The organism is Paenibacillus tyrphae (genome assembly GCF_000722545.1).
Classification (GTDB): Bacteria; Bacillota; Bacilli; order Paenibacillales; family NBRC-103111; genus Paenibacillus_G; species Paenibacillus_G tyrfis.
Window position 1 is genome coordinate 1 of sequence record NZ_JNVM01000051.1, and the last position, 56882, is coordinate 56882.

Sequence of the window (56882 nt, forward strand, 5' to 3'; positions counted from 1 at the left end):
CTTACAGGAATACTTTGAAACCTGTGAAAATACCGCTAATTCTAATCCAATTCACAGGTTTCAAGAGCGGCTGGAGGGATATACCCCACCGGCTTATGCGGAGATTCTATTCCCAATGAGCAAACCCCGCCTAAAAATAGGCGGGGCCAAAGGCTAAAGGCTACTCCGTTAAGCGCAGGAACTCGTTGACGTCGGAGATGGTGACGTCCATCGCCTGCTGCCAGAAGTCCGGCTGGCGCAGGTCGACGCCGAGATGTTTGCTCGCCAAGTCTTCGACCGTCATCCGCCCAGTATCGCGCAGCAGCGCGATGTACTGGTCTTCGAACGCCGCGCCCCGGCGGAGCGCTTCGGCGTACAGACCGGTGCTGAACATGTAGCCGAAGGTGTACGGGAAATTGTAGAACGGCACGTCCGTCAAGTAAAAATGCATTTTCGATGCCCAGAAGTGCGGATGATACTCGGCAAGCGTATTCCGGTACGCCTTCTTCTGAGCGGCTTCCATCAATTCGTTCAACCGCTCGATGCTCACAAGCCCGTGGCGGCGCGCTTCATAAAAGTCCGTCTCGAACAAGAACCGGGCATGAATGTTCATATAGAAAGCGACCGAACGCTGAATTTTATCCTCCAGCAGCGTTAACCGTTCTTCGTCGGTTGCAGCCCCTTTCACTGCCGCGTCGGAGACGACCATCTCGGCGAACGTGGAAGCCGTCTCGGCGACGTTCATCGCATACTCCTGAGCCAGCGCCGGCAGATCGTTCATCACATGCTGATGGTACGCGTGTCCGAGCTCGTGCGCGAGCGTCGATACATTCGATGCGGTGCCCGCATAGGTCATAAAAATACGGGTTTCTTCGGAGATGGGGAACGACGTGCAGAATCCGCCGGGACGCTTGCCTGCGCGGTCCTCCGCTTCGATCCAGCCATTCTCGAACGCCATTACGGTGAATTCGGCCATCTTCGGGCTGAAGCGGCGGAACTGTTCTACGATGAGCTGCGCGCCTTGATCATAGCTGAACGTCATATTGCCTTCTCCGACCGGGGCGTCGACATCATGCCATGCCAATTTCTCAACGCCCAGCAGCTTCGCTTTCCGCTCCAGATAACGGACGAACACGTCTTTGCTCTGCTCAATCACGCCCCACATCGCATCCAGCGTTTCCTTCGACATCCGGTTAATGGTTAACGGCTCCCGATGAATCTCATCCCAGCCCCGGCGCTCATACAGCTTAAGCCGGAAGCCGCCCAGATGATTGAGCGCGTCGGCGCAGTAATCGGCATGCTTCGCCCATTCCCGCTCCCACAGCTCGAATACCCGCTGCCGTACGCTGCGGTCCGGGCTGTACATTTTGTTGGCGGCTTGTCCCGCCGAAAGCTCCGTAATGCCCCCGTTCTCTTCGAACGGGATGCTGAATTTGCTCACGGTCGTGTTGTACAGCTCGCCCCAACCGTGATACCCGTCTACGGCAAGGTCGTGGATAAGCGCCTCCTGCTCCGGCGGCAGCTTCTCCGAAGCGAGCCGGCGCCGCTCTTCAAGCGGGTAAGCGATTTCACTCAGCTCCGCATGAGCAAGCAAGCTTCGCCAAGCCGACTCGGGAATGCGGCGCAGAAAATCGTCAAAACGCGTCAAGGCGGAAGCGAAAGCGGCTTGAATCGACTTCACCTGCCCGGTGAGCTGGACCGCGCGCTTGTCGCTTTGATTTTCCGCCGTCAGGCAGCCGGTGAACGACTCCGCTTCGCGTATTTTTAATAAAGCCGTTTGCACCAACACGATCACGGGAAGCAGCGATGCCGATTGCTCGGCCCTTTCCGGTACGGCCAGCCCTCTTAACGTCTCGTCAAGCTCGGCGATGTTCGATTGCAGCTCTTTCAAAAATTGAATAAAAGCATCAGACCCGCTGCCTCCCGGAAAAAAGCGCTCCAAATTCCAAGTTTGCGGCAAAGGATTATGCATGGGTAAACACCTTCCTTATTTATACATTATGTATCTCTTTCCATTAAACCACAATTTGGCGCAAAACCAAAATGCTGCGGCCCCATTTTTTGGTTGAATTTTAGGTCTCGGATATGATTAAATGGAGACTGTAGATCTATAGACTGGAGGGACTGCGAATGAGACCTTTGCAGATTTCACCTGAGACGGCGCAGAAACTCGCGAAGGAATTGAAGGTTCCGATCGAACATCTGATGCATATGCCTCAGCATATTCTTTTGCAGAAGCTGGCCGAGCTCGCCGGACAGACGAAGGACAATTCCACGGCTCCGACACCGGATAAAGATTCCGGCGTTTCCGGCCGGGAGTAGACCTATGATTCCATTTGAAAATACATGGCCCTATGAACGGATCGGACAAGACGTGTATGTGCACAGCTGCCCCTTTTGCCACGCTGCCAATGTTTTGCTGCCGCTCAAACTTAAAGACCTCTCGGAACTTCGCGAAGGCGTCAAAAAACTGCTCGTCTTCCCCTGCTGCCGAAATAAAGAGACTCTGGTCGATGCCGACCAAGATTATTTGCTTGCGGGCCGTCCGCTGCGCCGATACGGCAAAGAGTAAGCGTTCCCGCCTTCCCAGGAGACATCTTCATGGATTTCTTTGCGCTTACGCATGCTTGTACTTTGATAGCGCTCAGCTATATGGCACTTAAGATACGCAATCTGCTGGTTATCGAACGTTTACAAGCATTAGCCGTGCCTTTGCTGACGGGAGCCGCCAGCATCGTTATGATGCTCTTGCCCTTGCCGGGGGACTCCCTGTTCAGCGACTTGAAATTCGCACCGATCGTCATGGCCGGCCTGCGATTCGGCTGGGTCTCCTCTCTGCTGTCCACCTTGCTTCCCGCGGGGTACATGCTGCTGGAGCACAGGCCGGACTGGGGTATCGAATCCGTTCAGGCCCTTCTGCTGCCCGCCATCATCAGCTCGCTGTTTCATCGGAAAGAATACGATTCCGGTTATTCTTTCATCCGGCTGACCGACGGATGGAGCGTCTGCGCGATTCTCACCGTGGTACGCGTGGTTTCGCAAGTCCAGCTGGAGACGACCCAAACCTCGATGTTCTGGCTGTCGCAGCTGCTGATGCTCGTCTTCTCGGGGCTGGTGATCATGGCCTTGATCTATATGTTCAATGACGAGAATAAAATCTGGATCGTACAGCGGAAGCTGGAGCTGGAAGCGAAACAGGATAACCTGACCCGGCTGCCGAATCTGCGCGGCTTTATGGATATCGCCAAGCGGACCGTCCGCAGCCGGCGCATCGCCATCATGATGATCGATATCGACAATTTCAAACGGTACAACGATACGTTCGGACACTTGCACGGAGATCAGCTTCTTCGGGAGGCCGGACAACTGCTGAAAACGGCCGTCCATGAGCAGGACTACATCGCCAGATACGGTGGAGAAGAATTCATTATTTTAAGCCACATGACAGATGAAACCCAGCTGACGCACTATGCGGACTGGCTGCGCCACAACATCGAAGAGCACCACTTTTACGGGGATTCCGTGGCCGGAACGACGATTTCGATCGGCATCTCCATCTCCCGCATGCCGGGAGACGAGCTCCGCCGGCTGATTGCCGAAGCGGACGAGGCCCTGTACGTCTCCAAGCAATCGGGCAAAAACCGCTATACGTTCTATCGGGCGGATCAAACGCAGCAAAAAAACGCTTGAAGCGTTCTCGGATCGATACCGGGAAGCTTGAAGCGTTTTTGAGTTGAAGGCGTTAGGTCAATTCCTGGGCCTCGGGTTCGAGCACGACCGAATCCGCATGCATATCCTCACGGGCCACGGCCCATTGCTCGCGGCATGCCCGAATCATGCCGGCATCCATAATGTGCTTGTCGTTAATGACGCGCGAGAACCATTTGACCGCTTGGTTATACTGCTTCAGTCGACGGTTGAGCTCCCCCATCAGGTACATCAGACGGGCATTGTTCATCTCCGCCGCTTCCGTCTCGAACGCCCGCGTATACTCATCCAGCGCATGCTGCAAAAACCGGGCTTCCTGCTCCTTGTCGTTCCGGTAGCGGTAAAGCCAGGCGATATGGTGCAGCATCCCGGCGGTAATGCGCCCTTTATCGTTGACCGTCTGGGCGGTAACGAGCGCAAGCTTGTAGGCGTAGAGCGCATCTTCCCACGTCCGTTCGCCCCCGTAGTCCTTGTACGTCCAATGGTCGGCGATTTTTTCGCGGAATGCCGTTTTTTGTGCAGGCGTCAGCCGGTCTTTGGAATTCTCCGTCCCCGCAAACCCGCAGTGGGGGCAGATACGTACGACATAATAGTCGGGGTTGATATCCTTATAATGAACGCAGAAATCGGTGTCGGTCCCGGAAGCCTTCTTGAAGCTCGGGCGGACGCGGGACGTTTGAAATACGGCGTCGCAGTGATGACATCTGACGCTGACTTGAAATAAAGGTTCGACCACGGAACACACTTCCTTCAGCTTCGTTTTCTGGTTTCGATAAGCTTCGTTAGCTGTTGCTATGGCTGTTGACAAAATGATACGCCGGGCCCTTCAGCCGCTCCGGTACGGCAAGCCGAAGCTCCCGTTCCATCCCCGTTTCTTCCAGCGCCTCCGCCATACAGCCGAGCCAGGCGTCCGCGCGTTCCGGCGTGATCGGAAACGGCAAATGCCGCGCACGCATCATCGGGTGCCCGTACTGCCCGGAATACAGCGGCGGTCCGCCGAAAAATTGCGTCAGGAACAAGTACTGCTTTTCCATGACCGGCGTAATGTCTTCCGGGAACAGGGGCCCCAGCAGCGGATGCGCCTGCACCTTCGGGTAGAATGCCTCCACAATGCTGCGGATGGCCGCCTCCCCGCCGATCGCTTCGTAAAACGTCATCTCCCGTTCTCCCCGGGTCATGCGGTTCATCTCCCAACGAAAAAAGATGCTAAGCTGCCTTGCACCTTAGCATCGTTATTTTGTAAAACGCTTCATACATCCTCTTCGCCCGACGTCATCAACGTCTCCCTAATGACATACACAAAAGCGCATACGAGAATTCCAGCAATGATACCCATCATCTGAAATCACTCCCATTCTCATATTGGTACTATTGTACCATACATAGCTCGAAAATTCAGCCTTTTTCTGACGACCCGGCAACTTTTTCGTCCCTGTGCCTGCGCGTCCGGGAGGCATGTCTCCCCGCGGCGGCTCATATATCAGAATGACAGGCCTTTCTCGAAAGGAAGTGGTACCTCTGCTTGGCAAACGAATATCCGTCCATGTCGCCGCATCGCTCGCCGTCCTGCTGGCCTGCTTGATGCTCGCTTTCCCCGCCGAGGCGTTTCAAGCCTCGCTGAAAGGATTGTCCATCTGGTGGGACGTGCTGTTTCCGGCGCTGTTCCCGTTCTTTGTCATCGCCGAAATCATGCTCGGGCTGGGTATCGTGCATTTTTTCGGCATGCTGCTCGATCCGATGATGCGTCCGGTATTCCGCATTCCCGGTATCGGAGGCTTCGTTATGGCCATGGGCTTCGCCTCCGGCTATCCGATCGGCGCGCGCCTGACGTCGCAGCTGTGGACACAGCGGCTCGTCAACCGGGAAGAAGGCGAGCGGCTGGTCGCTTTTACAACATCGTCCGACCCGATTTTTCTGATCGGCGCCGTAGCCGTCGGTTTTTTTCACGATGCCGCGCTTGCGGGCGTGCTCGCCGCGGCGCATTACGGCTCGGCTCTGCTGATCGGCCTCCTGATGCGGTTTCACGGCAGGCCAGAGAAGCACACCAATGAGTACCGCCAGCCGGCGTTCACCTCTCTCCTTGAGGCCTCCCCCGGCCAGCCACTGTGGCGCCGCGCTTTCGAAGCGATGCATCATGCCCGGATGAACGACGGCCGGACACTGGGCGCGATGCTGCAGCAGGCGCTCGCCTCGGGGCTGCAGATGATTTTCGTGATCGGCGGGCTCGTCGTCTTTTTCTCCGTCGTCATGGAAGTGATGGCTTCCGCGAAGGTGATGAGCTTGTTCTACGCGGCCATCGAATCGGCGCTGGGCATCTTCAGACTGCCGCTCCCACTCGCCGAAGCGGTAGCGAGCGGCTTCTTCGAGGTGACGCTCGGGGCCAAAGCCGCAGGTGCGGCAGCCGGCGTCCCGCTCGTGTATCAGGCGGCGATCGCCGCCTGGGTGCTATCCTGGGGGGGCCTTTCGGTGCATGCGCAGATCATCAGCCTGCTGCACCATACGAACTTGCGCTACACGCCGTTCGTCGCGGCCCGATTCGTCCACGGCCTGCTTGCGGCAGGGCTTGTCATGGTTCTGTGGCAGCCGCTTGCCCCTTATCATGCCGCGCTTGCCGCTTTTTTTCCTAAACCGGATATGACCCGCCCGCTGGAGACGCTGGCGCAGCATACGCTTCCGGCGGCCGGGCTTACGTTTGCTGCGGTGCTGGGCGCATCGCTGCTCCTATCGCTCTGCTTTCTTATAGGGAAAAGATGTATGAAGCGGATTCGATCATAAGATACTACTAGGAGCCAACAGAAGCGTAACCGGTTCCTTCTGCTTCCGCAGTCGAAGAACCAAATTCAGGGTCGAGGTGAAACGATGTATACGATGTTCCATCGAAGAGATTTGGCGCTGCCGCCTGCGATCGGGCGATTGACCGAGCTTGCTTTCAACCTGTGGTTCAGTTGGAACGACGGAGCCAAGGCGCTGTTCGCGGCGATCGAGCCGAAGCTGTGGGACCAGTTCCGGCACAATCCCGTGCGCTTGTTGACGGAAACGGATGCAGCCGTGCTGAAGGAGCGGTCGGAGGACGAAGCTTTCCTGCAGCGATACCGTGACGTCATGGCCGAGTGGGACGCGTACCGCGAGGCGGAAACGTGGTTTCAGAGGGAATACCCGCAGCACGCCCGCCAGGCGATCGCTTACTTCTCGGCGGAATTCGGCTTTCATGAATCGCTTCCGATCTATTCGGGAGGGCTTGGCGTTTTGGCCGGGGATCACTGCAAATCGGCCAGCGACTTGGGCGTGCCGCTCGTGGGCATAGGATTGCTTTATAAGAAGGGCTACTTCGATCAAAAGCTGGATACGGAGGGAGGGCAGCTGGCCGAAAATATCGCCTACGACTTCAACAAGCTGCCGATCGTCCCCGCCTATGTTCCGGTGCTGGAAGACCAAGCGCCGGATGCAGGTCAAGAGGATGGCGCGCCTCCGCTGCGGGAGTTGGCCGTTGACGTGCCGCTGGCCGATCGAACCGTCCGCTTGAAGGTATGGCAGGTGCAGGTCGGCCGCGTGCCGGTCTATTTGCTCGATGCCGACTTGGAGGAAAACAACCCCTGGGACCGCGAGCTGACGGCTCAATTATACGGCGGGAATCAGGATATCCGGATTGCGCAGGAGGTGCTGCTCGGCGTCGGCGGCGTCAAAGCGCTGCGGGCGCTGGGAATTCCAACCGGCACGTTCCATATCAACGAAGGGCATGCGGCGTTTCTATCGTTCGAGCGCATCCGCGAGCAGCTCGACAAAGGCTTGACGTTTCACGTCGCGCTGGAGGTCATCCGCGCCAGCACCGTATTTACGACGCATACGCCGGTACCGGCCGGGCATGATGCGTTCCCGCTTCCGATGTTCGAATATTATTTCAGCCGCCTGTTCGCCGATTATCCGTCCGCCCGGCGGGAATGGACCCGGCTTGGGCTCGACGAGCCGAAGCAGTTGTTCAACATGACTCACCTAGCCTTGAATACCTCCGCGCTGCGCAACGGGGTCAGCAAGCTGCATGGCCACGTGTCGCGCGAGATGTTCCAGGCCTTCCACGGCGGCATTGGTATCCCGGAGGTGCCGATCGGGCACGTGACCAACGGCGTCCACCTGAGCACGTGGCTCGCCCCCGAGCTCAAGGAGCTGTTCGGCCGCTTTTTGCCGGGGACGTGGCTGAGCCATCAAGCCAATAAAGACGCGTGGAAAACCGTCGATCTGGTGCCAAGCGAGTCGCTCTGGTCCGTTCATATGGAGCTGAAGCAGCGGATGATCCGGCTCGCCCGCGCCAACCTGCGCGAGCAGCGGCGCCGCAACAGCCTGCCGGCGGACCGGATCGAGGAGGTCCGGAACTATTTGTCCTCGGACGCGCTGACCATCGGCTTCGCCCGTCGGTTTGCGACCTACAAGCGAGCCAATCTGATCTTCAACGATTTGGAGCGGCTGGACCGCTTGGTGAACGATCCGAACCGGCCGGTACAGTTCGTCTTCGCGGGCAAGGCGCACCCGGCCGACCGTCCCGGACAAGAGCTGATCCGCGAGATCTACAGGGTATCCGAGCTGGACCGGTTCCGCGGCAAAATCGTGCTGCTTGAAAATTACGACATGAACATGGCGCGCCATCTGGTGCAAGGGGTGGACGTCTGGCTCAACAACCCTCGGCGGCCGTACGAGGCAAGCGGCACCAGCGGCCAAAAAGCCGCGATGAACGGCGTCATCAACTTCAGCGTGCTGGACGGCTGGTGGGAGGAAGGCTACGACGGCGCCAACGGCTGGAGCATCGAATCGAGCGACGGGGCGGATGCCGGTACGCAGGAACGCGAGAACACCGAAGCGATCTACCGGCTGCTCGAAACGGAGATCGTGCCGCTCTATTACAATCAACGCCCAATCCCGGCCCAATGGGTCGCCCGGATGAAGCGCTCGATCCGCACGCTCGCACCGGTGTACAATTCGGACCGGATGGTCATGGAGTACGTGAACGAATTTTACGTCCCCGCCTTGAAGCGGACGCAGCATTTCGTAGCCAACCGCTATGACGAAGCGACCAAAGTCGCCGATTACAAAAGGTTTATCCGGAAAAACTGGCATCACGTCCGCGTCGCCGAGCTGAACGATCCCCCGGCTCATACGAACGCGACCTCCCCCAAGGAGGTCACGGCCACGGTGAAATTCGGACCGGTCTGGTATAAAGATACGGCGGTCGAGATCGTCTACTACGAGGAAAAAGCGGGCCGCTGGGACCCGGTGATCGTGACGATGGAGCCTGTGCGCGAGCTCGGAGACAATATGGTGCTGTACCGGGCGGTCCTTCCGCCCCATCTCCAGCATGGCCCCCATTACAGCGTGCGCGTGTATCCGGTGAGCGCGAACTTCGCCCGCCACTTCGAGCTGCCGCTGGTTACAACCTTTTAACGGAACGACGGGTCAAGTCTCGATCCAGCCTTTGTTTTGGGCAATCGCCACGGCGTCGATCCGGTTTTTGGCTTCGAGCTTCTGCATGATTTCGGAGATATAGTTGCGCACCGTGCCCGGAGATAAAAATAAGGCGCCGGAAATTTCGCCCACCGTCGATCCTTGGGCCAAATGCCGCAAAATATCCTGCTCCCGCTCCGTGAGCGGGTTTTCTTGTTCCCACATCGAGTAGGCGAGCTCGGGACTGATGACCCGGCCGCCCGCATGAATGGTGCGCAGAGCGCCGGCCAGATCGGATACGGGGGCGTCCTTCAACAGATACCCCTGTACACCCGCCCGCATCGCGCGTTGAAAATAGCCGGTCCGGGCAAAGGTCGTCACGATGACGACCCGGCACCGGCTGCCCTCCGCCTTCAAACGCTCGGCTACGTCGAGTCCGCTCAGCACCGGCATTTCAATGTCCATCACGCAAAGATCGGGGTCCAGGCTCAGGATAAGCCGCAGCGCCTCTTCCCCGTCCCCGGCTTGACCGGCAACCTCGATATTTTCTTCCATCGAGAGCAGCGTGCTCATCGCGCCCCGCAGCATGCCTTGGTCTTCCGCAATAACGATTTTCATCAATTTCCCTCCGTTTGCTGCCGTTTAACAACGTTCGGAACCGTAATGGTCAACATCGTTCCCGTTTCCTCCTGTTTGGAGAACTCCAGCGTCCCTTCAATGAGCGACAGCCTTTCCTTCATCCCCAGCAGGCCGCTTCCCGTCTGTCCGAGCTTGCTTCCCGCGCCGTCGATCCCGACGCCGTCGTCGTGCACCTTAAGCACATAGGAGCCGGATTTCTCCATCAGCTCCACCTTGCAATGCTTCGCCCTGCTGTGCTTGACCACATTGGTCACGGCTTCCCGTAAGCACATGCTTAGGATGTTCATCACGACGGGTGTCGTCCGAATCCGCTCCGCATCCCCTGCCGTCTCGAAACCGATCCCGGCCGAGCTCAAAATCTCACCGGCTTGCCGAAGCTCGTCCGCGAGATGCACCGCGCGCATATCAGAGATGAGCTCCCGGACCTGCTTCAGCACGGTTCTGGACGTCGTCTGGATATCCCTCGCTTCCTGCACCGCCCGTTCGGGATCGTGCGGGATGAGCCGCTCGACCAGCTCGCCCTTCAGCGTAATCAGAGACAACGTATGACCGAGCGTATCGTGCAGGTCTCTGGCGATCCGCTGGCGCTCCTCGTTTTTGATCAGCCGCTCGATCTCGTCGTTCGCATGCCGCAGCTGCTTGCGCAGCTCTTCCGCCTTCCGCTGGGATCTCATGGCAAAGGGCAGCACGGCAAGAATGATCAGAGTGGGAACAAAATCGAATTGCAGCGCCTCGCCCACTTTTTCGTAAAACAAATAGATCGTTAAGCCAAAGGCGGCCACCATGTACGCGACGGCAAACGAAACTTTGCGGACGGTAGAAAGCATCCCGATCGCCATGATGCAGTAAAAGCCGAAATATAAAAAAGAGGGGGTATACACGTACCCCAAAACGGCGACGGAGGTAATCTGGACCAGCGCATAAACAAAACGTCTCTCCCTGTCCCACAACGCCTGCCGGAAAGCAAACGCCAGGATGGCGACGCTCACGTATCCGATCCACGCTGCGTGGAAAGGCATCTGCAGCAAGTAATATAAAGGGATCGTCAAATTGATGACCCAAATGAAGCCGAAATGCTTGAATTTTTCCGGAAAAAACCGGAATGGCAACCTTATCTTCATTTACACCGCTTCCTGTTTTTTGGCGAGATAAGAAGATAGTAACACAAAAACGATCAAATACGCAGCCAAAACCATCAAGCTGGTCCATTCGGGCAAATGGCCGGCAATCAGCGACCAGGTCCCGTTTCCGAAATTGTAGGACGGCGTCCAAACGGCGATGGCCTTCATCATCGGCGGCATCGCAGCGACGGGCATCCAAAGGCCGCCGATCAGCGACAGCCCGATTTGCAGCAGGCTAGCGATCACTTGGGCAAGTTCCGCCTTTTTGACCATACCGACAAGCGTGCCTAGCGCTAGGAACGTCAGCGAGCCAATCAGGAGCCATAAGCCACAGCCGACCCATTGCACCATACTGAGCTGAACCCCCTTGATCAAGCCGCCCGCCAAAAACATGACGACGATAATCGCCGTATTCACCAATGCCATGGAGACGATTTTGGCGCCGACGTACGCGCTGGAAGGCAGCGGCGTCACATGAAGACAGCGCACCCAGCCTTGCGCCCGCTCCTGGGACATGCGAACTCCGAGCGTATTAATACTGACGGACAGCAGGCCGAAGGCCGTCATCGACATGAGATAATACGTTTTCCAGACGGTACCGCCCATATCGGCATCGCCCCCGACGGAATTCGTAAAAATAAGATAAAACAGCATTGGAAATCCGATGGAAAATAAAACGACCTTTTTGTTGCGAAGCGAGCGCAAAAGCTCTGCCTTGCATTGGGCAATGAACATATTCATATTCGTCATCCTCCTGTGCTTTCGAGTGGTTTAGACCATTGTTTCCGCTTCCGGCGAGCCGACCAGCGATTGAAAAGCGTCTTCCAGCCCGCCTTTGTGCGTTTCGATATCCTGAATGTCCAGATCGCTGCGGATCAACGCGTAGAGCAGGCCGTCCGTATCCCTGCCGTACACCTTCACGCGGCGGCCGGTCCACTGCACGTCGGTCACGCCGGGCAGGCCCAGCAGCCGGTTGGTCATCACATTCGAGCCGGCGGTGAAAGATACGTGCCGGCTTCCGGTGCTTTCCTTAATCTCGTCCAACGTCCCGTCGGCGACGATTTTGCCTTGGTTGACGACGACGACCCGGTCGGCAATGCTGTCGGCTTCCTCCAAATAGTGGGTCGTCAAAATAATCGTCCGCCCGCTGCCGGCAAAGGAGCGGATCGTCCGCCAAAACAGCTGCCGCGACGTCACGTCCATCCCCACCGTCGGTTCGTCCAGGAATATCAATTCCGGGTCGCCGGCCATCGCCAATGCGAAGCCCAAACGCCTCATCTGTCCCCCGGACAGCGAAGTGGCGTACTTGCCCCGGTCGTCTTCGAGCCCGGAAATTCGCAGCAGCTCTCCGGTCGATAACGGGTTTGTATAGTAGCTGCGGAACAGATTGATCGTCTCTTCCACCTTCAGGCTGTCGATCACGCTTACCTCCTGCAGCATCGCGCCGATCCGGTTACGGACGGCCCGATCCCGCGGACTGCCGCCCATCAAACGCACGGTGCCTGCCGTGGGGGCGGTCAGCCCCAATACCATGTTGACGGTCGTCGATTTGCCTGCGCCGTTGGGGCCAAGCAGCGCGACGATGCTGCCTTGCTCGATATGCAGCGTCATGTCGTCCACGGCTTTTTTCTCGCGGTACTGCTTGGTTACATGTTCAAGTTCGATCGCGTGCTTCATGATTTCATCACCTTTGCTGTTCGGGTTAACTTCCTTGGATAAATCATATAATGCCGCGGTCTGGCACTGTAGTTATTCGTATCATCTCTTTCGGGTGATAAATATCATCTCGTGCTCGGAACGGCACAAAACAATAGAGCCTGCTCTCCGACCAGAAGCATCAGGAGGGCAGACTCGCGCGCACAAAGCCGGGAAGACGCTGAAACGAACTCGAACCCCTCGCTTCCGGCATTGTGTTATTTTACATTATTGATTATTATGGATGTAAACGGTAATGAAAGTTTCAGAAAGTCATACCGTGTGGTGATAACTGATGAACTGGACCTTGGCCATGGCAAACGAAACGGTTGTTTTCCCGAGAAGCTGCAGTCTCATCGTGGTAGGCGAAACCAAAGAGGGCTCGCCCTTTTGCTACGAGGACAGCTTTACGCTTCTCAAGGGTTCCGCGGAGGAACTGACGGTCACGCTCGATGCCGCGTCGATCCATCCGCTGGAGAAGCTGCATCATGTATGCTTTATTGAATTTTCTTTCCGCGAGCAGGGCATTCTGTATTATGCTTTGGTTGATCTGCTGCATTTGGAAACGAAGCGTAATGTATGCACGTTAACCTTAACCGCGCCGCTGGAGCTGAAGCAGTCGCAGAAAAGGCGCTATCCGCGTATTGCCCTGCCTACCCGCACGCCGGTTACTTCCCGGATCGTCGGGGTACGGGAGCAAATATCGCATCAGAACGTGGCGTTTACGGGACAAATCCTGGATTTGTCCAGCGGAGGGATGGCATTCATGACGTCGACCCGCGTGTTTTGCCCGCTCGAATTGGAATTATCTTTTGTTCTTCCCGGCATTGCCCAGAAGATTACGGTCTATGGGGAAATCGTACGCGTGGCCCATTTCAGCAACGATGCTTACCGGGTAGCCGTACGGTTCCATCGTGTTCCGGACAGCACTGCCGCGCTTATGGAGGAGTATTGCTCCGCTTCGGGAGCCGATAGCTGACGAAAGCGGATAGTTATAGGAGGATAACCGGTTGAAATACAATGTGATACACCGCGGCGATGACATCTCCATCCAATTGATGCACAGGTTTCACGAATTGATCCGTCAGTACGGGCTCATTCACGAAGAAGCGTCCCCTGATATCGTACTATCCATTGGCGGCGACGGGACGCTGCTTCATGCGTTTCATCAATATAAGGACCAGCTCGATCACATTGCATTTACCGGTATTCACACCGGAAGACTTGGTTTTTATGCCGACTGGAAGCCGGATGAAGTCGAGCTACTTGCCCAACTGATGGGCGAGAGCGCCAATCAAAATGACCTGCGCGCCGTCAAATATCCTTTAGTCGAAATCCAGATCACGACTGCCCAAGGGATTGAAACGGAGCTTGCGCTGAACGAATTTACGCTGAAAGGCGTCGACGCTACGCTGGTTGCCCAACTGCATATTAACGACGAGCTGCTTGAGACGTTCCGCGGAGACGGCATCTGCATCTCCACGCCGTCGGGAAGCACCGCCTACAACAAAAGCTTGGGCGGCGCCATCGTGCATCCGTCGCTCGACGCCATTCAGATTGCAGAGATCGCTTCGATCAACAACCGCGTATTCCGCACGCTCGGTTCGCCGATCTTGCTGCCGAAGCACCACCACTGCGACATCTACCCGCGCGCGAACCAAAATATTTTGCTGTCGCTCGATCATTTGTACATGCAGCGCAACGATATCATCTCGATCCGCAGCCTGGTCGCCGCCGGCAAAAAGGTTAAGTTCGCCCGCTTCCGTCCGTTTCCGTTCTGGAGCCGCGTACGCGAAGCGTTCATCGGCTATGACATGGTTTGATTACGCTGCAATTGACTGGCGTAAAAAGACCCGGTGCCCGTCCTCCCGCACTTTCGCAGGGAGACGGTCATCGGGTCTTTATTTGTCGTTACGCCTACACGCGAGACGATTCCGGCTTGGACTTCGGCGGGTTTTGGGAGGGCTGTCCGCCTTTCGGCTTGGACGCGTGCCCCTGCTGCCTGTTCTGGCCCTGGCCTTGATGCCGACCCCCGGATCTTCCCTCGCCCTGCCGCGCAGAACCGTGCTGCGATTTGGACTGGTTTTGGCCGCCGGACTGCTGGCCTTGCCCATGGCGGGAACCATACGTCTTGCCGGACGGGTTGTGCCGTTGATACTGCGGCGTGCGGGGGGCCGCAGCAGCGGCCGTGTCCTCATGTCCGTGCACGGAGGCTTCGGCCGTTACAGCGGGCTGTGCGCCTTGTTCCGTCCCTGCGCCTGCCTCGGCTGCCGGACTATCCTCGTAGAAATCCCCCGGCGATCCGGTCGGCTCCACTCCGCTCTTGTTCGGCACCTTCTCAATGATGAAATAGGCGCAGCCAAAATTGCAGTATTCGTTCAAATAATCCTGAAGCGTGGAGATCATGCTGTCCTTCGTCGCTTTCGGATGGTTGTCCTTAAAAAATCCGCGCAGCCGGAGCTGGCTGTAGCCCCAGTCGCCCACAATATAATCGTACCGCTCCAGCACCTCGCTGTACCGGTCGCGGAACGCCTCGAAACGCCAGCCGTTCTTATGATCAACGACTACTTCGTACGTTTTGCCCGCAATATGAATCACCGTATCACCTCCCGAAGTTTACGACTGCTTCGCCGATTGGACCTGTTCATGCGCATGATACGAGCTGCGAACGAGCGGGCCGGACTCCACGTGGCTGAACCCGCGTTTCAATCCTTCCTGCTTCAACTCTGCGAATTGCTCCGGCGTGTAGTACTTGGATACCGGCAAATGCTTGAGCGAAGGCTGCAAGTATTGGCCGATCGTCATAATGGAGCAATCGACGGCGCGCAAGTCGTCCATCGTCTGTAAAATTTCGTCCCATGTCTCTCCGACGCCGAGCATGATGCTCGATTTCGTCGGGATCGAAGGGGCGATCCGCTTGGAACGCTCAAGCAGCTCCAGCGAACGGTGGTATTTGGCCTTGGCCCGCACCTTGTCAGACAGCCGTTCCACCGTCTCCACGTTGTGGTTTAAAATATCGGGCTTCGCTTCGAGCACGGTGCGAAGCGCTTCCTCGTCCCCTTGAAAATCGGGAATAAGCACCTCGACTCCGGCCAGCGGCAGACGCCCCCGAATCGCCCGGATCGTCGCGGCGAACACCGAAGCCCCGCCGTCCTTCAGATCGTCCCGCGCGACGGAAGTGACGACGACATGGCGCAGGCCCATCTGCTCCGACGCCTCCGCGACGCGCTCCGGCTCCTGCAGATCCAGCTCCGTCGGCATCCCGGTATTGACTGCGCAAAATCGGCACGCCCGCGTACAGATGTCGCCCAAAATCATAAAGGTGGCGGTCCGGGCCGCCCAGCACTCATGGATGTTCGGGCACTTCGCTTCCTCGCATACCGTGTGCAGCGTTTTGCCGCGCATCATGTTTTTCAGCTCTTTGTAGTTGTCTCCCGTCGTCAGCTTGATTTTCAGCCATTCGGGCTTGCGTTCTATTTGATGAGTCGCCATGGATGCACTCCTGTTCCGCAGCAAGCTTTTCTTGTGCTTGGATTTGAAGCTATTATAACACGAATAGGCCAACAATCCACTTTCGAAATTACTTTGGGATTGGAAATATGGTACACTGAGGAAAGGGTCAGGGAGCGGGAGGTTCGAACATTTACGATGATGAACATCGACAACATACTTAAGTTGGTACAATCCGGCGATCTGGATATCGCCGAAGCCAAACGGCTGCTGGAGGAAGGGCTGTCCGGGGCGCATACCGCCCCGGCCGGTCGGCCGGAAACGGCCGTACAAGCCGGAAGAACGCAGGAGCAACCGGCAATGGATAAAACAGTAAAAGACGCCGGGGAGAAATCAGCCGGAGACACGCCGATGCGGCGCAAGGCATCCTTCCTATCGCTTTCGGAGGATGCCGTTGACGACAGTCTCGGTTACGCTCAGCTTGATCTGAGCCGTCCGGCACGGACCGGCTTCCCCGAGGTCATCTACGGGGAAAGCAAATCGGCGGAGCAAATCGCCGCGATCTTCGAGCGGCTGGCCGCCCATACGGACCGCGTGCTGGCGACGCGCGTCGACGCGGATAAAGCCGCCTATGTCGCGGAGCGCATCCCAGGGGTGAAGCATCACCCCGAGGCGCGGGCGCTGACTTGGCTGCGGAGCGGCGAAGCCGTGCCGGACGGCGGCAGCTACATCGCCGTCGTCTGCGCAGGCACGTCGGACGTACCTGTGGCGGAGGAAGCCGCCGTGACGGCCGAGTGCCTAGGCTCCCGCGTGGAGCGCGTCTACGACGTCGGCGTGGCCGGTATTCACCGGCTGTTCCGCCGGCTGCCGGTTATCCGTGGAGCGAGCGCGGTCGTGGTCGTCGCCGGGATGGAAGGGGCGCTCGCCAGCGTCTTGGGCGGCCTGGTGGCCGTGCCGGTCATTGCGGTGCCGACCAGCGTCGGCTATGGCGCAAACTTTCAAGGTGTCGCCGCGCTGCTATCCATGCTCAATGCCTGTGCGCCCGGCATTTCCGTCGTCAACATCGACAACGGCTTCGGCGCCGGATATAACGCCGCACTAATCCACCAAAACGGGACAAAGAGGGATGAAACGTGAAAATCTTGTATTTGGACTGCTTCTCCGGAATCAGCGGCGATATGACGCTGGGAGCGCTTGTCGACGCCGGCGCGGACCGTCACTATATCGAAGAAGAGCTTCGCAAAATTCAAATCGAGCCGTTCTCGCTGGAATGGAGACGCGTGAACAAGCGCGGCATATCCGCGCTGAAGCTCGACGTCATCCTTGATCCGCATACGCCGCCGGCGCACCATCGCCATTACTCGGAAATCGTGGAGCTGATTCATCGTGCCGGCTTCAACGAGCGCGTCGTCAAGCTGAGCCTCGCGATTTTCGAGAAGATTGGGGTAGCGGAAGCGAAAATACACAACATCCCGATCGAGCGCGTTCATTTTCACGAAGTAGGCGCAATTGATTCGATCGTCGATGTGATCGGAGTAGCCTTGGCCATCGATTCGCTGGAGATCGAGAAAATTTTGTCCTCCGCCGTACCTCTCGGCTCCGGCACGGTGCATTGCGATCATGGCATTTATCCGGTACCGGCCCCGGCTACGCTGGAAATGATGAAAGGGCTGCCCATCGCGCCGACATCGTACTCGCTGGAGATGACGACGCCGACAGGCGCAGGCATCGTCTCCGGACTCGTCGACGAATTCGCCAAAGGCCTCCCGCCGATGATCGTGGAGTCGATCGGCTACGGAGCCGGAACGCGCGATTTGCCGAACCAACCTAACGTGCTGCGCGTCGTCGTCGGGCAAGCCGATCCCTATTTAAGCAAGTGGCAAATTCATCACGAAGAGTTCTCGCACGAGCACGTTCACGGACATCATCCGCCGGAACACCATCATCACGAGCACTCGCATGAGCACGGCCATGAGCACCATCATCACGGGCATTCGCACGAGCACGGCCACGAGCACCATCATCATGAGCACTCGCACGAGCACGGCCATGAGCACCATCATCACGGACATTCGCACGAGCATGAGCACGGGCACGAAAAACATAGCCATGACGATCATTCACACGATGAGGAGCACCCTCACGTGCACCACAAGCATGACAATGACGGTCCGGACGATACTTGCATACGGCAATAGGTAAAACGAGCGGCTTTTCCTCCGGGAAAAGGCCGCTTTTTCGTTCTCTGCTTCCCTACGATAGAACGGCCAACGGACGGCTTCCGCCGGCAGAAACGCAAGGACTGCTTCGGGAGAACCGTCCGTTTGCTCGTTTAAGCGCGGCCGCGCTCCATAAACCGCCGCCGCACCTCGTCGTACACTTGCTTGAGCGGCACGCCGTGCGTTTTGGCCGCCTGCTCGCATTCCTTAAACTCCGGGGCGAACTGGACGAGCTCTCCTTCATGGAACCCCGCTTTTACCTGAATGGGCCCCCAGGGCGTATCGACCTTGTGAAGCTCCCTTCCCAGACGGTGGCAAGAGGCCCGCAAATAACGCAAGCCAAGCGTCGTCGTTTCCCGGAAAATGACGTCTTCCATTCGCTTCGCGCCGGCATCGTCAGTCAGTACGTTCAGCATGACGCCGGGGCGCCCTTTTTTCATAATAATCGGAATCCAGTAGACGTCGTTGGCCCCCTGCTCCAGCAGCAGGTCGGTCACGTACGAACAGTATTCCGGATTCATATCATCGATATTGGCCTGCAAAATGAGCATGCGGTCATCTACATGCTCTTCCCGGTGATCAAACGGCATCCGGCATCCCCCCACGCCTCCATCATATCAAACCGGACAAGGGATAAAAAGGCAGCGGCCCGCACATGCTACAGTTAAATGAAACCAGCGTGTCGATACCCGAACGAAGGAGGCAGCTATATCGTATGGCAGCATTCCATGCACGAGTGTTAACCGCGGCGACTCTGTGCGCCGTGCTGCTCGTTGGCCCGGCAGCAGAGGGATTGGAAAACCGGGGGTTCGCCTACGCTCCTGCAGCCAAGACTCCTGCATTACCGAAAGCAAGCAAAGCGGCGAATGGAATGAAAGCCACGTTCGCCGAGCGCAAGGATCTGTTCGACAAAGTCAGTGCGGTTACCGGCATTCCTTGGTATTATTTAGCAGCCGCCGATCAATACGAACGGACGATCAACTTGGCCAAAAAGCGCCCGGCCCCTGACGGATTGATCGCCATTTATTTTACCGATCTGCAGTGGGGCGGCATTCTCAACCCCGACCACGAAGACAAAAATGTGAACAGTATTCAATGGTTCGGAGGAATCGGCAGAGACGGCTCGGGGGATGGCTTCGCAGACCGGATGAACGATCTTGACCGACTGTACTCGATGGCTGTCAACATGCTCAAAAAAGGAAGCGCCGAGGAAGACATCCGCATCGGACTTTGGGATTATTATCAAAATACCCGGAGCGTCGAACGGATTCAGCAATTCGCCCGGATCTACGCCCATTTCGATACGCTCGACCTGTACGAGCACTGCTTCGTCATGCCGCTTAGCGCCGATTATTCCTATCGCAGCACATGGGGTGCCAGCCGCGGCTGGGGCGGATACCGCATCCACGAAGGAACCGACATCTTCGCCGGCTACGGCGTTCCGGTACGCAGCGCCACGTACGGCGTCATCGAAGTGATGGGCTGGAATCCGTACGGCGGCTGGCGCATTGGGATCCGCGATTTAAACAACGTGTATCATTATTACGCCCATTTGTCCCGCTTTAACAAAAAAGAAGTGCAGCAAGGCAGTATCGTGAAGCCGGGGCAAGTGATCGGCTGGGTCGGCAGCTCCGGCTATGGCAAGCCCGGCACGTCCGGGAAGTTTCCGCCCCATCTGCACTACGGATTGTACCGTGACAACGGGCTGACGGAATGGTCCTTTGATCCGTACCCCCACTTGCGCAAATGGGAGCGGGAAGAACGCATGCGGCGCAAGACAACCACACCGTGACGGAGTTCTTCCCGCCTGAGGCGTTATATCGCTGCACCATAATCCGGTACGTAAACGCGGAAGCCGCCGCGAATCCCGTACCGGATTTATTTTGCTTTCGGCTCGACGGACGACTCCTTGCTTCGCGCCTCCGAAGCGTCGGGCTTCGCCGCCGGAACGTTAACATTCGGGAGCGAGATTCCCGGGGGCAGCGGCCCCGACTGGCCGACCGGATTGCCCCGGCCGTCAAAATAATAGGTAGGCACATCCCCGACCACCAGCGAATAGGATACGGGCAGCTCCGTTTCCATCACTTCGGGCGTGGAATCGAATGGAATAATGACCGTCATTTCGACCGTCACATGAACGTATACCTCCACCAAAATCATATTGATGCCGGCGCTCTGATAGCGCGTATTCAGCTCCACCTTGGCCGTGCCTGCAGGTACGAGCCGGATCGGAATATTCGGCCCGAACGATGCGAGAAGCGGCGAATGCATCGCCTGACCGAGCGGGATATGCTCGGGAACGGAGCCTACGGCTTCCAGCTGCTTGGTGACAATATTGACCGTATCGGCGGTAATCCGGCTGTGCTCCGCATAATTTAACATGAAGCCCGTAATTTTGCCGTTGTGGTCGGTACGCCAATCGATCAGCTTCTCGAAGTTGGTGTTCTGCGCCATCCGGTCCGCGATCGCCGAATTAATCGCTTCCGTCGCGATCTGCTTCACGCGCACCCGCGCCAAATGCACCAGCGGTTCCTTTAAATTTCGCTCGACGTACAAATAAGCCTGCATGCAGAGAAGCAGCAGAACGACCAGCACGATCAACAGCGTGCGCTTCAGCTTGCTTTTGCCCGAGGGACTGCTTCTCCATCTGCGCTTCAGCACCGCGGCTCCCCCTTCCCCGGCCTGTACGGCCCGTCTGTTACAGCCTATGCGGACCGGCCGGGAAAAAGACGGCGCGGATGGAAACGAACGTCGCCGCTTTCAGGCTGAAGCAAAAAAACCGCCTTTCGCAAGGAAAGACGGCCGGAAAAAGAGCCTCTCGGCTTTACGGCTTGATACGGAGCAGCCGCATGCCGTTGGCGATCACGATAAGCGAGCTGCCCGTGTCGGCCAGCACTGCCAACCAGAGCGTCGAAGCTCCGAAGAAGATGAGAGCGAGAAAGACTGCCTTAACAAGCAGAGAAAAGGCGATATTTTGCTTAATAATCCGCAGTGCACGGCGGCTTAGCTGTACTGTGTACGCCAGTTTGGACAAATCGTCCGCCATCAGGGCGACATCGGCCGTTTCAAGCGCCGTGTCGGTACCGGCCGCCCCCATCGCGATGCCTACGGTTGCCGTGGCCAGTGCAGGCGCATCGTTCACTCCGTCCCCCACCATCGCGACATGCCCGTGCTCGTGCATCAACTCGCGGACGGCGGTTACTTTGTCCTGCGGCAGCAGCTCGGCGCGGTAGGCGATCCCGCCCAGCTTGGAGGCGGTCGCCTCTGCCGTTCCCCGGTTGTCGCCGGTTAGCATCACCGCTTGACGGATGCCCGCGGCGCGAAGCTGTTCCAATGCCGTGCGGCTGTTCGGGCGAAGCTCGTCGGAGGCCGCGAAGACGGCCCACGGCTCCTTCGCCGTACCCAGCACCATGACGGTGTTTCCTTGGCTTTCCAGCCGCTCCAGCTCCCCTTGCAGCGATTCCAGGGAAATGCCCAGCTCTTGGACGAACCACCGGGGGCTCCCGATAAAGAATAAGCTGCCGCCGACTTGCGCTTTGGCCCCTCGTCCGGGCACGGCGGCAAAATCCGCAATGTCCGCAAGCGGCACGCCCTCCTGCTTCGCTTTTCTGACGATCGCCTCGCCGACAGGGTGCCCTGACCGCGCCTCGATCCCTCCTGCGATCGTCAGCACCTCTTCCGCGGTTCTTCCTCCCAGTGGAATGCATTCCGTCACCTCGGGTACGCCGGCCGTCAACGTGCCGGTCTTGTCGAAAGCGATGGCCTCTACGGCGCCGAGCCGTTCCAAATACGCGCCGCCCTTGATCAATACGCCGTGTCTCGCCGCGTTGCCGATCGCCGATACGATGCTGACGGGCGTAGAAATGACCAAGGCGCACGGGCAAGACACGACGAGCATCATCAGCGCGCGGTAAAACCACGGCCCGAACGGCTGGCCAAGCGCCAGCGCGGGAATCACCGCAATGCCAAGCGCAATAAGGAGCACGGCAGGGGTATAGTACTTGGCAAAGGCGTCGATGAACCGCTGTGACGGCGCTTTCTGCGCCTGGGCGTCCTCGACCATGCGGATGATGCGGGAGAGCGTGTTGTCTTCCACGCGCCGGGTGACCCGGATTTCCAGCGCCCCTTCCCCGTTGATCGTGCCGGCGAACGCTTCGCTGCCCGTTTCCTTGAGCACCGGAACGGATTCGCCCGTAATCGGAGCTTGATTCACCGACGAAGTCCCTTGAATGACCATCCCGTCCATGGCGATTTTTTCGCCGGGCTTCACGAGCAGAATGTCTCCGACTTCGATCTGCCCCGTCGGCAGCTTCATCTCACTGCCTTGCCTGCGGACCAGTGCCTCCTTGGGCGACAAATCCATCAATCCGCGAATCGACCTGCGGGTCCGGTCCATCGTGTAAGCTTCAAGCGTCTCGCCGAGCGAGAAAAGTACCACAACGGCGGCCCCTTCCTCCCACTGCCCGATGCAGCCGGCGCCGATCGCGGCTACGGTCATGAGCAGATCCATGCCGATCGTCCCCGACTTGAGCCCGTAGATGCCGGTACGCGCGATGCGGAATCCGCCGATCACCATAGCCGCGACATACAGCAGCGTGACGACCGACTCCGGCGCGACTTTGGTTGAGGCAAGCAGCCAAGCAACCAAAAACACCGCTCCGGATACCGCCGTCGGCACCGCTTTTTTGTTGCGTTTCCAGAACGGCTGCTCTCCGTAGGTCCCGGGCAGCGTACCGTTGTCGGCGATGGCCGTGTAGCCCGCCTGCTTTACCGTCTGCATGACGGCTTCCCCGGCGGTCCCGTCATGAATGACGGTCATTTTGGCGGCCCCGTAATTGACCGAAGCGATCCGGACGGTAGCCAGCGCCCCGACCCGTTTCTCCAGTTTCCGCGCGCAATCCGCGCAGTCCATTCCTTCGATGCGGTACACGCTGGATATCGCTCCGGCCGCCGCAGCTTCCGCAGCCGCCGCGGCTAGGGCGGCGTTGGCCGCTTCCTCCGCCTCGTGGCTGCTTCCGCAGCCGCAGGCGCCGTGATCGTGGCTATGGCTATGGCCGTGGTCGTGGCTGTGGTCATGATCGTGATGATCCCCGCAGCCGCAAGCGTCATGGCTGTGGCCGTGATCGTGATTGTGACTGTGATCATGACCTTGTTTATGATCATGGCTGTGACTGTGATCATGATCATGCTCGTGCTCGTGGCCGCACCCGGCGTCATGCCCATGCTTAAGCTCCTGGTCGTGCCGGGGATCGCCGTTTCCATGAACATCAGGCTTGCTGCCGTGCGGCGTTCCGGACCCGCAGCAGGATGGTTTGCCGGACATATCTCCATCTCCTCTATGCAATACATGATTAATTGTTCATACGTTTATTACCATCTTATGTCATCCAGCGCAGATCTGTCAACCGTCGTTCGCCCGTATTTTGAATCAATGATGAAAAGAAAAATAAAAAAGCAGGAGGATCTCCCCCTGCTTTAGTATGCTCACTTACCGCTAGCCGTGCTTGACGTGCTGCAGCATCTGCACGAAAATTTGCTCGATGTGCTCGTCGTCGAGCGAGTAGAACACCGTCTTCCCTACTTTGCGCCGCTTCACGATACGCAAATTGCGCAAATAACGAAGCTGATGCGAAATCGCCGACTGCCCCATTTCCAGAACCAATGTCAGGTCATGCACACAGAGCTCTTTTTGCAGCAGCGTATATATAATCTTCACCCGCGTCGGGTCGCCCAGCGCTTTGAATACGTCCGCCAGTCCGGCCGCCGTCGCTTCCGGGATCAAACTTTCCTTCAAATCTTCAATCTGTGAGGTTCCCTCACAGGTCTCATCGCATTGATCTTGCAGCATTTTTTCCAAGACACAACACCGCCTTCATCCTAATCAAGCTTATCCGTTGTTCCCATTATAACAGAAAACGAATGGGTTGTCGGATCTCCTTCGAGCTTAGTAGTAATAATTATAATTTAGCTTCTGAAATTTGCAACCCCCTCTTGACTCTCTATGTATAGCTGTTATATATATAGTATAACAATTATAACTGCAAACTTGGGGGAACAGCATATGAGCAAACGATGGAATCGCAGCATGCAGCAATTGGCCGTCGGTTCGCTGCTTGCAGCGACGATCGTCCAACCGGTAAACGCCCTGGCGGAAAGCGAACCTGCCAAGCAGATGAGCGCCCAAGAAGCGGCTGCAGCCGAGGAAGCCGATACCGGCTCTTCCAGTGCACTCGCACGGATGGTCCCGCTGCGGGCCGTCGTCGAAGCCATCGGCGCGGAAGTCGAATGGGACGCGGAGAACAGGCTGGTTACCGTCACCCGGGTCGCAGTCAAGCTCGCTGTAAAAATCGGCGAACGGAAAGCAACCGTCAACGATTCCGCAACGATGTCCATGACGCAGGAAGCCGCTATCGTTAATGATACAACGCTAATTCCGCTGGATACGATCCGGCAAGCCTTTCAAGTCTCCATCGAGTGGGACGACGTAAACGGACTGGCCCTCGATCCTTCCGATGTGACCGCAGCGGGGAGCCACTTCGTTTACCTGCTGCAAAACGGTCAATTTCAAGCGGCAAGTCTGATGCTAAGCGACAAGCTGCGGGCAGCGCTGCCGGAAGCGAAGCTTGCGAGGTACTGGTCCGGCAATATCGGCATCTTAGGAGCGCCAAAACGGCTCATCTCGCTCAAACGGGAAATCACGGCGGTCCAGCACAACGCCCTGCTCGGCTATAGGACGGAAAAATCGACGCCGCTGGGCATCGCCGTCCGGTTCGATGCGAACGGCAAAATCGACGATATTTTCATGCCGCTTTCTCCCGCAGGCAATTACCGCAAGCCGGATTACGACAAACCGGAGCTTTATTCGGAGGAAGAAGTGACGGTCGGCGAAGGTGAAGCGCCGCTCCCCGGTACGCTGACGCTGCCGAAGGGCGAAGGACCGTTCCCCGTCGTCGTACTCGTCCACGGCTCCGGGCCGAACGATCGCGACGAAACGCTCGGCAGCTACAAGACGTTCCGCGATCTGGCCGTCGGTCTGGCCGCCAACAACATCGCCGTGCTCCGTTACGAGAAGCGGACGCGGGTGCATACGCTCAAGAGCGCGCTCCATCCGGCTTTTACCGTCAAGGAAGAAACGGTTGACGATGCGATCGCCGCGGTGCATATGCTGCAAAAAGACCGCCGCATCGATGCGAAACGCATCTTCGTCCTCGGTCACAGCCAGGGCGGGATGCTGGTCCCGTCCATCATCGAATCCGAGAAGCAGAAAAGCATTGCCGGAGCGATTATTATGGCCGGCCCTTCCCGACCGTTAGAGGATATAGTTCTGGAGCAAAATAAACAAGCGCTCGCATGGGCGAAAGAAGCGGGGCTGCCGACCGAAGGGCTGGAGCAGCAGGTGAAAGCGATGGAGCAGCAAGTCGCTCTTTTGAAGGACCCGCAATATTCCGTTGCGAACCTACCGAAAAATTTTGCGCTGGGCAATCCGGTCTGGTGGTTCGACTTCCGGAACTATCGGGGCGGCGAAATCGCCAAGCATCAATCGACGCCGCTCCTCGTTCTGCAGGGCGACAACGATTTTCAAGTGACAGCAAGCAATCTGGACGGCTGGAAGTCCGCCTTATCTGCGCGCCAAGATGTCGTTTACAAGCTTTATCCGAAGCTGAATCACGGGTTTGTCGAGTCCGAGCAGCCTTCCACCGGCAAGGAATACGCCCTTCCCGGCAACGTGCCATCCTACGTGATTGACGATATCGCCGGGTGGCTGACAGGCAAAAACTAATTTTGAGCCCGGACTACGGGGTTTACCCCGGAAGCCCAAGGTACGAGGGGATTCTATGATTATTAAATTGGATTTACAGTCGGAGACTCCAATCTATGCCCAGTTGATGAATCAGATTCTCGAAGGCATCGCGAGCGGCGCCTTGAAGCCCGGCGAGGCGCTTCCGTCCGTGCGCAGCCTCGCTTCGGATATCGGCATCAATCTGCACACCGTGAATAAAGCCTATACGCTCCTGAAGCAGGAAGGTTTCATTCAAATTCACCGTCAAAAAGGGGTTGTCGTCCAGCCGGACGGCATGCCTCAGGTAACCGAGGCGTATAAAAATAAATTGCGCGAGCAGTTGACGCCGATCGCAGCCGAGGCCATATGCCGCGGCATGCGCGAGGAGGAGCTGCTCGGGTTTATCCAAGGCATTTTCCGCGAAATCAAAGGGAACTAAGGAGGGGGCTATATGCATATTGGAATCGCTTTGCTGGTCGCGACCATTTTTGTGCCGGTCATTGTGATGCTGGCCGGTTTGCCGTATTTTACGAGAACGACGAATCATTTTGGCGTATCGATCGATTCGCGGCATTATCACGATCCCGAGCTGCAATCGATGCGACGCCGCTATGCCTGGTGGAACGGGGCGATCGGAGCCGTGCTTCTCATCGTTTTCATTTTCGTCATTCAGCGAACGAACGAGACGCAGCAGGGGCTGTTCATCATCGGCTTCACCTTAGCGCTTATGGCGGCGGTGGCAGTCAGCTTTCTCGTCTATTACAACAAAATGAAGCGGTGGAAGGCGGCGCGTCCCGCACAGAACGCCAGCGCCCGGTTCATTGCCGTCGATACCTCGTTCCGGAACCGGAAAACGACGTATTCCGATTGGTGGTATCTGGTTCATCTGGCCTTCGTCGCTCTGTGCGCCGGCATTGCTTTGTGGAATTACGACAAGCTTCCGGACATTCTCGTGTCGCGGTACGATTTGCAGGGCAACCCGACAGCCACCCAGCCGAAAACGTATTGGAACGTCTTTTTCCCGAACGTGATGCAGTTGGTCATGATCTTCATCTTCGCGTCCATCAATACGGTGATCCGCAAAAGCAAACAGCAGATCGACGCGAATGCGCCCGAGCAATCGCGCGAGCAGAACATCCGGTTCCGCCGGATCTGGTCTCTCGTGTTAATGATCATGGGCTTCTTGATGCTCGTGCTGTTCTCGTTCATCCAGTTTTTCTTGCTATTCCCCTTCAACGGCTCGGTACTCGTCACCGTGGCGATCACGATTCCCGCTCTGATACTGATCTTGGTTCTCGTGGTCTCATTCATTACCGGGCAAGGCGGGAGCCGTCTCGGCGGATCGAGCGCAACGGACGAGAAGCTGGTGCCCGGGGCGGCCGATGACGACAAGTATTGGAAGCTGGGATCGATCTACTATAATCCCGACGACCCTTCGCTGTTTATCGAGAAGCGGGTCGGTATCGGCTGGACGATCAATGCAGCCAGGCCGATGGCGTGGGTCATTATGCTGGCGCCGCTCGTGCTGATCGGGGTGATCCTTATCATTGGGGCGATCAAAGGCTGAGTCCGGGCTACGGTTCTCGGGATATCGGGCAGACGTTGAATCGGACTTCGAAGTTAGATAGCGCGGCGGCAATCCGTCCCCTGAAGGCGGGCTTGCTGCCGTTCGTTGTTCATGGCCCCAATACGTGTGCGGCTTGACAATTGGAGAGGCATAACTATAATTTTGAGTAGATACTCAATTTTTTTGAAGGAAGGACGAATGATGGCGAGAGGCGAAAAGAACGATCCCGAGCTGAAAAAACAAAAAATCGTCGCCGCGGCCCTCCGCCTTTTTTCCGGGAAAGGCTACCACGCGACAACGACCAAGGAAATTGCAGAGGAAAGCGGCGTAACGGAAGGCTTAATCTTCTACTACTTCGGCGGCAAGCGCAAGCTGCTCATGCATATCGTCCACAGCTTCTCCTTCGCACTGCTGGCGCAGGACGGCGCGGACCGGTGGAAACGGCTACCGCTGGATGAAGCGCTGGTACAGTACGGATGCCGGTACCTGCAATTTTTGAAGGAGAACCGGGAGTACCTGCTGCTGATCTGGTCCCCGGAGATGATGCGGGATGAGGCCGTTTCTCAGGAAGTGCTCCGGCTCATCGGAAGCATCGGCGCCTCCGGCAGCAGCATTTTGAAGCAGTCGGCCCCCGTTGGGCAAATAAGCGAGCAAACCTATCACGTTGCCGCAACGATGCTTAATGCGTCGATTTTGCTTTATTTCGCGCTGCATTCCCGCTTCGGCAGCGAGATGGCCGTGCTGGGCGACGAAGAAGCTTATATTCGCCAACTGGTCGGCCTGCTGCTCTACGGCCTTTACAAGGGTGATGTGTAATGCGTTCCGTTGTAAGGCCAAATTTTTTTAAGTAATTTTTGAGTGTTTACTCAAATTCAACCTAATAAGAAACAAACCAAGGAGGAATCAAACATGCTCGCTTTGCTGAACGATTGGATTTCCCTGCGCACGTTGATCTGGCTCCTGCCGGTTGCCTTCTTCCTTCATGACGGCGAGGAAATCGTCACCGTGGAACGCTGGATGCGGCCGTGCAAGCACACCCTAGCCCCTTGGATGCAGCGGGCGCTGAACTGGGACAAAAGCATTACCGTTCAATTCGCGACAGCGGTCGCGTTGATCGGATCGCTCGTCTGCTTAGGAGCGGGCATTGCCGCAGCGGCGGTGGAGGACGGCGGGAAGCTCGGCCCCGTCTTCGTCGGCATGGTCGCAGTGATGCTGCTGGACGGTATCAAGCATGTCGGCTTATCACTGGGGAAGCGGAGCTATACCGTCGGAGCCGCGACGGCCGCGCTGGTGGAAATCCCGTACGCCTCGTACGCCCTTTACCGCTTTTATCAGGCGGACTTGGTAGAGCCAGCCGCCCTAGGGCTCGGCATCGCCATCGTCCTCCCGCTCGTGTTTCTTCTGATCGGTATCGGGTTTACGCTCGGCCGGTGGGTCGCGCCCTATCGCAGGTCTGCAGCGGAGGCTGGGCAGAGAACGGACAGCTACTAACCGGACAGCTCCGGCTTCTTCTAGCAATACAGCCCGCCATGGTCCGTCCATTCCACATATTGCCCCTCCTGCGATCGTTGCAAGAAAAGCCCTCCTTCGGAAAAGAAAGAAGTGTCCTTCCTTACCGGGAGAGGGCATCATTTGATCCCGTAGAATTACCCGTTAAGCCACTTGAAGAACCAATGCAAGAAGACCAGCGACCTGATAACCGCTAAGTAACGAAGCTTTCGGGGCATACGAATCCACAGCTTCAGCATGCGCATGCTGTACCTCTGCTCCGCTCTTTTGCTCATCCCATCGAGCCATCCTCTTTAATTCAGCCTCGAACAAACCAGCTCGCCCGTCCGGGCATCGATCCAACGGATTTCCCGGCCCTTTTCCTTATGCACCAGTTGGTACTTCAAAACGTAACGGCGCCTTTTGCCGTTGCCTGAGTAATCTATTTCCCACCCCAGCTTCAGGTCGAGAGCTTCCGCATAAATCCGGCGCGCCTCCGGCTCGTCTATGAGCGGTATAACCTCGACGGCCTGCAATTGGGCCGTATTGACGGACGGGCCCATCACGTGTCCGATCTGTCCCGACGTCTTGTTGACGGACAACCGGATATGCTCCAGCTCCAGCCAAACACCCTGCTTCCCGATGCGGAAATCGAAATGCTCCCTGTCGGAACTGGACGCTTCCTCCTGCTGCCGAAGCTGCAAAAACGGCGCCAGCCCAGGCTGCATACGGGCCAAAAATCCAAGCGCGATATCCAAGCACGCGTCCCGTGACAGCCTCAGCTCCCTTGGAATTTCCTCTTCGAAACGAATAAACGACACCAGCTTTCCGCCGACCTGATCGATCTTCGCTTTCAGCGTCTCTTCCGACCGCTGCCGGAAAAAGGCGTCCAGCGAAGTGTCCTCTGACACAGCCGGCTGCCAATCGCGCCGCCGCCAGACGATACCGGTCATGCGGTCGTCCATTTCCACTTCTCTCAGCAGCTCGTACCGGTCCGGATCGATGCCGAGCAGCGCCTGAACGTCCTGCGCCGTCCGGATGGCCGGAGCTTCGACCGCGGGCAGCTCGGGAACAGGCAGCCATACGGCCGGCTCCTCGGATTCCGCGTCTTCGTCGGCCGCTTCGCGGACCTCTTCCGTCCCGTCCGCCCGGAAATGCATCCAGCGGCTGCTTGGTTCATAGACCAGCCTTAGCTCATCCTTTTCCGTATCGTCGACGGACTTGTGAAGGAAATCCAGCCGCAGGTCCAGTCTGGCCGTATCCGCAATCTGGCGCAGAAGCTGCTCCTTGGGCACAAGGGACACCGGGACTTTCGGCTTCGTCTGCCGGCCGAAATACCGAAAGTCGCTGACGATGCCGCTGCGGTGAACCTTGACCCGGAAGCCCGACATCGGCAGCGGCAGCCCCATAACCTCCTGCTCATAGAAGAATAGCGTCCCGGAGTCAACAGACTTGGTGCGCGTCAAGGAAAACGGGCTTCAGCGCGCCCGGGTAATGGTCGAGCACAAACTTCTCCGCCCGAAGCCGCAATTGTTCCGCAGACAGCTCCGGCAAATCGCCGGCCGCCTCCTCCACATCGATCGTATACTCGACCAGATCCCCTTGAGCGTTAAGCTCCACGGACATGCCGTTATCCTTGCCGGGCTTGCTCCATACGGGGTCCTCGCCCGCTTTGGTCCAGACGAACATCGCCCGTCCGCCTTCCCGCTTGTCGTCGTGATAATCCGCAATCGTAAGCTCGTACGCTGCCGGGATGCCGAAGAGCTCCTCCGTCCGCAGCTTTAACTCGGCCAGCTTCCGCTGCAAGGCTTCCTCGACGGATAATTCGGAGATTCCGGCCGCTGGAGACAGTCTTGAGTCTGCCGGTTCGTTCGGGTCGGCGTATCGTTTGCGCAATTCCTTCAACCCCCTGTGCAAAATGGTTTTCACCGTGCCTGTCGGCTTGGGGAGCAAAACGGCGATCTCCTCGATCGTCATATCGTGCCAATATTTGAACGCGATCACCTGTCTCTGCTTCGGCTCCAACTGCCGGACCGCCGATCGCAAGTCCAGACAGTCGTCGGGATCGGGAGCACAAACCGGCTGACGTTCGGCCGCACGGCTATCGTCCGGCACCAGCCGCTGCCGTTTATCCAATGCCGTCAACGCGCAGTTGATGACGATACGAGTCAACCAAGTGGCGAAAAACTGCGGCTGCTTCAGCTTCGGCAGTCCGACAAGCGCCTTGTAGATGGCCTCATGGACCACATCCTCCGCGTCCATCTCCTGACGCACGTAATAATAGGCAATCCGGCGCAGGCGGTCCTGCTGTTCCTCGATCAGAGCCAGAAAGGCCGCGTGATTTCCCGCTTGGGCCGCTCTGACCCGGTCGCTTCGGTTCATGTCGTTTCCCTCCTGTGTATACCCTTTAGACCGGCGAGAGCGCATTTAGGTTTCAGCAGTTTCGAAAAAAACTCGTTTAGCCGACTTTGAACTTTCTCCAGGTGCCCGTATGTGTGGCGGGTGCCCCCAGGCATACGCTCGATTCGCGTTGCCTGGCGGCCTTGCTCAACAGCAGGCTTATTCGACATATTTATACATTTTATCCCAAAAAAATAATTTCCCCTCTAACGCTATCAACCTTACTTCCAAACGCCCCTTGGCACGTCGTTCTTTTGACCTACGGTTTCATCCTCCCGGGCACACGCCAGCCGATAATTTTTCAGCCGCCCTCCACTGGTTTAACCTATGGTTATTTCATTAACGGCCTTCCCGTTATTTTCTTTTTGAAAACGAATACATTTTATTAAAATTGTATTGAAAACACTGGTATATTGTGGTAGCTTGGTAATATATTTTTACATTCTTAATATTACAAATCACCCAATAATATTTTATCACACCTAGAATTTGGGACGGGCACCATTTCCTACACGGCCTTCCTCCATGCTCCCGCCGTCCCCGAGCCGCTAGTCCTGCTGCTCTATCTACTCCCTACTTCATTAGAACCTGCATAACCAACGCGGCAGTTGATGCGTCTTGCGTAATTTTTGCCAAGGGATCACAGAACGATTCATCGTCGTTCTTGATTATATAAAATAATGAAAAAGGAGCGAGCTTATGAAGATTCGCAAATGGCTGGCTACAACGGTCATCCTGACTGTTGTCGGCGCAACGGCAGCCGGATGTACTGGCGGCAACACCGGTACGAACACCGGTACGGGAACTGAAGGCGGCGACAAGAGCGCTGCCCCCAAGCAGGAGATCACCCTTAACTTCAGGACGGAACCGGGGGCGATGGACGTCTCCAAATCGACGCAGGTGGCAGCGTTTACCGTCATGAACGCCGTTAGCGAAGGGCTGTACCGTCTGAATAAAGACGGCAAAGCCGAGCCGGGGCTGGCGAAAGACATGCCGAAAATTTCGGCGGACGGTAAGACGTATACGATCCAGCTCAAGGACAATTTGGTCTACTCCGACGGCCAGCCGGTCAAAGCCGAGGATTTCGTCTATTCGTACCAGCGTACGCTGGACCCTTCGACCAAAGCGTTGTATGCGTTTATGGTGGCTTGGGTTAAGGGCGGGGCAGACGTACAAAAGGCGAAAACCCCGGAAGAGCTCGAAGCGGCGAAGAAAGCGCTCGGCGTCAAGGCGCTGGATGATAAAACCGTTGAAATCACTTTGGAACGCCCGATTCCATTCTTTACCGAGCAGTTATCCTTCCTTCAATTTTTCCCGCAGCGCAAAGACATTGTCGAGAAATACGGCGACAAAAACGGCGGAGACGCAGACTCCGCCATCGGCACAGGTCCGTTCAAGCTGGCCCAGTGGGACCATGAGCAGCAGCTCGTCTTAGTCAAAAACGATAAATATTGGGACAAAGATAAAGTCAAGCTGGAAAAAATCACGCTGAACATCGTCAAAGACGAAAACACCGGTCTGAACCTGTTCCAAACCGGAGCGACCCAGTTGCAAAACATCACCCGCGAGAGCATCAACCAATGGGAAGGAAAGCCGGAATTCGTTCTGCAGCCCGAGTTGTCTTCCTGGTATATTAAGCTGAGCCAGGATAACGTCCCGGCCTTCAAAAACAAAAAAGTCCGTCAAGCGCTGGCGCTTTCCATCGACTCCAAAGCGTTCATTGAAACCGTTACAGGCAAAGGCCCTGTCCCGGCTACCGGCTTCGTACCGAACGGAACGAGCGACGGCAACGGCGCAGAATTCCGCAAGAAAGCGGGCGATCTGAGACCGAAATACGATCCGGCCAAAGCGAAGCAATTGCTGCAAGAAGGCTTGAAGGAGCTGGGCGTAACGCAGCTGCCGAAGTTCAAGCTTCAAGCGGACGACAACGGGGTCGGACCGAAATCCGTCGAGTTCATCCTCGCCCAATGGAAGCAAAATCTCGGCATCGATGCCATCGGCGAGCCGGTTCCGCACAAGCTGCGCGTAGATAACGAGAACAACCACAAACACGAAGCGTCTCTTTCCGGCTGGAGCGCCGATTACAACGATCCGATGACGTTCCTCGAAATGTTCGTGACCGGCAACGAATTCAACGATGCCGGTTGGTCCAATGCCGAATACGACAAGTTAATTAAAGGCGCGCAAGTCGAGATGGACAAAGCGAAGCGTTCCCAGTTAATGGTCGACGGCGAAAAAATACTGATGGAGGAAATGCCGCTCATCCCGAACTACTTCCGCTCCCTGAGCTGGCTCAAAGACCCGAAGCTGCAAGGTGTGGTCTTCCCGCCGTATGCGCTTGAATATGAACTCAAGTGGGCGTATGTGAAGTAAGCCCGAGCTAAAAAAGGCGAAAGCCGTCCTTCCCGTTGAAAAACCAACGGAGGACGGCTTTTTTTCATGAAGGCGCCATTGTTAGACCCAGGGCTTCGCCTTATAATCAGGGTATCGCTTAACAGCAGCATTAGCTGCCCGAAAGGAGAGTCCCGCATGGTATCGGCTTCATCCCGCCCAAGAGCGGTCATTATCGGCGCCGGTATCGGCGGATTGTCCGCAGCCATTGCGCTGCAAACCACAGGATGGGAAGTTTCGGTCTACGAGAGGACGCGCTCCCTGTCAGGCATCGGCACCGGCTTCGTCCTCGCCGCCAATGCCATGAAAGCGCTGCGGCAGCTTGGAGCGGACGAGCAGGTAAGCCGCCTTGGAGCCCCTGTACGGCAAGCGGATATTTATACATCGGACGGACGGCGGCTGGTGTCGCTTCCGACAGACGAGCAAGCCCGGCGCTACGGGGCACAGAGTTACCTGATACACCGGGCCGATCTGCATTCCGCTCTGCTCGGCCGTCTGGAGCCCGGGACGGTACATACAGATAAGAAATTGCGCCGCTGGGAGCAGAACGAGCGGAGCGTCAAGGTCGTCTTCGAGGACGGCACGACCGCCGAAGGGGACGTGCTGATCGGCGCCGACGGCCTGCACTCCGCCGTTCGGGCGCAGCTTTTCGGCGATAGCGCCCCGCTTCGTTATGCGGGATATACCGCGCTGCGGGGCATTGCGCACTGGCAAGACGAACGGTACCCGTTTGAGCAGGGCGGCGGCTTCGAAGCCTGGGGGCCGGGCAAGCGGTTCGGCGTATCGGCGATCGGGCAAGGACGCATCTTCTGGTTCGCCGCTGTCAACGCACCGCAAGGCCAAGAGCTTCCGCCCGCTGAGAGAAAGGCCGCCGCGCTGCGCCGGTTTCGCGGCTGGATGGAGCCGATCGAGGCGCTGATCGCCGCGACTGATGAGGCCTCCATCCTTTCGCACGATATTTTCGACCGCCGGCCGCTCGCCGGCTGGAGCCGGGGGCGCGTGACCTTGCTCGGCGACGCCGCGCATCCGATGCTGCCAAACCTCGGGCAAGGCGGAGCGCAGGCGATGGAGGACGCCCTTGCGCTAGCCCGCAGCTTGCGGCAGATGTGCGGCACGCCGGGCACTCCCGATGCCGCCGCCGCTCTGCAGCAATATGAGCGGGAGCGGTTCGGACGGACCGCGCTGGTCGTCCGCAGGTCGCGCACGATGGGCCGGATGGTGCAGTTCGCGCACCCCGCCGCCATTGCCGTCCGGAACCGGCTGCTTCGCCTGCTCCCCGCCCGGATGCAAATCCGCCGCCTGGACTGGCTGGTCGGGTATGAACCCTGAACCATGCCCGCTCAGCGCTCCAGTACAGCCAGCACTTCCTCCACCGGCAATGCGGCGATCGTTCTTCCTTGCCGTCCCGAGGTCGTCTCCGCCATAAACAGGGAGTTGTAGATCGCTTCCTCGGTCGCCTCCGTAACGGCACGGAAGCAGTCGGACATCAGCCGGCCGTCTTCGCGAACGACGCGAAGCTCCAGCACACCGGAAGCCGGCGTATGCGGAATGCGGTTGCCGTTGCTAAAGGCGATCACGATGTCGCCGCTGCCGTGATGAGCGATCGAGCCGGTACGCGCCAAGCCGAAGCCCGCCCGCCTGGCAATCCGCTTCAATTGGCGGGCGTCCATCGGCAAGTCGGTGCCGACCACGATGAGGATCGAGCCGTCGTTGTCCCGCGCTTCCTCCGGCTTCGCCCGAAGGGATTCGCCCACAGGCTTCCCCAATATGGTCAAATCTTCCCCAAGGCCGAAGTTCGTCAGCACCAACACGCCGAAGTGGTAAATAGCCCCATCCACTTCCACCTGTCTGGACGATGTACCGATTCCTCCCTTGTAGCCGAAGCAGACCATCCCGGTTCCGGCTCCGACCGCCCCTTCCAAGACGCGGCGGTCCGTGGCTGCCCATCCCTGCCGGATCGCTTCCATCGCGTGCTCCGGACGGACGTGAAGCCCTCTCATGTCGTTGAGCAGCGAGTCGTTGCACTCCCCCGTGACGACGTTCAGCGAGCCGTCGCGGTCTCCGATCCCGTCATCCTGCGCCAGCATGTAACGAAGCGTCCCTTCGGTTACCGCCGGCACGCCGAACGTGTTCGTCAGCATAATCGGCGATTCGATGACGCCAAGCTCGTCCACTTGAACCAGACCGGCCGTTTTGCCGAAACCGTTGATCACATGTGCCGCGGCAACCGTTTTCTCGCGAAACCAATCGCCCGGGTGCGGCAAAATCGCCGTGACCCCCGTCCGGACGCAAGCATCGGGGCGGTCCTCATTCAACGTCACATGGCCTACGGATACTCCGGGGACATCCGTGATGCTGTTAAGCTGTCCGGTCGGAAGCTTTCCGACGGTAAATCCGTAATCGCGCAATCGTTTTCTGCTCATAAGCTATTCTCCCTCTATTCGTTTACGCGCCTCAGCATGCGGGAGCCGTAGAAGGCCGCCCAAGCCTGCGGCTCATCCTTGAAGAAGAACCGGATCGGATAACCGCTGTCTGCGATGACAAGCGTACGGTCGTCGCTGGCCCGCAGCGCGAAGGCTTTGCCGTCAATTCGAGCGACGGGCGAGTTCCCGTCGAGCACAATGTCGACACTGCCGCCCTCGGCGGACCGGTAAGCGCCGGCTAGACGCCGCAGCTCCTCCGGGGAGGCCTCGTACGTCGGCTCCACGCTGCTCTTTTGCTCCAAGGGGAAGCCGAGCGCCGTGTTGACCGCCGCCAACCACAGCTCGTTTGCGGGCACGTTCGCCACATTCGTCAAGACGGCAGCCACAAGCCCGCGTTCAGGCACGAAGCCAAAATACGACGATACCCCGGGCTGGCCGCCCCCATGCTCGACAAGCGTAACGCCGGAATAATCGGGAGTCACCCGCAGCGCGCAGCCGTAGAACGCGTTTCTACCGATCCGGTGAATCGGCTCCCGCATCTGCCTCAAGCTTTCGCTCCGCGCCACGGGGCGATTATTCGAAGACATGGCATCGCTCACGTAAAGTTGCCCATATTTCAACAGATCGCGCACCGTCGACCGGATGCCGCCGCCCGCTTCGTAGTTCCCCAGCTGGGGCCACGGTACCACGTCCAGCGTCTGTGTGCCGCTGCGCTTCACATACGGCACGGAGACATTATCCCAAGCGGCCAGCTCGTCCAAGCTGAACGTAGACCGCCGCATTTGCAGCGGCTCCATAATCCGTTCCGTGATCGCCGTTCGGAACGGGCGGCCCGTCAGCCGTTCGATGATCGCTCCGAGCAGCAGAAACGTGTCGTTGCAGTAGCTGAAATATTCCCCCGGCTCTCCTAGAAGCTCGATCTCTTCACTCGCCAAATAGTCGAGGTGCTCGGCGAACCGCCGAAGCTCCTCCCGGCGGCGCATGGGCGGGACGCCCGCCGTGTGGGAAAGCAAGTGCCGCACGCGGATGCCGTCGCTCCGCATCCCGCCGGAAGTGAGCAGCTTGAACTCGGGAAGATGCTTCGTGACAGGATCGTCCAACGCAAGCTTCCCTTCCTCCACGAGCTGCATGATGGCTAAGGCCGTGAACGACTTGGTGACCGACGCGATGCCGAACACGGTATCCTCGGTAACCGGCTCTCCCGTTGCCATATTTCTAACGCCGAACCCCTGCTGATAGACCGTCTCCCCGTACAGCGAGACGGCTACGGCTACGCCGGGAATCGCTTCTTTCTCCATCATCGCCTTCATATAGGCTTCGAATCCGGACCAGTTGCCGGTCATGACAGCACCTCCATAATTTGCGCAGCTCGCTTACTTCGGCCGATTGCGCAAAAAGTTCTCGGCGGCAAATCCGCGCACTTCTTCTTCCTTATAATATTTTAGCAGCTCGTTGATCAAGTTCTGGCTTTTGCCCGCGTGCTCCAAGTCTGCGACAAACTCGGAAATGCCGTCAAAATCCGAACCGAGCCCGATATGCCGCACGCCGCCGAGCGCGCACAAATGATCGATATGCTTTAACAAATCGGCGATCGTTACATGCCTTACCCGCTTCACAAAGGCAGGGCAATAAATGACGTGAATCGTCCCGCCTTTGACAAACAGCGCCTTGGCCTGTTCGTCCGTTAAATTGCGCGGGTGATCGCAAACCGCCCGCGCGTTGGCGTGACTCGCCATCGGATATTCTGCCAGCTCGACGACATCCCAGAACGCCCGCTCGCATAGATGAGCGACGTCGGTCAGCAGCCGGTGCTCGTTATTGAAGCGCACAATGTCCCGGCCGAACGAGGTCAACCCGGCGCCTCGCGGCTCCAGCACGCCATCGGCCGCGAGGTTGGCGTAGTTCCAGGTCAAGCCGACCGCACGCACGCCAAGCTGGTATAAAATGTTCAGTTGGCGCAGGTCGTTGCCGATAGGATCGACGCCTTCCAGCGTCAGCATGGCTCCGATCTGCCCCGGTTCGAGCGCGTCGAAATCGGCCCAGTCTCGAATCTGCTTCATTTCCGGATGCTTCCCAAGCACCTCGTCGTAAAAATAATGAATCTGATCCAGCGCCGCTTGAAACTTCTGCTCCGCCTTGAGATGAGGCGGAACGAAGACCGCAAAGCACTGGACCTTCACGCCGCCCTGCTGCAGCCTTGCCTTGTTCGTCGCCAGCTCCTCCGAGCTGCCGTAGGACAGATCCCCGCCGGTTGTCCAGAGCTTATAAAGCACATCGCAATGAAAGTCGATGATATCCATACTTTTCCCCCATTTCTTGATCCAGCCTTTCCTGGTCTTGTACCGTCATTGTCCCGTTATCGTACGGAACCGTTCGTACAGCGCCCGCGCGACCGGTCCGGGCTTGCCGTCCCGGATCAGGCTTTCGTCCTCGAAGCGGACGACCGGCATCACTTCCGTCGTCGTACTGGTAATGAACGCTTCGTCCGCCTGCCGCAGCTCCTCCGGCGTAAACGATTGTTCGACGAACGGGATACGCAGCTCGTGCGCGATCCGCTGGACCGCCATTCTCGTAATGCCCGCCAAAATCTGATTGGACAGCGGAGCCGTCCGGATCGCTCCGTCTTTGACTATGTATACGTTGGAGCTTGTTCCTTCCATCACATATCCTTCCCGTACGAGAACCGCTTCCAGACATCCGCGTTCGGACGCGGCTTGCTTGGCCAAAATGTTAGGCAGCAGATTGAGCGATTTAATCCAGCAGTTCAGCCAGCGCTCGTCCGGATGCAGCATAACGCTGATGCCGGTAGCCCTTGCCTCGGCCGGTATTTCCCGAAACGGCTTCGCCGTCATCGAGACGGACGCCGGGCATGCCGGAAACAAATGATTGCGGGGGGCGATGCCGCGGGTCGCCTGCACATACAGATCGAGATCCGACAGCCCGCTTTTTTGCGTCAATTCGCCAATAACCCGCTTCAGCGACTCGCCGTCCTGCCCAATCTCCAAACGGATCGCCGCGGCGCTCTTGAATAGACGGTCCAAATGCTCGTCGAGCATAAAAGGCCGCCCCTTGTATATCCGGATCACCTCATATACGCCGTCCCCGAATTGATGTCCCCGTTCGTCGATCGGAACGGCCGGTTCGTCCGACTGGATAAAGCTCCCGTTAAAATAAGCCAAAGCCATGATGCAGCCCCTCCCTGGTTCATTTCCCATGTTATTAACAAAACTAATCGATTTCCGCAGGTCGGTCCAATAGGATAATGACATGACGGGTATAAGAAAATATAATACGAGGATGGGAGGCGTTTTATGAATACGGATCATGTTGAATGTTTTGTCATGGTGGCTCTGACCGGAAGCTTCAGCAAAGCGGCCAACCTGCTGTATTTGTCCCAGCCTGCGGTAAGCCAGAGGATCAAAGCGCTCGAAGCCGACTTGAACTGCAGGCTGTTTCAACGGACCGGCCATGCCATTGCCTTGACGGAGGAAGGCGAAAGCTTCCTGCCCTATGCGAAAAGCATGCTGCAATCGCTGCAGGACGGGCAGCAGGCAATCCAGCGGATTCACGGGAAATTGGAAGGTGAGCTGTCCGTCGCTTCCGTTTTCGGAGCGGCCTTTTATCTGCTGCCTCAGCTTGTGGAGCAATTCCAGACACTTTACCCAAAGGTGAAGCTGACGCTTTTGACCGGACATTCGCATCAGGTGCTCGATATGGTGTTGAATCATGAAGTGTCCTTCGGAATCGCCCGCGCCGTCAATCATCCGCAGATCCGGCGCATTCCGATCCTGAAGGACGATATGCTGCTGGCCGTCTATCCGGGCCATCCGTTTCACGACCGCAAGCAGGTGACGATCGAGGATGTCGCCAAGGAGCGGCTCATTTTGTTCAATCGCGGCTCGCTCGACTGGACGCTGATTAACGGGGCGTTCAGCCACTATAGGCTGGACCGGCACGTGGTCATGGAGGCGGATAACATCGAGGTGGTCAAGCGGATGGTCAAGCAGAGGCTGGGCATCGCGTTTCTGCCCCGCTTCTCGATCCTTCATGATCTGGATAGGGACGAGCTCCGAGAGGTGGAAGTCGCCGGACTGCCGCAGCTGAACCGCAATTTCGAGCTGATCTATTTGAAGGATATGTCGTTGAACCAGATCATGGAGCAGTTTATCGGCTTCTTATGCCAGCACCATGCGCAAACGGAGTAACGAACAAAACCGCCCGACTCGGATAAGTCGGACGGTCCTTTGTTCAAATCTATGGAGCGGTATTACCCGACCGCCCAGTTGCCTTGACGGAACACAGGCTCGCGGGTGCCATCCGGCAGCTCGCCGTCAATATCCAGCTCCGCCGAGCCGACCATGAAGTCGACGTGGGTCAGGCTGACGTTCGCGCCCTTGGCCAGCAGCTCTTCCTTGGTCATCTTCGTTCCGTTCTCGATCGTAAACGGATAGGCGCTGCCGACGGCGAAATGGCAGGATGCGTTCTCGTCAATACCGGTGTTGTAAAACACGCGGTTCAGGTTCGAAATCGGAGAATGGTGCGGCACGAGCGCCACTTCTCCCAAATATTTGGCCCCTTCGTCCGTCTTCAGCAGGGCATCCAAATATTCAAGTCCGACCTCGGCCGTATAGCTGACCACTTTGCCGCCTTCGAACGTGAGCGCAAACTTGTCGACCAGCCGGCCGTTCAAGTTTAACGGCTTCGTGCTCGTCACCGTTCCGTTCACGCCGGTCCGCAGCGGCATCGTGTACACTTCCTCCGTCGGCATGTTGGCTACGAAGTATACGCCTTGATCGTCCGTCGTCCCGCCGCCGTGCCAAATATGCCCCTCAGGCAGCTCGACCGACAAGTCGGTGCCCGGAGCCCGGTAATGCAGCTTCTTGTACTTTTTCTCGTTGAGCTTCTCCTTGACCTGCTTCAGCCGGCCGATGTGCTCTTTCCAAGCCGCCACGGGATCGTCCGCGTCGACCCGATTCATTTTGAAGATCGTATCCCACATCACCCGGACACGCTCTTCCTCCGGAAGCTCGGGGAACACCTTGGCCGCCCAGGCGCGCGTCGGCGCTTTCACCAGACACCAGCTGAACTTTTTGTTGCGCACGTAGCTTTGGAATGTCTCTCTCGCCACGGCTGCCGCTTTGGTTGCCCGCGTCACTTTGTCCGAATCGATGCCCTTGTACAACTCCGGGTCTGGCACTTTGATGTTGATCAATGCCCCGCCGTTCTCCGCCAGCTGCTCCATCATCGCAGGCATCCACTGCGGGTAGTAGTCGAACGACTCGTCGGGCGCATATAAGAACCGGTTTCTCGTCACTTCCTCGTCATCCCATTGAACCTGCACGTATTTCGCTCCCGCTTCGTATGCCTTTTGCACGACTTTTCGGGTGAACGGCGCAGCTTCCAGCGGCGATTCGATGTGAAGCACTTGTCCGGGCTGAACGTTCGCTCCGACCCGGACGACAAGCTCCGCGTATTTTTCCAGACTTCGGTCAAAAGCTTCCATGTCCCTGTCTCCTGTCCTATCGATTGGTTACCCGTACCATTATACTAGAAGTCGGGAGGCGAACCAAGCGTACTCCTAGGCGCAGAGCCGGTCAAACCAAAAGAGCCCCTGACCGGTTCCATAAACCGGCCGGGACTCCTTGAGATCGGGTGTTAGCCTCCTACACCGTTATCGTGGAAGTAATGCATTTTTACCGGTTCGTTCGCCGGCGGTTGATACGATACGGACAGGCCGTTCAAGAAAATGAACCCCAAGGTCAGAAGCACCATCATTTTTTTCATCAAGCGGACACTCCCTCCAAAATTTTCTCGTATTCCTTTTTTTGCTGTTCCGTCGCATGGTCAACATGCTTCCAGAACAAAGAAACGCATTTCTCGAACCCCGAATAATAACGCATTTTTTGGGCCAGACCCAATGCGTGAATTAATTCATTTAACGCTTGGTGCTTCCCTCCTCTTTTGAAGCTGTAAATGACCTTCTCATACCAAAAGTGGAACAACTGCGTGCCATTGATGTGATCGCAGATCGTCCCGACCGTCGGGATTCTCTTTTCGAATTTGGCAAGGATCGCGTCAACGGAAAAATGGTACCGGTTTGCGGCTTTCATGACGACCGATAAACTGGGAAGGATTTGATTGGGGTATTCGTCCAGATAGGCGGATAATTCGGGCAGGACTTTGAGGTTTCCCGTATTCAATTCGAGAATGAGCCTGTTTCCTTTACCCCATATCCGGAATTTCTCAACCTCCTTTTTACCGACTTCGTCAAGACCTTGGAACCATGAAAGATCGGAATACTCCTGCACGCAGCGCTTGGCCTCTTCATATTGTTCCAGTTTGGTTAGAGCCACCCCTTTCATCAGACAGCCTTGACCGTAGTACACGACTAAATGTCGTTCCGTTTGCAGCGGTTTATACAGCTCATTATGTATCAGCTTTTCGTAGATCACAGTTGCCAGCTCTCTGAGTTCATCGGCGTACTGTCCGACTTTGTCCCATCTTTCGAAGGTGTAATAAACGTTGGCCATCTGCAAAAGAGCGTCCAGCCGGACATCCTCCGGCAGATGTTTGTAATGGGTTTCAAAACGAAATACGGCTTCTCTGTTTTCTTCCACCCCGGTTCCGATGAGCGATTGAAACAACCGGAACTGACTCATGACATACTGCGGGTCCTCTGTATTTCCTTTATCGACAATTTGGCGGTAAAGTGGAATAGCTTCTTTTTTCTTTCCTTGCTCAAACAGGCTTTCCGCTAAGGAAAATTGCTGCGAACAGGTTAGCTTATCGTTCAAGAAACATTGACCCAAGTACAATTCGTAAAGCCAACCGGGGCCGTGACCCAACGCGGATGCTATCTTGTCGAGCTGGTCTATGGTGACGGACCTGGGGTAATCCAGCTGCTCAATACGGATTCCTGCAAGTTCGCTGAACTGCGAAGGAGTGTACCCGTGGAGTTGCAACTCATTCTCAACTACCGTTCTCATACTTTGAATGGTCGTTACCATATAAAATTCTCCTCCCTGCCTATATCCATAATAGTACATCGGTCGAAGGGAAGTGTAAATATCATACTTTTTATGTATATTACTGGTCTGTAACCGCTATCACACAAAAATTGAAATGTAGCAAAAATTGCTCTTCGGGATGAGCACTTTTCGCATCGACACGGCTTCGTCCTTGTTTTATGATGAGGAAATAGACAATCGCGAACAAAGGAAAGAGGTCAGCTTATGGAACACGTCATTGACATTCAGGATGTATCTTGGAAAAACGGCCAGAACTATTTGCTGCACAATGTCAGCTGGACCGTGCGTCCCAAAGAGCATTGGGCGCTGCTGGGCCTGAACGGATCGGGAAAAACGACGCTGCTGAACATGATTAACGGCTATCTCTGGCCGACGACAGGGTCGGTGTCCGTGCTCGGCCACCGGTTCGGAGAAGTCGATTTGCGCGAGCTGCGCCGTTCCATCGGCTGGGTCAGCTCCTCGCTGCAGGAGAAGCTGTACGCCTCCGACAAAGCCCAGTATGTGGTCATCAGCGGCAAATACGCGACTATCGGCTTATACGAGCGGCTATCCGATGAAGATCTGGACCGGGCGCAAGCGCTGATGCGCACGCTGGGCTGCACGCATCTGTGGGACCGGGAATTCCGGACCTGCTCGCAGGGAGAGAAACAGAAGGTGCTGATCGCCCGGGCGCTGATGGCCGACCCGCACCTACTGATTCTGGACGAGCCCTGCAACGGGCTGGATCTGTTCTCGCGCGAAAAGCTGCTGGACAGCATCCAAGAGCTGAGCTGCCAGGAACAGTCGCCGACGCTGATTTACGTCACCCACCATACGGAAGAAATCGTTCCCGCCTTCAGCCATACGCTGCTGCTGCGTAGAGGCGAGGTGGTCCGCAGCGGAGCCACCGAAAGCATATTGGAGGCGGACATTTTGACGGACTTTTTCGAAGCTCCGGTCGAGGTCGAAAAGCACCGTCAGCGCGTGTACGTGCGGGCGGCTCACGTCGAGAACCCGCTGGCGTAGCGGCTTAGGAGGCCACCCAAAAAAGCTTAGCTGGTTTGCCTGCAAAGGGAAACGGCTAAGCTTTTTTGTACAGTTGAAGAACGCCCCTTGTAGCTCCGTTAGTTCGACGACAAAGGCTCCGCCGTTTCGGCGATTGGCGGTTCACAAATCATCATCTTTTGCTCGAACGGCGCCGTGAGCATCATCAAGGTATAGGAGTAGCCGAAGTCTCCACATCTTTCCGAAAAATCCACCAGCTCCTCGGTCGTTGCGGTAACGACCTTCAGCATGTAGTTGTACTCCCCGCTAATCCGATACATGTCCGTCACCTCGGGAGACTGCCTGCAAAATTCGACGAAAGCGGCGCATTTCTTCGTCCGGAACATGACGAAGGCCGTCGTGTTCTTGCCCAGCTTCGGCATGGAGATCGCCGCGTGATATCCCGTAATCACGCCTTGCTCCTCCAGCTTCCTCACTCTCTCCTTCACGGCCGGCTGCGTCATGCCGATGATCCTCCCCAGCTCCGCCATCGGAATGCGGGAATTTTCATGCAGCAGGCTTAATATTTTGTAGTCCACTTGATCCATCCAAATCACCCTTTCAAATGTATAAGTAAAAGCCGCGAATTAACTTCAATCCTTAAACTATCGAGGACCAAATACCTTGGTTCATATATGTAAATTATAAAATTGTTTTTGTAAAATGTCATTAGTACATCGCTTGTCGCATCCGCGCGGGAATCGGCAAACAACAAACCCAGTATTTTTCATGCAAGGAGTGAAGTGTGTGTCTCGCTATATTGGAATTTATTTGCTTGCCTTGGGGGAATTCATGGTGGGCACGGCAGAATCGATTGTCACCGGCATCATCGGCATGATCGCCAAGGATACACAGGTGCCCCTCTCCCTCGCCGGGCAATTGGTCACGGGCTTCTCTCTTGCGTTTGCCTTCGGCTCGCCGCTGTTGATCGCCTTCACCGCCCGTATGGAGCGAAAGAAGCTGCTCGCGGCAGCGCTTCTGCTCTTTATTGTCGGCAATCTGCTTGCTTTTTTCAGCACAGGCTTTGCGGTTCTAATGGCCTCCCGAATCCTGCTCGGGTTAAGCGGAGGCGTCTATACGGTGGTAGCGCTCGCCGCTGCGGCCAATCTGGCTCCGCCCGAGAAAAAGGGAAGCGCAATCGGAACGATTCTTATGGGCTTTAGCGTCTCGCTCGTTCTGGGGGTACCCGCAGGCACTATGGCCGGGGACTTGTGGGGATGGCGTTCGGTATTTCTGATCATTGCCGCGCTTAGCATCATCGCCGCGTGGGCGATTATGGCGTACCTTCCCAAGCTGCCGAAGCAAGAAGCCGTCCCGCTTCGGACCCAGTTGGCCGCCCTCAAGAACAGCCGGGTCGTCACGGCTTTGCTGATTTCGTTCCTGTTCGTAACGGGATATTCAACCGTTTATACGTACGTTACGCCTCTCCTGCAATCCGCAGCGGGGATGTCCACGGCGCTTGTCAGCACGACGCTGTTGCTGGCAGGGCTCGCCAGTGCCGCAGGATCGCGCATAGGGGGATTTGCTACCGATAAATGGGGGATTCGACCCACGCTGTACGCGAGCCTGCTGCTGCATGCCGCGATTCTGATCGCTTTTCCCTTCGCGGTCCAGCTTGTTGTCGGTGCGATGCTGGCGACCATGGTGTGGATCGGCGCCGTGCAGACGACGGTGCCTGCCCAGCAGTATTACTTGATCACCTTGTCCCCACACTCGTCCGAAATCGCCCTAAGCGTCAATACTTCCGTCTTTCAGCTCGGGCTGGCTGTCGGAGCAGGCGTAGGTGGGCTAATCGTGGACCGCTATACGGCCGCCCCTCTCGGCTGGGTCGGCGGAGCGACCGTGCTGCTTGGCCTTTTCTTCGCATGGCTGTCGTTTTCGCTGGGCAGAACTGCCTCGTCGAAGGCCGTGCTGTCAAAGTAAAGCAAACGAACCGTTTAGTGGCAGTTCTCCACTCATGGAGGACTGCCTTTTCTTTGTTTTGACCGCTAACAACGATAAAAGTCTGCCAATCTTCTACGCAGATTGCAGACTTTTATGTTATCGCAGCTCGATTTGGGTTAAAGCGTCGTATCGCCGGCAATCGGCGTTTCCATGATTTTCTTAACCTCGGTGATATCAGCTGATTTCCCCAGCGCCCACATGAATTTAGGAACAATCGCTTCCGTGTTCATATCTCTGGAATTAATAATCAGATCTAGATTCACCTTCCGCCCGACTTCGTACAGACCCAGGTCTCCCCCCTCTTCCAGACATTGCGTCGTGAGAGCTACCGCGATCCCCGCCTTGATCAGCTCGTTGATTTTCGGAATCAGATTTCTTTCCTGGAACGGCAATCCTCCGCTCCCGAACGTTTCGATCACGACGCCTTTGTACAGTCCCTTCAGGCAATCGAAGAGCTCCGGTTTCGTCCCCGGAAGCAGCTTTAACAAAAAGACGTCGGGGCAAAGCGAACAATCCAGGCGCGGCTCCTTGTTCCGCACCGTCCGGATCGGATGATGATACGTAATGTTTTCCTCGATATAAGCGATATAAGGATGATTAATGCTTTCAAACGCGTCGTAGCTTTTCGTTCGCAGCTTCACCGCTCTTGTCCCGATGATAACGCGGCCGTCAAACACAACATAGACCCCGCCCACGGGCTCGCAGGCAAAACGGATCGCATCGATAATATTTTTTTTCGCATCGGTTCTTTTGTACATAATTGGCACTTGGGAACCGGTGATGACGACTGGCTTCGCCAAATTCTGCAGCATGTACGAAAGCGCGGCGGAAGTATAAGCCATCGTATCCGTCCCGTGGGTAATGACAAAACCGTCGTACTGATCGTAATGCTCGTAGACGGCCTTGGCGATCGTGACCCAATACTCGGGCTGCATGTTCGTGCTGTCGATCGTCATGATAATTTTGGTTTCCACCTGATAGGACCGGTTCTGTTCCGGCAAATAATGCAGGAGCTCATCCGCACTCATTTTGGGAGCCAGCCCGTTTTCGCCCGGGACGGAAGCAATGGTTCCGCCGGTCGATAGCAGCAGTATTTTTTTCATATCTATCCAAGCACCCTTTCATCTGATCGGACTATACTGACCTAAGTATAATCCATCCGAAAAAGTACGCGTAACGCGACCATATTCTTCATTATAATGAATCGATTTGCGAAAAACAAGAATATTCTTATGCGTTACGCGAACAGAACATGTTATAATGAATGGGTATGAGGAGGTATTTTCCATGTTGACACGATTATCCCGACTAAGAAAAAGCAAAAAATGGTCGTTACAATATACAGCCGATCGGCTCGGCATCGCAAAAAGCACCTACGCAGGCTACGAATCGGGGTATCGGGAACCGCCGCTGGAAACGTTAAAGAAGCTGGCCGACCTGCTGGAAACGTCTGTGGACTACTTGCTCGGCCGGATCGACAATCCGGCGTTTTATCCGAAAGCGTGGAAGGTCGAGCTGCACGATAAACTGAAATTGACCGAGGCGCGCACGCGGTTCGATGTGGAGCTCATTTTGGACGGAGCACCGCTCAATGAGGAAGAAATCAAGCAGTGCATTGCGTTTATCCGCACGAAGCGCAAGCTGGACACGAACGGTTAACGCGAACTACAAAAAGCTTAGCCGCTCCCTCTAGGGAATACGGCTAAGCTTGATGAGTTTAAGCCCCGCAGCTCCATTACATCTTTGCCGATCCGCTAACCAACGCGAACCGGATGTGCTGCCATTTTCGGGAACGCCAGCGCAGCAGCATGCTCGCGCCGCGCAGAAATTCGTCGACAATAAAAGCAAGCCATATTCCCGGGATACCCAGATGACATACGATTCCAAAAAGATAAGCCAACGGAATGCTAAGCCCCCACATGGAAATAAGGCCCACGACTACCGGAAATCTAACATCGCCGGCGGCATTCAGCGCTCCGATGACAATCACATTGCATGCGCGCCCCGCTTCAAGCAGCAGCGACAGCAGCATCAGGGTTTGCCCGAGATGGATCACTTCCGGATCGCTCGTAAACAGGCCGAGCAGCGGGCGGGAACACATGACGAGCAAGCAGCCTATACCAAAATTAATCGCCCAGCCGATACGCAAGTTCCGATAGCACATACGATAAGCAGTATCGTGTTGACCTGCTCCAATCAACCGGCCGATCATCATCGAAGTCGCCTGCCCAATCGAGACCGAAACTAAAAACACGAATGTGGTAATGTTCTGGGTATATATTTTGGTCGTCAGCGCAGAAGTACCCAGCATCGTAACAAAATACGTAATAAAAACTTGCGAAGCGTTATAAGAAATGTTTTCCCCCGCCGATGGAATGCCAATTCTGGTCATTTCCTTGACTTCGTTGACCGGCAGCCGAAACATGTCTTTCCAGGAAAGGGAATACGGCAAATAGCGGATCAACAGAAATAGCGCAAGGCCTACCCCGAATACCCGGCTGGCGTTGGTCGCCAAAGCAACCCCCTCCACACCCAAAACCGGAATACCGAAAGGGCCGTATAAGAACAAAAAGTTCCCGGCAATATTGATCATAATGACAGAAAAAGACAGCAGAAGCATCGGCTTCAGAAAACCGTGCATCCGCAAAACCGCGTCTGCCGTACTAATGATCGCTACAGTGAAAGAAAGCATCCCCACCGTTGACAAAAATGTATATCCGTCCTCCATCAGCTCCGGCGGCAGCTTCATCAAGCCCAATAACGGCTTGGCCAGAATAAACAAAGCCAGACTGACGACGAACCCTAGCACAAGGTTCATCCCCATCGCAATCGAAGCCATTCTGGCGGCTTCCCGTTCTTTTCCCGCGCCAAGCAATTGCGAAATCAGCACGCTGAGCCCTACGGTAACAAATCCGAACATCAATTGGGCCACGGTTAATACTTGAGCGGCCACGCCCACGGCGGCTACCGCACGATCCGAATAGTTGCTGAGCATCAGCGTGTCTATATTCAATATAATGGTTTGAAGCAGTTGTTCCACGAAAATGGGACCCATTAACCGAAATAAGGTGAACTGTTTATCTTGCTGTTTTTCCATACCATCCGCCTTCTAGCTCTTCAAGAAGCCACCTCGTTCATGAATGTCGCGGCAGCTGGCTTTCTCCACCAGTTCGTGCTCCAGCACGATCGTTCTTGCCGGGTGCGAACGCTGCGCATGATCGTTTTGCTCGATAAGCTCCATGAGCAGTTCGACGGTCGCTTGTCCTATTTTGTCCATCGGCTGTTGGATGGTCGTGAGCCTCGGCCGGATCACGTCGGACATTTGGTTGCCGTCGAAGCCTATCACGGATATATCATCCGGCACGCGCAATTGATGATCCGCCATACAGTTGATGGCGCCAACCGCCATATCGTCGCTCGCCGCAAATACGGATGTAAACGAACCGCCGGCTTCGGCCAGAAGCTCGTTCATTAACCGGTAGCCGCTGGCCAGCTTGTAGTCACCGAATCGGATAATCGATTCGTCTACTGTTATGCCGTAGTCCTTGCACGCGGCGAGATACCCTTCGTAACGTTTTCTTCCCGCACATAAGTCCCGCATGTCCCCCGCAATCATCGCGATACGCCGATGACCCTTGCGGATGAGATACGCTGTGGCGTCGTAAGCGGCCTTGAAATCGTCTATCATCACCGTCGGCAGATTCAGGCCCAATTCGGCATGGACCACCAGCGGGATTTGATTTTTTTCCAAAAAAAGCCGGATATGATCGTTCAGCTTTTCATGCATGAGCACAATGCCGTCCACACGCATCTCCTGAAACACATTCAAATATTTGACCACCTTATCCGTGTCTTCGACAATGTTGGAAACGAGCAGGTTATAGCCTCTTCGCCCCAAGGTCTCCTCAATGTTGCTCAGAATCGTCGCCTGGAAGTTGGACGTAATATCGGGAATGATGACTCCGATCAGATTGGTTTTATTCCGTTTCAGACTTTTTGCAATCAAACTGGGCGAATAATTAAGCTGCTCGATCGCTTGACGCACTTTCTTTTCCAGCTTTTCGCTCACATGCTCGCCCTTGTTCAAAACTCTGGACACGCTCGTGACCGAAACGCCAGCCACACGTGCCACGTCCTTGATTTTCACACCCATACGTTGCTGTCCTCATTTCAAAACAGTAATTCAGCGAGCCGCGTACATCCGCTCCCGCAAAGCCGCAGTGGCGCCGACGTCCAGCGTGGAGACCGCGTCCAGCTTCATCTCGGCATAAGCCGAAAACATCCCGCTGTCGGGCAAGGTATATACCCAGACAAGCAGTCCGTGTTCGTGGGCGCACTGCACCAGAACTTCACGGCACGAAGGATAGTCCACGTTGATTCCGGCGAATCCTTTTTGCTTGGCCATGCTGCACAAATCCCGTACTGCGGCTTCATAGGCGGCGCCGTTCATCTCTTTTAACGCTTCCGGCGTATTCCACATTACTCTATCACGATAGGGAAGATTTGTAATCGTTTTTGTTTCGCCTGTAAAATAAATCTGCTCCCACATCTTCAATGTGTTCAGCAGCTCGATGGTTGGAAGCGCTGCGGCATCGGTCTTGATATCCAAATTAAACAAGACCGGCTGCCCCTTAAAAGCCAGCAGCACCGTCTCCAATCGTTCCAGCTCCTGTCCTGCCGGAAGCATAAAGGGATTCCTTGCCTTCAATTCGGCGTAAGTAAGCTCGGAGATCCAAGGATTATCATCATGATAAAGCACGCACACGCCATCCTTGGTCGCCCTGACATCGACTTCCAGCACCTCCGCGCCTGCTTTCCGTCCGGCGATAGCCGATTCTAAGGTATTGTCCAGCGTACCTTCGCAGCCGGTATGCGCGATAATTAGGGGCATATTCATAGAATTCACGCCTCCTGTGTTGTTTTGTGTGATCGCTTCGACGCCGTTACCGGGCTTCAAAATAAAGCGGATTCGTAAAAGCGACGTCCGCTAACGCCATGCCCAGCAAGCCATGCAGGCGAACCCGCAGCCAGGTTAGCCCTTCGCTGGGAATGGTCCGGAAGAACACCGGTTCACTTTCCGTTACGGTGCCACGGCACAGTTCCCCCAAGTTGGATTCGACAATCAACGTATAGCTTGGTCCTTGCAGCAAATTTCGTCCGCTTGTCCGAAACGGGGCATGCACTTGAATCGAAAGCTCGGTGGATTCTCCCGGTGCTTGTAGAATGACATCGCCAATGCCATACGTCTGTCCGCCTGTCCTCAGTTCCAGCGTTACGAGCGGCCCCATGCTCACGCAAATGCGCCCCGAACGGATCGCCTCCACCACGGCTTCCGTCGTGACAGTGTGCTCATCTCCGGCGATGCCCAGGTACGTAAAAGCCGGAGGATCGCTATTTTCGGAGGAATGGTGCCAGTCCCGGCCGGCTGTAGCGGCGATGCGCACTCCCTGATTTAACAAATTCGTCCATTGCTCGAAAGCTGGGGCGTTATGGTTGCGAAGCGGAGGCAGCGTTTCGTGCCATACTTCCATATAGTCGATTTGATGCCAATCCTGGATGTCATACTCCCAATGGCACCCCGTACAAATCGGGCTGCCCATGCTGAACGGATGCGCGATGCCGACCACGCCCCCTTGCCGATGAACCCGGTCAATGCCCTTCAAAATATCCTTCGGGCCCAGATCGCGCCATTCGCAATAAGGGACGCCAAGCGTCAGCATGTGCCCGTAGAAGGTCGTCCACTCCATTCCCGGTACGATGCATATTCCGGTCTCATCCGTCACCCGGGCCGCATCGGCCAGCCCCGATGTGGTGTTGTGATCCGTCAAGGCGATGCCGCGGAGACCTAGTTCTGCCGCTTTCCTGCACATGTCTTGCAGCGTATGGATGCCGTCACTGTGAGGCGTATGGGTATGCAGTTCAAACGGAAGCCAGTTCATGCACCGACGCTCCTCCCCGGATACTTAATGTATAATGACACGCTTCGGTCACAACGCAATGAACGCTTACGGTAATCCGCCAGATCCCCTCTTGAATCGGACCCGCAATAAAGCCCGGAGAGCTTTCTTTCGGCGACAAGATATGATGCTGCTCGTTCGGATGGCGGTGTGCCGATCCCCGGAATCCGTCCGGGTCGTCGATCGATAGCGTGAGCAGATTTTGCAGCGGAACGAACTTTTCCCATTGCTCCTTGTAGACGGGTTGTAAAGACGGGTTTACATACCGGTCGATCGCGTCTTCAATCAGCTCGCGGGAGACGTGTGGGTCGTCCAATTTTTTAGGGCTGTAGCGAAAATCAATAACCAGGCATTCCGCAGGCTCAGGCATATAAAATTGATAGGTAATATGCGTTTTCGAACTGAGCGGAGTCAGCTTCCCTTCGACGATCAGCAGATCCTTCATACAACATCCCCTTACTTTTCTTCATTCATCATGCTGCGAATATAGAAATAGCCGACGAGGGAACAGAGAACAAACATGAATACGGCGCACGCGCTGGAAATACCGGTTTCAAAATAGACCGAAAACTGCTGCTGCATCGCCACCCCGAGCACTTGCGGCGCATTCGGGCCGATCAGAAACGGAGCCGTAAAGCTTCCGACGATGCCCATCACGACGAACGTGGCAGCGACCAGCAGCGATTTGAACGATAAAGGAACGATAATGCGGGTGAACACTTGGATTTTCCCCGCCCCCACGTCCTTCGCGCTTTCAATGACGGCGTTCGGAATACCCGACAGCGCGGAGCTGAGCAGCATGGTGGCAAACGGAATATGAAACCATAAGTTAGCGAGCAGCAGCCCTTTGAAATCGAAGAGCACTTTCATCATCGGCTCATTGGTGAACAGCAGCAGGATGCGGGCCAACCAGCCGTGATTGCCGTACATATTCATAATTCCGTATGTCGCGATGACCGATGGAATGAACATCGGAATATAGTAGAGGCGTTCAATCCACTTCGCCAGAACGCCTGTGCTAAACCTTAAAAACACGGCAAGCCCATAAGCAATAAGCAGCACCAGCACCGACGAGACCAGCGTCAAATAAAGCGTATATTTGATATTCGCCAGCATCGCAGGATCGGTAAACAGAAAGCGGTAATGCTCCAACGTAAACCGGCCGTCGCGTCCGCTCAAGCTTTCCTGAACGGACGTGAAGATCGGCACCACAATCATCAAGAGTAACAGCAAAAAGGATGGCAGCACCATGGCCAGTCCGAGCGCGGAACGTCCCGCTCCGCGTCCGAACAAGGCTGGTCTTAACGATTTGCCGGTGACCAGCGACTGGGTGCTCATTGACCAGCGACTTCCTTCTGCCAACGTTTCATCGCGTCGGCTTCCAGATCCCCGAGATTAAAGGAGCGGTAGTTGACGGACACGCCTTCGAACTTTTTCTTCAGATCGGCAGGCATATGAGACCATTCGATACCGGGGAAGCCGTAAATTTTATTGACAACCTCGGCCTGCGCTTCCGGACTCAGCACAAAATTGATGAAGTCGTAAGCCGCTTCTTTATGCTGCGACATGCTCGGTACAGCCAGTCTTCCCGGTCCGCCGGTAAATGCCGGCTCGATTTGCGCGAGCTTCGTCGTTTCGGGCAGCAGCTTTTTGTTGATTTGCTCCAGCGCCATATCGGACCAAGCCGGAATCATGTCCACCTCTCCGTTCGCGAGCAAGTCGAGCGTCCCTTGGTTTTTCTTCGGATATACGCCCTGCTGGTACATGTCTTTGGACAACGATTTGAGCAGTTCGAAGCCCGGACCCCATTCCTGTTCAATGCCTTTATCTTCATTATGGATCGCCTCTTCCGGCAGAGACTTGTACAAGGCGGTAATCACGAACGACGCGCCGGAACCGCCGGTAGCCGGATCATTGTAGGCGAATCGGCCCGGATGCTTGTGAATCCAGTCGTATAGCTCATCGAGCGTTTTCGGCGGCGTCGGCACTTTCGCGCTGTTATAAGCAAGAAGCACCGAGGAAGACCGGTAAGGCACCACTTTGTAGCCCGCATCCTTCATATTCGCCGGGTTCATCAAGTTGAGATTCGGAATTTTTTTCTCGTCCAGTTGCTCGAAGAGGTTATCCTTTTTTTCGGCGGCCAAATCAGACCCCCCGTTGGCTTCGTACAGATCCACGTCGATCGAGTTGTTCCCCGCTTTCTTGGCGGCTACAATCCGGTTCATGGTCGCCTGTTCGCCTTGTCCAGACGGAATATAGACGAGCTTGACCTTCACTTTGTCCTGTTTTTTCTCATACAAGTCTTTCAGATGCTTCCATAATTCCTGCACGTTCTGCGATCCGCTGAAATAAAACGAAATTTCCGTCGTACCGCCGCTTGGCGCAGCAGCCGTTTCATTCTTGGCAGGAGCCGCGGAGTTAGCCCCGCCTCCCGCTCCCGCCGAACAACCTGCCAGAAGCGTAAACGCCGAGAGAGAAGCAAGAACGAAACTTTTACCCTTGTGCTTGAAACCGCCGAAATTGATACTCATGGTAGACATCCTCCTCGAAGTTGGACCGGCAGCTATGCCGAAATTTTAGGATAAGCAGCGTGCTTGGAAAACGTAAGCGAGACCGATTGTCCGCCGGATAGTTCAACGGCTTCTTCCCGTGGCAGGAACATGCGCAGGACGCCTGCTTCGGTTAGCAGCGTAATTTCAGCGTAATGCCCGAGCACCATCACTTGTTTCACCGTGGCCGCCAGACCGGGGAACGACGCATCCTTCCATCGGACATCCTCCGGCCGAATCGCGACCACGACATCTCCGTGCAGACGCCTGGAATCGGGAAGCTCCAAGTTTTGCAGCGTAATGCTTCCGTTATGCGCCACCCCCTCCAGCATGTTCATGCGTCCGATAAAATTCGCGACAAACAGCGTCTGCGGAGCGTCATAGATGGCTTGCGGCGAATCGGACTGCTCGATATGACCGCGGTTCATGACGATGATCCGGTCGGACAGCGACAACGCCTCTTCCTGATCGTGCGTGACGAACATCATCGTCAGTTTCGTCGACGATTGGATTTCCCTAAGCTCCTCCCGGAGCTCTGCGCGCAGCTTCGCGTCAAGCGCCGAGAAAGGCTCGTCCAGCAGCAGAACTTCCGGTTCCAGCAGCAGAGCTCTCGCCACGGCCACACGCTGCTGCTGTCCGCCCGATAGCTCGGTCGGTCGTTTTTTCTCCGCGCCGGGCAGCCGGACGAGCTTGAGTGCCCGGTCCACCGCTTCTTGAATTTGATCCTTCTTCATTTTGCGGATTTTCAGGCCAAAGGCCAGATTCTCGAACACATTCATATGCGGCCATAGGTTATAGCTTTGAAAAACCATCGCAGTCGGACGCTTCTCCGGGGGCAGATGCAGCACGCTCTTGCCCGCAATCAGAATATCGCCGGAGTCCGGTTCCAGAAATCCGCCGACCGAGCGGAGCACCGTCGTTTTGCCGCAGCCGGATGGGCCCAGCAAAGTCACGAGCTCCCCATGATGGATATCGAACGATATCCCGGTCACGCCTTCGCCTGTTTTGTAACGTTTGGATAAATTTCGAATCGATAATTGAACTGGAGCAGTCATCGTCCTGCCTCCTTGCTATTTCATGGTGAAGCCGCTGGACATCACATCTGCGCTGACGAAGCGCCGTGATACCATCAGCAAAATAATGGTAGGCAGCGTCAAAATAATGGAAAATACGGCGCCGGCCGTTGCCGGATAGTCTTGTACCGCTCCGTACATGATCAGCGGCATCGTTTTGAAGTCGGGCATCCCTACCATAAACGTTCCTTGCGCTTCGTCCAAAGAGGACAAGAACGTAAAGATCGAAGCTACAATAATGCCCGGCAGCGCCATCGGAAGCGTAATATTCCAGAACACGCGAAACGGGCCCGCTCCGGCGTCTCTTGCTGCTTCTTCCTGGGCCTGATGCACGCTCTTGAAAGAAGCGGCCGGAATCCATGTCATATACATCAAGGTATTAATCACATGAATGAGAACAACGCCCACAAAGGTATTCATCAGCCCGACCTTGAAAAACAACACCGCGATGGCGACATATAAGCCCATTTTCGGAAACGCATTGGTCAGCAGGAACGAGAACAGAAACCAACGGCTGAACGGAAATTGAATACGCGCGAAAGCATAGGCCGCGGGGACGCAGATGACAATCGACAGCGCCGTGACGACGGAAGCAATGAGAAAAGACAAGCCAATCGACTTTAAAATTTCAGGCTGGGACAATACGAATTTCCACCAGGTCAAAGACCAGCTCTGCGGCAGCGCCGCCGGATACTGCCACTTTCCCGAAAAGGCAAGCAGCGCCAAATTGATTAGCGGTCCCAGAAAAAAGAAGATGAACAAAGCGAAAATGACAAACTCAACGATCTTTCTTTTTCCCAAGCTTTTGAAGTACCAACTCATGGAATTTTCACCTCCTCACAAAATTGGTATCGATACCAATTTTCGAAAAATAAAAAGCGCCTACCTCCACAGCTGCACTCTGGTATCGATACCAATTTTAACCGTAACAACATATGCTTAACTTTTCAGCCTCCCTGCTTCGCAATTTCTATTTTAAGAATAGAAGACGATTGTAAAATTCGATCGATAGAATTGT

55 protein-coding genes are annotated in these 56882 nt (G+C 56.2%); 21 read left to right on the top strand and 34 right to left on the bottom strand.

From position 1 onward, the window contains the following. Positions 1-160: 160 nt before the first annotated feature. Positions 161-1951, bottom strand: coding sequence for a M3 family oligoendopeptidase (locus ET33_RS33655; protein ID WP_036692873.1), 1791 nt, complete (start codon positions 1949-1951; stop codon positions 161-163). A 158-nt stretch (positions 1952-2109) separates the two neighbouring features. On the opposite strand from ET33_RS33655, the gene ET33_RS33660 reads away from it, so the two are divergent. Genes ET33_RS33660 through ET33_RS33670 form a run of 3 tightly spaced genes read left to right on the top strand, consistent with a single transcriptional unit; the run spans position 2110 to position 3669 of the window. Beyond that, the gene (locus tag ET33_RS33660) at positions 2110-2301 is read left to right on the top strand and encodes a YycC family protein (protein WP_036692877.1); all 192 of its coding nucleotides are present in this window, start codon (positions 2110-2112) and stop codon (positions 2299-2301) included. A gap of 4 nt (positions 2302-2305) precedes the next feature. Further along, positions 2306-2551, top strand: a complete 246-nt coding sequence (locus tag ET33_RS33665; RefSeq protein ID WP_036692878.1) for a hypothetical protein — start codon at positions 2306-2308, stop codon at positions 2549-2551. Between the two features lie 29 nt (positions 2552-2580). After that, positions 2581-3669 carry a GGDEF domain-containing protein gene (locus tag ET33_RS33670; RefSeq protein WP_051776013.1) on the top strand — a complete coding sequence of 363 codons (1089 nt, stop codon included), beginning with the start codon at positions 2581-2583 and terminating at the stop codon, positions 3667-3669. Between the two features lie 52 nt (positions 3670-3721). On the opposite strand, the gene ET33_RS33675 is transcribed toward ET33_RS33670, so the two are convergent. Then, positions 3722-4423, bottom strand: coding sequence for a DUF2225 domain-containing protein (locus ET33_RS33675; RefSeq protein WP_036692880.1), 702 nt, complete (start codon positions 4421-4423; stop codon positions 3722-3724). A 46-nt stretch (positions 4424-4469) separates the two neighbouring features. Continuing rightward, positions 4470-4865: a globin domain-containing protein gene (locus ET33_RS33680; RefSeq protein WP_036692882.1), complete on the bottom strand. Its 396-nt coding sequence runs from the start codon at positions 4863-4865 to the stop codon at positions 4470-4472. Between the two features lie 307 nt (positions 4866-5172). On the opposite strand from ET33_RS33680, the gene ylbJ reads away from it, so the two are divergent. Then, the gene (gene ylbJ, locus ET33_RS33685) at positions 5173-6462 is read left to right on the top strand and encodes a sporulation integral membrane protein YlbJ (protein ID WP_051776014.1); all 1290 of its coding nucleotides are present in this window, start codon (positions 5173-5175) and stop codon (positions 6460-6462) included. Positions 6463-6546: 84 nt separating this feature from the next. After that, positions 6547-9117, top strand: a complete 2571-nt coding sequence (glgP, locus tag ET33_RS33690; protein WP_036692886.1) for an alpha-glucan family phosphorylase — start codon at positions 6547-6549, stop codon at positions 9115-9117. A 12-nt stretch (positions 9118-9129) separates the two neighbouring features. Here glgP and ET33_RS33695 read toward each other — a convergent pair whose 3' ends face one another. The 4 genes from ET33_RS33695 to ET33_RS33710 are packed head-to-tail and all read right to left on the bottom strand — an operon-like array spanning position 9130 to position 12554. Next, positions 9130-9738, bottom strand: coding sequence for a response regulator transcription factor (locus ET33_RS33695; RefSeq protein ID WP_036692888.1), 609 nt, complete (start codon positions 9736-9738; stop codon positions 9130-9132). Then, on the bottom strand, positions 9735-10877 hold the full coding sequence (locus ET33_RS33700) for a sensor histidine kinase (RefSeq protein ID WP_036692890.1): 1143 nt from the start codon (positions 10875-10877) through the stop codon (positions 9735-9737). The genes ET33_RS33695 and ET33_RS33700 overlap by 4 nt, the downstream gene beginning before the upstream one ends. After that, on the bottom strand, positions 10878-11618 hold the full coding sequence (locus tag ET33_RS33705) for an ABC transporter permease (protein WP_036692893.1): 741 nt from the start codon (positions 11616-11618) through the stop codon (positions 10878-10880). A gap of 30 nt (positions 11619-11648) precedes the next feature. Beyond that, the gene (locus ET33_RS33710) at positions 11649-12554 is read right to left on the bottom strand and encodes an ABC transporter ATP-binding protein (protein ID WP_036692895.1); all 906 of its coding nucleotides are present in this window, start codon (positions 12552-12554) and stop codon (positions 11649-11651) included. 313 nt (positions 12555-12867) lie between these two features. On the opposite strand from ET33_RS33710, the gene ET33_RS33715 reads away from it, so the two are divergent. Beyond that, positions 12868-13551 (top strand): flagellar brake protein, encoded by a 684-nt coding sequence (locus ET33_RS33715; RefSeq protein ID WP_036692897.1) that lies wholly within the window; start codon positions 12868-12870, stop codon positions 13549-13551. A gap of 31 nt (positions 13552-13582) precedes the next feature. Continuing rightward, entirely contained in the window at positions 13583-14395 is an 813-nt protein-coding gene (locus ET33_RS33720; protein WP_036692900.1) for an NAD kinase, read from the top strand. Between the two features lie 94 nt (positions 14396-14489). On the opposite strand, the gene ET33_RS33725 is transcribed toward ET33_RS33720, so the two are convergent. Both ET33_RS33725 and lipA read right to left on the bottom strand, forming a co-directional pair. After that, the gene (locus ET33_RS33725; RefSeq protein ID WP_036692905.1) at positions 14490-15170 is read right to left on the bottom strand and encodes a YutD family protein; all 681 of its coding nucleotides are present in this window, start codon (positions 15168-15170) and stop codon (positions 14490-14492) included. Positions 15171-15188: 18 nt separating this feature from the next. Then, the gene (gene lipA, locus ET33_RS33730) at positions 15189-16064 is read right to left on the bottom strand and encodes a lipoyl synthase (protein WP_036692909.1); all 876 of its coding nucleotides are present in this window, start codon (positions 16062-16064) and stop codon (positions 15189-15191) included. Positions 16065-16220: 156 nt separating this feature from the next. Between lipA and larB the strand changes: the two genes are divergently transcribed. Together larB and larC are read left to right on the top strand one after the other, a co-directional pair. Beyond that, positions 16221-17159, top strand: a complete 939-nt coding sequence (gene larB, locus ET33_RS33735) for a nickel pincer cofactor biosynthesis protein LarB (RefSeq protein ID WP_036692914.1) — start codon at positions 16221-16223, stop codon at positions 17157-17159. Continuing rightward, entirely contained in the window at positions 17156-18220 is a 1065-nt protein-coding gene (gene larC / locus ET33_RS33740; RefSeq protein WP_036692917.1) for a nickel pincer cofactor biosynthesis protein LarC, read from the top strand. The genes larB and larC overlap by 4 nt, the downstream gene beginning before the upstream one ends. A gap of 134 nt (positions 18221-18354) precedes the next feature. Here larC and larC2 read toward each other — a convergent pair whose 3' ends face one another. After that, complete coding sequence (larC2, locus tag ET33_RS33745) at positions 18355-18831, bottom strand: nickel pincer cofactor biosynthesis protein LarC2 (protein ID WP_036692922.1); 477 nt, start codon at positions 18829-18831, stop codon at positions 18355-18357. A gap of 125 nt (positions 18832-18956) precedes the next feature. Here larC2 and ET33_RS33750 point away from each other — a divergent pair, with 125 nt between their 5' ends. Beyond that, positions 18957-20033, top strand: coding sequence for a M23 family metallopeptidase (locus ET33_RS33750; RefSeq protein ID WP_036692926.1), 1077 nt, complete (start codon positions 18957-18959; stop codon positions 20031-20033). Positions 20034-20119: 86 nt separating this feature from the next. On the opposite strand, the gene yunB is transcribed toward ET33_RS33750, so the two are convergent. From yunB to ET33_RS33770, 3 genes are all read right to left on the bottom strand, one after another. Beyond that, positions 20120-20902, bottom strand: coding sequence for a sporulation protein YunB (gene yunB / locus ET33_RS33755; RefSeq protein ID WP_036692929.1), 783 nt, complete (start codon positions 20900-20902; stop codon positions 20120-20122). A 163-nt stretch (positions 20903-21065) separates the two neighbouring features. Next, entirely contained in the window at positions 21066-23564 is a 2499-nt protein-coding gene (locus tag ET33_RS33760) for a heavy metal translocating P-type ATPase (RefSeq protein ID WP_268808347.1), read from the bottom strand. Between the two features lie 171 nt (positions 23565-23735). Beyond that, complete coding sequence (locus tag ET33_RS33770) at positions 23736-24089, bottom strand: ArsR/SmtB family transcription factor (RefSeq protein ID WP_407668131.1); 354 nt, start codon at positions 24087-24089, stop codon at positions 23736-23738. 213 nt (positions 24090-24302) lie between these two features. On the opposite strand from ET33_RS33770, the gene ET33_RS33775 reads away from it, so the two are divergent. The 5 genes from ET33_RS33775 (at position 24303) to ET33_RS33795 (ending at position 29079) form a co-directional block, all read left to right on the top strand. Beyond that, positions 24303-26021, top strand: a complete 1719-nt coding sequence (locus ET33_RS33775) for an alpha/beta fold hydrolase (protein ID WP_051776015.1) — start codon at positions 24303-24305, stop codon at positions 26019-26021. Positions 26022-26076: 55 nt separating this feature from the next. Next, entirely contained in the window at positions 26077-26460 is a 384-nt protein-coding gene (locus tag ET33_RS33780) for a GntR family transcriptional regulator (RefSeq protein WP_036692944.1), read from the top strand. A 12-nt stretch (positions 26461-26472) separates the two neighbouring features. Beyond that, a complete protein-coding gene (locus ET33_RS33785; protein ID WP_036692947.1) occupies positions 26473-27588 on the top strand; it encodes a DUF1648 domain-containing protein in 1116 nt (371 codons plus the stop codon). 201 nt (positions 27589-27789) lie between these two features. Then, on the top strand, positions 27790-28404 hold the full coding sequence (locus ET33_RS33790; protein ID WP_036692949.1) for a TetR/AcrR family transcriptional regulator: 615 nt from the start codon (positions 27790-27792) through the stop codon (positions 28402-28404). Between the two features lie 93 nt (positions 28405-28497). Beyond that, entirely contained in the window at positions 28498-29079 is a 582-nt protein-coding gene (locus tag ET33_RS33795) for an HXXEE domain-containing protein (protein WP_051776016.1), read from the top strand. 155 nt (positions 29080-29234) lie between these two features. Here the strand turns inward: ET33_RS33795 and ET33_RS39080 are convergent, their stop codons facing one another. The 3 genes from ET33_RS39080 to ET33_RS40130 are packed head-to-tail and all read right to left on the bottom strand — an operon-like array spanning position 29235 to position 31458. Then, positions 29235-29372, bottom strand: a complete 138-nt coding sequence (locus ET33_RS39080) for a hypothetical protein (RefSeq protein ID WP_161783589.1) — start codon at positions 29370-29372, stop codon at positions 29235-29237. An 18-nt stretch (positions 29373-29390) separates the two neighbouring features. Next, positions 29391-30542: a YcdB/YcdC domain-containing protein gene (locus ET33_RS40125; RefSeq protein WP_235206889.1), complete on the bottom strand. Its 1152-nt coding sequence runs from the start codon at positions 30540-30542 to the stop codon at positions 29391-29393. Beyond that, entirely contained in the window at positions 30520-31458 is a 939-nt protein-coding gene (locus ET33_RS40130) for a sigma-70 family RNA polymerase sigma factor (RefSeq protein ID WP_235206890.1), read from the bottom strand. The genes ET33_RS40125 and ET33_RS40130 overlap by 23 nt, the downstream gene beginning before the upstream one ends. A gap of 717 nt (positions 31459-32175) precedes the next feature. Here ET33_RS40130 and ET33_RS33810 point away from each other — a divergent pair. Beyond that, a complete protein-coding gene (locus ET33_RS33810) occupies positions 32176-33849 on the top strand; it encodes a peptide ABC transporter substrate-binding protein (RefSeq protein WP_036692952.1) in 1674 nt (557 codons plus the stop codon). Positions 33850-34005: 156 nt separating this feature from the next. Then, entirely contained in the window at positions 34006-35196 is a 1191-nt protein-coding gene (locus ET33_RS33815; RefSeq protein WP_036692954.1) for an FAD-dependent monooxygenase, read from the top strand. Between the two features lie 11 nt (positions 35197-35207). Here ET33_RS33815 and ET33_RS33820 read toward each other — a convergent pair whose 3' ends face one another. Genes ET33_RS33820 through dat form a run of 4 tightly spaced genes read right to left on the bottom strand, consistent with a single transcriptional unit; the run spans position 35208 to position 39475 of the window. Then, positions 35208-36290 (bottom strand): DmpA family aminopeptidase, encoded by a 1083-nt coding sequence (locus ET33_RS33820; RefSeq protein ID WP_036692956.1) that lies wholly within the window; start codon positions 36288-36290, stop codon positions 35208-35210. 14 nt (positions 36291-36304) lie between these two features. Then, complete coding sequence (locus ET33_RS33825; RefSeq protein ID WP_036692958.1) at positions 36305-37633, bottom strand: serine hydrolase domain-containing protein; 1329 nt, start codon at positions 37631-37633, stop codon at positions 36305-36307. Positions 37634-37663: 30 nt separating this feature from the next. Further along, positions 37664-38590, bottom strand: a complete 927-nt coding sequence (locus tag ET33_RS33830) for a dipeptidase (protein ID WP_036692960.1) — start codon at positions 38588-38590, stop codon at positions 37664-37666. Positions 38591-38635: 45 nt separating this feature from the next. Beyond that, a complete protein-coding gene (dat, locus tag ET33_RS33835) occupies positions 38636-39475 on the bottom strand; it encodes a D-amino-acid transaminase (protein ID WP_036692963.1) in 840 nt (279 codons plus the stop codon). 126 nt (positions 39476-39601) lie between these two features. Between dat and ET33_RS33840 the strand changes: the two genes are divergently transcribed. Continuing rightward, positions 39602-40495, top strand: a complete 894-nt coding sequence (locus ET33_RS33840) for a LysR family transcriptional regulator (RefSeq protein WP_036692965.1) — start codon at positions 39602-39604, stop codon at positions 40493-40495. A 62-nt stretch (positions 40496-40557) separates the two neighbouring features. Here ET33_RS33840 and ET33_RS33845 read toward each other — a convergent pair whose 3' ends face one another. The 3 genes from ET33_RS33845 to ET33_RS33850 form a co-directional block, all read right to left on the bottom strand. Continuing rightward, positions 40558-41793 carry an aminopeptidase gene (locus ET33_RS33845; RefSeq protein WP_036692968.1) on the bottom strand — a complete coding sequence of 412 codons (1236 nt, stop codon included), beginning with the start codon at positions 41791-41793 and terminating at the stop codon, positions 40558-40560. Positions 41794-41945: 152 nt separating this feature from the next. After that, positions 41946-42074, bottom strand: coding sequence for a hypothetical protein (locus tag ET33_RS40355; RefSeq protein WP_258959291.1), 129 nt, complete (start codon positions 42072-42074; stop codon positions 41946-41948). After that, a complete protein-coding gene (locus tag ET33_RS33850; protein WP_036692971.1) occupies positions 42074-43297 on the bottom strand; it encodes a hypothetical protein in 1224 nt (407 codons plus the stop codon). The genes ET33_RS40355 and ET33_RS33850 overlap by 1 nt, the downstream gene beginning before the upstream one ends. Before the next feature lie 225 nt (positions 43298-43522). Between ET33_RS33850 and ET33_RS33855 the strand changes: the two genes are divergently transcribed. Further along, positions 43523-44323 (top strand): ABC transporter ATP-binding protein, encoded by an 801-nt coding sequence (locus ET33_RS33855; RefSeq protein WP_036692972.1) that lies wholly within the window; start codon positions 43523-43525, stop codon positions 44321-44323. 98 nt (positions 44324-44421) lie between these two features. Here ET33_RS33855 and ET33_RS33860 read toward each other — a convergent pair whose 3' ends face one another. Then, entirely contained in the window at positions 44422-44889 is a 468-nt protein-coding gene (locus tag ET33_RS33860) for an Lrp/AsnC family transcriptional regulator (RefSeq protein WP_036692974.1), read from the bottom strand. 199 nt (positions 44890-45088) lie between these two features. On the opposite strand from ET33_RS33860, the gene ET33_RS33865 reads away from it, so the two are divergent. Then, positions 45089-46264, top strand: a complete 1176-nt coding sequence (locus ET33_RS33865; RefSeq protein ID WP_036692976.1) for an MFS transporter — start codon at positions 45089-45091, stop codon at positions 46262-46264. A 137-nt stretch (positions 46265-46401) separates the two neighbouring features. Here the strand turns inward: ET33_RS33865 and ET33_RS33870 are convergent, their stop codons facing one another. Beyond that, on the bottom strand, positions 46402-47388 hold the full coding sequence (locus ET33_RS33870) for an asparaginase (RefSeq protein WP_036692977.1): 987 nt from the start codon (positions 47386-47388) through the stop codon (positions 46402-46404). Between the two features lie 184 nt (positions 47389-47572). Between ET33_RS33870 and ET33_RS33875 the strand changes: the two genes are divergently transcribed. Then, on the top strand, positions 47573-47944 hold the full coding sequence (locus ET33_RS33875) for a helix-turn-helix domain-containing protein (protein WP_036692980.1): 372 nt from the start codon (positions 47573-47575) through the stop codon (positions 47942-47944). Between the two features lie 76 nt (positions 47945-48020). On the opposite strand, the gene ET33_RS33880 is transcribed toward ET33_RS33875, so the two are convergent. Genes ET33_RS33880 through ET33_RS33920 form a run of 9 tightly spaced genes read right to left on the bottom strand, consistent with a single transcriptional unit; the run spans position 48021 to position 56686 of the window. Further along, positions 48021-49382 carry an MATE family efflux transporter gene (locus ET33_RS33880; RefSeq protein ID WP_036692983.1) on the bottom strand — a complete coding sequence of 454 codons (1362 nt, stop codon included), beginning with the start codon at positions 49380-49382 and terminating at the stop codon, positions 48021-48023. A gap of 12 nt (positions 49383-49394) precedes the next feature. Next, complete coding sequence (locus ET33_RS33885) at positions 49395-50438, bottom strand: LacI family DNA-binding transcriptional regulator (protein ID WP_036692986.1); 1044 nt, start codon at positions 50436-50438, stop codon at positions 49395-49397. A gap of 30 nt (positions 50439-50468) precedes the next feature. Beyond that, entirely contained in the window at positions 50469-51182 is a 714-nt protein-coding gene (locus ET33_RS33890; RefSeq protein WP_036692989.1) for a glycerophosphodiester phosphodiesterase, read from the bottom strand. A gap of 46 nt (positions 51183-51228) precedes the next feature. Then, positions 51229-52224 carry a CehA/McbA family metallohydrolase gene (locus ET33_RS33895; protein WP_036692991.1) on the bottom strand — a complete coding sequence of 332 codons (996 nt, stop codon included), beginning with the start codon at positions 52222-52224 and terminating at the stop codon, positions 51229-51231. After that, positions 52205-52687, bottom strand: a complete 483-nt coding sequence (locus ET33_RS33900) for a hypothetical protein (RefSeq protein ID WP_036692993.1) — start codon at positions 52685-52687, stop codon at positions 52205-52207. Before ET33_RS33900 ends, ET33_RS33895 begins: the two co-directional genes overlap by 20 nt. A gap of 11 nt (positions 52688-52698) precedes the next feature. After that, on the bottom strand, positions 52699-53580 hold the full coding sequence (locus ET33_RS33905) for an ABC transporter permease (protein ID WP_200879273.1): 882 nt from the start codon (positions 53578-53580) through the stop codon (positions 52699-52701). Continuing rightward, positions 53577-54773, bottom strand: coding sequence for an extracellular solute-binding protein (locus ET33_RS33910; RefSeq protein ID WP_051776019.1), 1197 nt, complete (start codon positions 54771-54773; stop codon positions 53577-53579). Before ET33_RS33910 ends, ET33_RS33905 begins: the two co-directional genes overlap by 4 nt. A 32-nt stretch (positions 54774-54805) precedes the next feature. After that, entirely contained in the window at positions 54806-55846 is a 1041-nt protein-coding gene (locus tag ET33_RS33915; protein WP_036692996.1) for an ABC transporter ATP-binding protein, read from the bottom strand. 15 nt (positions 55847-55861) lie between these two features. Beyond that, the gene (locus tag ET33_RS33920; RefSeq protein WP_010496370.1) at positions 55862-56686 is read right to left on the bottom strand and encodes an ABC transporter permease; all 825 of its coding nucleotides are present in this window, start codon (positions 56684-56686) and stop codon (positions 55862-55864) included. Between the last annotated feature and the right edge of the window lie 196 nt (positions 56687-56882).

What these genes read in the sequence shown, in the direction of transcription:
- ET33_RS33655 (WP_036692873.1), bottom strand. Translation starts at nt 1,951, where the DNA reads ATGCATAATCCTTTGCCGCAAACTTGGAATTTGGAGCGCTTTTTTCCG.
- ET33_RS33660 (WP_036692877.1), top strand. Translation starts at nt 2,110, where the DNA reads ATGAGACCTTTGCAGATTTCACCTGAGACGGCGCAGAAACTCGCGAAG.
- ET33_RS33665 (WP_036692878.1), top strand. Translation starts at nt 2,306, where the DNA reads ATGATTCCATTTGAAAATACATGGCCCTATGAACGGATCGGACAAGAC.
- ET33_RS33670 (WP_051776013.1), top strand. Translation starts at nt 2,581, where the DNA reads ATGGATTTCTTTGCGCTTACGCATGCTTGTACTTTGATAGCGCTCAGC.
- ET33_RS33680 (WP_036692882.1), bottom strand. Translation starts at nt 4,865, where the DNA reads ATGACCCGGGGAGAACGGGAGATGACGTTTTACGAAGCGATCGGCGGG.
- ylbJ (WP_051776014.1), top strand. Translation starts at nt 5,173, where the DNA reads ATGACAGGCCTTTCTCGAAAGGAAGTGGTACCTCTGCTTGGCAAACGA.
- glgP (WP_036692886.1), top strand. Translation starts at nt 6,547, where the DNA reads ATGTATACGATGTTCCATCGAAGAGATTTGGCGCTGCCGCCTGCGATC.
- ET33_RS33700 (WP_036692890.1), bottom strand. Translation starts at nt 10,877, where the DNA reads ATGAAGATAAGGTTGCCATTCCGGTTTTTTCCGGAAAAATTCAAGCAT.
- ET33_RS33705 (WP_036692893.1), bottom strand. Translation starts at nt 11,618, where the DNA reads ATGAATATGTTCATTGCCCAATGCAAGGCAGAGCTTTTGCGCTCGCTT.
- ET33_RS33710 (WP_036692895.1), bottom strand. Translation starts at nt 12,554, where the DNA reads ATGAAGCACGCGATCGAACTTGAACATGTAACCAAGCAGTACCGCGAG.
- ET33_RS33715 (WP_036692897.1), top strand. Translation starts at nt 12,868, where the DNA reads ATGAACTGGACCTTGGCCATGGCAAACGAAACGGTTGTTTTCCCGAGA.
- lipA (WP_036692909.1), bottom strand. Translation starts at nt 16,064, where the DNA reads ATGGCGACTCATCAAATAGAACGCAAGCCCGAATGGCTGAAAATCAAG.
- larB (WP_036692914.1), top strand. Translation starts at nt 16,221, where the DNA reads ATGATGAACATCGACAACATACTTAAGTTGGTACAATCCGGCGATCTG.
- larC2 (WP_036692922.1), bottom strand. Translation starts at nt 18,831, where the DNA reads ATGCCGTTTGATCACCGGGAAGAGCATGTAGATGACCGCATGCTCATT.
- ET33_RS33750 (WP_036692926.1), top strand. Translation starts at nt 18,957, where the DNA reads ATGGCAGCATTCCATGCACGAGTGTTAACCGCGGCGACTCTGTGCGCC.
- ET33_RS33760 (WP_268808347.1), bottom strand. Translation starts at nt 23,564, where the DNA reads ATGTCCGGCAAACCATCCTGCTGCGGGTCCGGAACGCCGCACGGCAGC.
- ET33_RS33770 (WP_407668131.1), bottom strand. Translation starts at nt 24,089, where the DNA reads ATGCTGCAAGATCAATGCGATGAGACCTGTGAGGGAACCTCACAGATT.
- ET33_RS33775 (WP_051776015.1), top strand. Translation starts at nt 24,303, where the DNA reads ATGAGCAAACGATGGAATCGCAGCATGCAGCAATTGGCCGTCGGTTCG.
- ET33_RS33780 (WP_036692944.1), top strand. Translation starts at nt 26,077, where the DNA reads ATGATTATTAAATTGGATTTACAGTCGGAGACTCCAATCTATGCCCAG.
- ET33_RS33785 (WP_036692947.1), top strand. Translation starts at nt 26,473, where the DNA reads ATGCATATTGGAATCGCTTTGCTGGTCGCGACCATTTTTGTGCCGGTC.
- ET33_RS33790 (WP_036692949.1), top strand. Translation starts at nt 27,790, where the DNA reads ATGGCGAGAGGCGAAAAGAACGATCCCGAGCTGAAAAAACAAAAAATC.
- ET33_RS33795 (WP_051776016.1), top strand. Translation starts at nt 28,498, where the DNA reads ATGCTCGCTTTGCTGAACGATTGGATTTCCCTGCGCACGTTGATCTGG.
- ET33_RS39080 (WP_161783589.1), bottom strand. Translation starts at nt 29,372, where the DNA reads ATGAGCAAAAGAGCGGAGCAGAGGTACAGCATGCGCATGCTGAAGCTG.
- ET33_RS40130 (WP_235206890.1), bottom strand. Translation starts at nt 31,458, where the DNA reads ATGAACCGAAGCGACCGGGTCAGAGCGGCCCAAGCGGGAAATCACGCG.
- ET33_RS33810 (WP_036692952.1), top strand. Translation starts at nt 32,176, where the DNA reads ATGAAGATTCGCAAATGGCTGGCTACAACGGTCATCCTGACTGTTGTC.
- ET33_RS33815 (WP_036692954.1), top strand. Translation starts at nt 34,006, where the DNA reads ATGGTATCGGCTTCATCCCGCCCAAGAGCGGTCATTATCGGCGCCGGT.
- ET33_RS33820 (WP_036692956.1), bottom strand. Translation starts at nt 36,290, where the DNA reads ATGAGCAGAAAACGATTGCGCGATTACGGATTTACCGTCGGAAAGCTT.
- ET33_RS33825 (WP_036692958.1), bottom strand. Translation starts at nt 37,633, where the DNA reads ATGACCGGCAACTGGTCCGGATTCGAAGCCTATATGAAGGCGATGATG.
- ET33_RS33830 (WP_036692960.1), bottom strand. Translation starts at nt 38,590, where the DNA reads ATGGATATCATCGACTTTCATTGCGATGTGCTTTATAAGCTCTGGACA.
- dat (WP_036692963.1), bottom strand. Translation starts at nt 39,475, where the DNA reads ATGGCTTTGGCTTATTTTAACGGGAGCTTTATCCAGTCGGACGAACCG.
- ET33_RS33840 (WP_036692965.1), top strand. Translation starts at nt 39,602, where the DNA reads ATGAATACGGATCATGTTGAATGTTTTGTCATGGTGGCTCTGACCGGA.
- ET33_RS33845 (WP_036692968.1), bottom strand. Translation starts at nt 41,793, where the DNA reads ATGGAAGCTTTTGACCGAAGTCTGGAAAAATACGCGGAGCTTGTCGTC.
- ET33_RS40355 (WP_258959291.1), bottom strand. Translation starts at nt 42,074, where the DNA reads ATGAAAAAAATGATGGTGCTTCTGACCTTGGGGTTCATTTTCTTGAAC.
- ET33_RS33850 (WP_036692971.1), bottom strand. Translation starts at nt 43,297, where the DNA reads ATGGTAACGACCATTCAAAGTATGAGAACGGTAGTTGAGAATGAGTTG.
- ET33_RS33855 (WP_036692972.1), top strand. Translation starts at nt 43,523, where the DNA reads ATGGAACACGTCATTGACATTCAGGATGTATCTTGGAAAAACGGCCAG.
- ET33_RS33860 (WP_036692974.1), bottom strand. Translation starts at nt 44,889, where the DNA reads ATGGATCAAGTGGACTACAAAATATTAAGCCTGCTGCATGAAAATTCC.
- ET33_RS33870 (WP_036692977.1), bottom strand. Translation starts at nt 47,388, where the DNA reads ATGAAAAAAATACTGCTGCTATCGACCGGCGGAACCATTGCTTCCGTC.
- ET33_RS33875 (WP_036692980.1), top strand. Translation starts at nt 47,573, where the DNA reads ATGTTGACACGATTATCCCGACTAAGAAAAAGCAAAAAATGGTCGTTA.
- ET33_RS33880 (WP_036692983.1), bottom strand. Translation starts at nt 49,382, where the DNA reads ATGGAAAAACAGCAAGATAAACAGTTCACCTTATTTCGGTTAATGGGT.
- ET33_RS33885 (WP_036692986.1), bottom strand. Translation starts at nt 50,438, where the DNA reads ATGGGTGTGAAAATCAAGGACGTGGCACGTGTGGCTGGCGTTTCGGTC.
- ET33_RS33890 (WP_036692989.1), bottom strand. Translation starts at nt 51,182, where the DNA reads ATGAATATGCCCCTAATTATCGCGCATACCGGCTGCGAAGGTACGCTG.
- ET33_RS33895 (WP_036692991.1), bottom strand. Translation starts at nt 52,224, where the DNA reads ATGAACTGGCTTCCGTTTGAACTGCATACCCATACGCCTCACAGTGAC.
- ET33_RS33900 (WP_036692993.1), bottom strand. Translation starts at nt 52,687, where the DNA reads ATGAAGGATCTGCTGATCGTCGAAGGGAAGCTGACTCCGCTCAGTTCG.
- ET33_RS33905 (WP_200879273.1), bottom strand. Translation starts at nt 53,580, where the DNA reads ATGAGCACCCAGTCGCTGGTCACCGGCAAATCGTTAAGACCAGCCTTG.
- ET33_RS33910 (WP_051776019.1), bottom strand. Translation starts at nt 54,773, where the DNA reads ATGAGTATCAATTTCGGCGGTTTCAAGCACAAGGGTAAAAGTTTCGTT.
- ET33_RS33915 (WP_036692996.1), bottom strand. Translation starts at nt 55,846, where the DNA reads ATGACTGCTCCAGTTCAATTATCGATTCGAAATTTATCCAAACGTTAC.
- ET33_RS33920 (WP_010496370.1), bottom strand. Translation starts at nt 56,686, where the DNA reads ATGAGTTGGTACTTCAAAAGCTTGGGAAAAAGAAAGATCGTTGAGTTT.